General features: G+C 68.0%; 36 protein-coding genes and 3 pseudogenes. 15 read left to right on the top strand and 24 right to left on the bottom strand.

What is annotated here, in order from left to right:
• The 6 genes from A5700_RS01640 to A5700_RS24890 form a co-directional block, all read right to left on the bottom strand.
• The coding region (locus A5700_RS01640) for a lipid II flippase MurJ (protein WP_369828200.1) at positions 1-2,531 on the bottom strand (2,531 nt) is incomplete at its 3' end.
• The gene (locus A5700_RS01635) at positions 2,528-4,918 is read right to left on the bottom strand and encodes a hypothetical protein (RefSeq protein ID WP_068069852.1); all 2,391 of its coding nucleotides are present in this window, start codon (positions 4,916-4,918) and stop codon (positions 2,528-2,530) included. The genes A5700_RS01640 and A5700_RS01635, both read right to left, overlap by 4 nt.
• The gene (locus A5700_RS01630; protein ID WP_068069850.1) at positions 4,915-5,649 is read right to left on the bottom strand and encodes an NUDIX hydrolase; all 735 of its coding nucleotides are present in this window, start codon (positions 5,647-5,649) and stop codon (positions 4,915-4,917) included. The genes A5700_RS01635 and A5700_RS01630 overlap by 4 nt, the downstream gene beginning before the upstream one ends.
• A gap of 78 nt (positions 5,650-5,727) precedes the next feature.
• Complete coding sequence (locus tag A5700_RS01625; protein WP_068069866.1) at positions 5,728-5,955, bottom strand: hypothetical protein; 228 nt, start codon at positions 5,953-5,955, stop codon at positions 5,728-5,730.
• A 65-nt stretch (positions 5,956-6,020) separates the two neighbouring features.
• Entirely contained in the window at positions 6,021-6,338 is a 318-nt protein-coding gene (locus tag A5700_RS01620; RefSeq protein WP_231973784.1) for a hypothetical protein, read from the bottom strand.
• Positions 6,339-6,380: 42 nt separating this feature from the next.
• Complete coding sequence (locus A5700_RS24890; protein WP_082960478.1) at positions 6,381-7,913, bottom strand: hypothetical protein; 1,533 nt, start codon at positions 7,911-7,913, stop codon at positions 6,381-6,383.
• A gap of 122 nt (positions 7,914-8,035) precedes the next feature.
• Here A5700_RS24890 and A5700_RS01615 point away from each other — a divergent pair, with 122 nt between their 5' ends.
• Positions 8,036-9,478: a CCA tRNA nucleotidyltransferase gene (locus tag A5700_RS01615; protein WP_068069848.1), complete on the top strand. Its 1,443-nt coding sequence runs from the start codon at positions 8,036-8,038 to the stop codon at positions 9,476-9,478.
• Positions 9,479-9,492: 14 nt separating this feature from the next.
• Here A5700_RS01615 and A5700_RS25850 read toward each other — a convergent pair whose 3' ends face one another.
• Together A5700_RS25850 and A5700_RS25845 are read right to left on the bottom strand one after the other, a co-directional pair.
• Positions 9,493-10,215: a hypothetical protein gene (locus A5700_RS25850; protein ID WP_156671024.1), complete on the bottom strand. Its 723-nt coding sequence runs from the start codon at positions 10,213-10,215 to the stop codon at positions 9,493-9,495.
• Positions 10,196-11,830: a hypothetical protein gene (locus A5700_RS25845; protein ID WP_156671023.1), complete on the bottom strand. Its 1,635-nt coding sequence runs from the start codon at positions 11,828-11,830 to the stop codon at positions 10,196-10,198. Before A5700_RS25845 ends, A5700_RS25850 begins: the two co-directional genes overlap by 20 nt.
• A 127-nt stretch (positions 11,831-11,957) precedes the next feature.
• Between A5700_RS25845 and A5700_RS01610 the strand changes: the two genes are divergently transcribed.
• The 9 genes from A5700_RS01610 to eccCa all read left to right on the top strand — a co-directional run bounded on the left by A5700_RS01610 (position 11,958) and on the right by eccCa (position 27,609).
• A complete protein-coding gene (locus A5700_RS01610) occupies positions 11,958-12,470 on the top strand; it encodes a pullulanase (RefSeq protein WP_068069846.1) in 513 nt (170 codons plus the stop codon).
• Between the two features lie 18 nt (positions 12,471-12,488).
• The gene (locus A5700_RS01605; protein WP_068069844.1) at positions 12,489-14,444 is read left to right on the top strand and encodes an alpha/beta hydrolase; all 1,956 of its coding nucleotides are present in this window, start codon (positions 12,489-12,491) and stop codon (positions 14,442-14,444) included.
• 100 nt (positions 14,445-14,544) lie between these two features.
• Entirely contained in the window at positions 14,545-14,874 is a 330-nt protein-coding gene (locus A5700_RS01600) for a DUF2563 family protein (RefSeq protein ID WP_068069842.1), read from the top strand.
• A 1,650-nt stretch (positions 14,875-16,524) separates the two neighbouring features.
• On the top strand, positions 16,525-16,974 hold the full coding sequence (locus A5700_RS24880) for a hypothetical protein (RefSeq protein WP_231973783.1): 450 nt from the start codon (positions 16,525-16,527) through the stop codon (positions 16,972-16,974).
• Between the two features lie 1,093 nt (positions 16,975-18,067).
• The gene (locus A5700_RS27335; RefSeq protein ID WP_369828201.1) at positions 18,068-19,837 is read left to right on the top strand and encodes a DUF5631 domain-containing protein; all 1,770 of its coding nucleotides are present in this window, start codon (positions 18,068-18,070) and stop codon (positions 19,835-19,837) included.
• A 127-nt stretch (positions 19,838-19,964) separates the two neighbouring features.
• Positions 19,965-20,873 (top strand): hypothetical protein, encoded by a 909-nt coding sequence (locus tag A5700_RS01590; protein WP_156671022.1) that lies wholly within the window; start codon positions 19,965-19,967, stop codon positions 20,871-20,873.
• A gap of 201 nt (positions 20,874-21,074) precedes the next feature.
• Positions 21,075-21,902 (top strand): transglycosylase, encoded by an 828-nt coding sequence (locus A5700_RS01585; RefSeq protein ID WP_068069838.1) that lies wholly within the window; start codon positions 21,075-21,077, stop codon positions 21,900-21,902.
• 2 nt (positions 21,903-21,904) lie between these two features.
• Entirely contained in the window at positions 21,905-23,392 is a 1,488-nt protein-coding gene (eccB, locus tag A5700_RS01580) for a type VII secretion protein EccB (protein WP_068069836.1), read from the top strand.
• A gap of 2 nt (positions 23,393-23,394) precedes the next feature.
• Positions 23,395-27,609, top strand: a complete 4,215-nt coding sequence (gene eccCa / locus A5700_RS01575; protein WP_068069834.1) for a type VII secretion protein EccCa — start codon at positions 23,395-23,397, stop codon at positions 27,607-27,609.
• A 7-nt stretch (positions 27,610-27,616) separates the two neighbouring features.
• Here eccCa and A5700_RS01570 read toward each other — a convergent pair whose 3' ends face one another.
• The 5 genes and pseudogenes from A5700_RS01570 to A5700_RS01550 all read right to left on the bottom strand — a co-directional run bounded on the left by A5700_RS01570 (position 27,617) and on the right by A5700_RS01550 (position 31,986).
• Positions 27,617-27,877 (bottom strand): hypothetical protein, encoded by a 261-nt coding sequence (locus tag A5700_RS01570; RefSeq protein WP_068069860.1) that lies wholly within the window; start codon positions 27,875-27,877, stop codon positions 27,617-27,619.
• 184 nt (positions 27,878-28,061) lie between these two features.
• Positions 28,062-29,150, bottom strand: a pseudogene (locus tag A5700_RS01565) (aromatic ring-hydroxylating dioxygenase subunit alpha).
• A gap of 52 nt (positions 29,151-29,202) precedes the next feature.
• Positions 29,203-30,962: pseudogene (locus A5700_RS01560) on the bottom strand (amidohydrolase family protein).
• Positions 30,963-31,083: 121 nt separating this feature from the next.
• The gene (locus A5700_RS01555; RefSeq protein WP_068069856.1) at positions 31,084-31,527 is read right to left on the bottom strand and encodes an ATP-binding protein; all 444 of its coding nucleotides are present in this window, start codon (positions 31,525-31,527) and stop codon (positions 31,084-31,086) included.
• Positions 31,528-31,614: 87 nt separating this feature from the next.
• Positions 31,615-31,986 (bottom strand): STAS domain-containing protein, encoded by a 372-nt coding sequence (locus tag A5700_RS01550; RefSeq protein ID WP_068069832.1) that lies wholly within the window; start codon positions 31,984-31,986, stop codon positions 31,615-31,617.
• 461 nt (positions 31,987-32,447) lie between these two features.
• On the opposite strand from A5700_RS01550, the gene A5700_RS01545 reads away from it, so the two are divergent.
• From A5700_RS01545 to A5700_RS01535, 3 genes are all read left to right on the top strand, one after another.
• Complete coding sequence (locus A5700_RS01545) at positions 32,448-33,470, top strand: catalase family peroxidase (protein ID WP_068069855.1); 1,023 nt, start codon at positions 32,448-32,450, stop codon at positions 33,468-33,470.
• Positions 33,467-34,042, top strand: a complete 576-nt coding sequence (locus tag A5700_RS01540; protein WP_068069829.1) for a cytochrome b — start codon at positions 33,467-33,469, stop codon at positions 34,040-34,042. Before A5700_RS01545 ends, A5700_RS01540 begins: the two co-directional genes overlap by 4 nt.
• A 112-nt stretch (positions 34,043-34,154) precedes the next feature.
• The gene (locus tag A5700_RS01535) at positions 34,155-35,048 is read left to right on the top strand and encodes a fructose bisphosphate aldolase (RefSeq protein WP_068069854.1); all 894 of its coding nucleotides are present in this window, start codon (positions 34,155-34,157) and stop codon (positions 35,046-35,048) included.
• 1 nt (position 35,049) lies between these two features.
• Here the strand turns inward: A5700_RS01535 and A5700_RS01530 are convergent, their stop codons facing one another.
• Together A5700_RS01530 and A5700_RS01525 are read right to left on the bottom strand one after the other, a co-directional pair.
• Entirely contained in the window at positions 35,050-36,129 is a 1,080-nt protein-coding gene (locus tag A5700_RS01530) for a DUF190 domain-containing protein (protein WP_068069827.1), read from the bottom strand.
• A 76-nt stretch (positions 36,130-36,205) separates the two neighbouring features.
• Positions 36,206-36,793: a TetR/AcrR family transcriptional regulator gene (locus A5700_RS01525; protein WP_068069825.1), complete on the bottom strand. Its 588-nt coding sequence runs from the start codon at positions 36,791-36,793 to the stop codon at positions 36,206-36,208.
• A 179-nt stretch (positions 36,794-36,972) separates the two neighbouring features.
• Here A5700_RS01525 and A5700_RS01520 point away from each other — a divergent pair, with 179 nt between their 5' ends.
• Positions 36,973-39,195: an acyl-CoA dehydrogenase gene (locus A5700_RS01520; protein WP_068069824.1), complete on the top strand. Its 2,223-nt coding sequence runs from the start codon at positions 36,973-36,975 to the stop codon at positions 39,193-39,195.
• 46 nt (positions 39,196-39,241) lie between these two features.
• On the opposite strand, the gene A5700_RS01515 is transcribed toward A5700_RS01520, so the two are convergent.
• The 5 genes from A5700_RS01515 to A5700_RS01495 form a co-directional block, all read right to left on the bottom strand.
• Complete coding sequence (locus tag A5700_RS01515) at positions 39,242-40,699, bottom strand: aldehyde dehydrogenase (protein WP_068069821.1); 1,458 nt, start codon at positions 40,697-40,699, stop codon at positions 39,242-39,244.
• A 78-nt stretch (positions 40,700-40,777) separates the two neighbouring features.
• Positions 40,778-41,755 (bottom strand): LacI family DNA-binding transcriptional regulator, encoded by a 978-nt coding sequence (locus A5700_RS01510; RefSeq protein WP_068069819.1) that lies wholly within the window; start codon positions 41,753-41,755, stop codon positions 40,778-40,780.
• A 188-nt stretch (positions 41,756-41,943) separates the two neighbouring features.
• Positions 41,944-43,548, bottom strand: a complete 1,605-nt coding sequence (gene fadD1, locus A5700_RS01505) for a fatty-acid--CoA ligase FadD1 (protein ID WP_068069817.1) — start codon at positions 43,546-43,548, stop codon at positions 41,944-41,946.
• A gap of 361 nt (positions 43,549-43,909) precedes the next feature.
• Complete coding sequence (locus A5700_RS01500; protein ID WP_068069816.1) at positions 43,910-44,680, bottom strand: SDR family NAD(P)-dependent oxidoreductase; 771 nt, start codon at positions 44,678-44,680, stop codon at positions 43,910-43,912.
• Positions 44,681-44,712: 32 nt separating this feature from the next.
• The gene (locus A5700_RS01495; RefSeq protein ID WP_068069814.1) at positions 44,713-45,543 is read right to left on the bottom strand and encodes an alpha/beta fold hydrolase; all 831 of its coding nucleotides are present in this window, start codon (positions 45,541-45,543) and stop codon (positions 44,713-44,715) included.
• 68 nt (positions 45,544-45,611) lie between these two features.
• Between A5700_RS01495 and A5700_RS01490 the strand changes: the two genes are divergently transcribed.
• A complete protein-coding gene (locus A5700_RS01490) occupies positions 45,612-46,220 on the top strand; it encodes a TetR/AcrR family transcriptional regulator (RefSeq protein ID WP_068069812.1) in 609 nt (202 codons plus the stop codon).
• A 19-nt stretch (positions 46,221-46,239) separates the two neighbouring features.
• On the opposite strand, the gene A5700_RS01485 is transcribed toward A5700_RS01490, so the two are convergent.
• The 4 genes and pseudogenes from A5700_RS01485 to A5700_RS26460 form a co-directional block, all read right to left on the bottom strand.
• Positions 46,240-46,851: a TetR/AcrR family transcriptional regulator gene (locus A5700_RS01485; RefSeq protein ID WP_255377848.1), complete on the bottom strand. Its 612-nt coding sequence runs from the start codon at positions 46,849-46,851 to the stop codon at positions 46,240-46,242.
• Between the two features lie 9 nt (positions 46,852-46,860).
• Entirely contained in the window at positions 46,861-48,147 is a 1,287-nt protein-coding gene (locus A5700_RS01480; protein WP_068069809.1) for a lipase family protein, read from the bottom strand.
• Between the two features lie 109 nt (positions 48,148-48,256).
• Positions 48,257-49,066: a polysaccharide deacetylase family protein gene (locus A5700_RS01475; RefSeq protein ID WP_068069808.1), complete on the bottom strand. Its 810-nt coding sequence runs from the start codon at positions 49,064-49,066 to the stop codon at positions 48,257-48,259.
• 156 nt (positions 49,067-49,222) lie between these two features.
• A pseudogene (locus tag A5700_RS26460) lies at positions 49,223-49,629 on the bottom strand (esterase family protein); the annotation flags it as partial.

The raw sequence follows: 49,629 nt of genomic DNA, 5'->3' as shown, positions 1-49,629 counted from the left end.
CGCCCACCCCGTTCGACGCCCCCCGCGAGCGCGCCGACGCCGGCGACGACGTCCAGCTGGTCCCCGGCGCCCGCATCGCCGGTGGCCGCTACCGGCTGCTGGTTCCTCACGGCGGCACTGCGCCCCTGCACTTCTGGCAGGCGCTCGACACCGCCCTGGACCGCCAGGTGGCCCTCACCTTCGTCGACCCCGAGGGCACCCTGCCCGACGACGTCGTGCAGGAAATCCTGTCGCGCACCCTGCGGCTGAGCCGCATCGACAAGCCCGGCGTCGCCAGGGTGCTCGACGTCGTCCACACCAACTCCGGTGGGCTGGTGGTCGCCGAATGGATTCGCGGCGGCTCGCTGCAGGAGGTCGCCGACACCGCCCCGTCGCCCGTCGGGGCCGTGCGGGCCATGCAATCGCTGGCCGCTGCCGCCGACGCGGCCCACCGCGCCGGGGTCGCCCTGTCGATCGACGACCCGAGCCGGGTGCGGGTCAGCATCGAGGGTGACGTGGTGCTGGCCTACCCGGCGACCATGCCCAACGCCAACCCGCAAGACGACATCCGCGGCATCGGAGCCGGCGCTGGATGCGGGGCTCTCCATCGGGCGGTCGGTCACCTCCGGTCCTTTCGCTGTCCGGGCTCGGGCTGGCCGCTCCGGAGGCCTGGGCCGGGTCGGCTCCTGGACCGCATGCGCCCCAGGCGGGGACGAATTTCTCTGCTCAGGGTACGTGACGGGGCGCCGGTGAGACGATCCCGCCAGCGCAGCAGCTCGGCGGGGCCGCGGCGGCCGGCCCGTCAGCCGGGTACGCGCGGCGTCGAACGCGGCCCGTGCCTCGGGCACCCCGGCGCGCAGCATCACACCCGCCGTGATGGGCAGCATGATCAGCCCCAGCAGGACCAGCCGCAGCAAAGAGGCGGCGCCGCCGTGCCTGGTGAGCCCGTCCAGCCCGAGCAGCCGGTCCGCCACGTGCGCGAGCAGTCCCGCCAGCATCGACGCGGTCAGGGTCACCAGGATCGTGCGCACCTCGCCGACGCCGATCAGCTGGCCGCCGCCGGGTAGCAGGGTGTGCCGTAGCAGCAGGTAGCCGATGACCGCCCCGGCGAGGAACCCGACGCCGTTGGCCAGCCCGAGGTAGCCGGCGACCAGCTTGGGGTCGCTCGTCAGGTGCGGCGCGAGCACGGAGCCGACGATCTTGACCGCCGTGATGACGAGGATGATCACGATCGGTGTCCACGGCTGCTCGCGGGCGTAGAAGACGCGCAGCTGCAGCAACACCAACCCGTAGGGGATGAGGGTGAATGCCGACAGCGCGATCGCGACCCCCAGGTAGCCGGCGTCGACGTCGCCGAAGTGGCCGTAGGCGAACAGCGCGCTGCCGATCGCGGGCCCGCCGACGGTCATGAAGGCCACGATCGGGATCAGCGTGATCAGGGTCAGCCGGGTGGCCAGCGACAGGTCGCCGAGCACGGCGCGGGTGTCGTCGGCGGCCGCGTTGCGGCTCAGCCGCGGCATCACCACCGTCAGCACGGTCACCCCGATCATGCCGAAGGGCAGCATCAGGACCAGCCACGTGTAGTTGTAGATCGCCGGGCCGGACGCGGCGGCGGTGCTGGCGATCTGGTTGCCGACGACCAGGCCGAGCTGGCTGATCAGGACGTAGAGCACCATCGCGGCGGCCATGGTGCCGAACCGTTTGAGGCGCTGGTCGATGCCCCACAGCGGGCGCAGGCTGACGTGCTGGCGGCGCAGCGCGACCAGCAGCACCGCGGTCTGGGCGAAGACGCCAAGGGTGGTGCCCAGGGCCAGCACCAGCAGCTTGGTGTTGCCCATCCGCACCGGGTCCACGGACAGCTCGCCCGGCACCAACGCGTACACCGCCAGGGTGCCGAGCGCGACAACGTTGTTGACGACCGGCGCCCAGGCCGTCGGCCCAAACACGTTGCGGGTGTTCAGGATCGCCATGAACACCGACGTGAGGCCGTAGGCGAGCACCTGCGGCAGCAGGAGGTAGGCGAAGGCGACGGTCAGCGGCTCGTTGACCTGTGGGGCGCGGCCCAGCATCAGCCGCACCAGCAGCGGCGCGGCCAGCACCGACAGGGCGGTGGCGACTATCAGCAGGGCGGTCGTCAGCGTGACCAGGCGCCGCACGAACGCCGCGCCGCCGTCGGGATCGCCCTGCTCGGCGCGGGCCAGGACGGGCACGAAGATCGCCGTGAAGGTGGCCTCCAGCACCAGCGCGGCCACCAGGTTGGGCAGCTGGTTGGCCACGGAGAACGAGCTGGACAGCGCGGCGCCCAGCATGGCGGCGAGCAGCACGATGCGGGCGAAGCCGGTGAGCCGGCTGATCAGGGTGGCGAACGCCATCGCCCACGAGCGCGACACCAGGGCGGAGTCGGACAGCTCGGGGCGGCGCCGGTCGATGCCGGCGGGTACGGGCGGCAGGGGGCCGGTGGGCGGCGAGAGCGAGTGCCGGGGACGCCGCGCCGGCGGCGACGGCGGCACTCGGTGGTGGTGGGGGGGAGCCTGCCGGGAGGCGGGGTTCATACGCGGTGCTCTTCTTCGACCCGTTCGTCGACGTGCTTGGGGACGTCGTCGTAGCCGAGGTCGGGCGGGTCGGGGCGGTCCAGGTCGGCCGGGTCGGGCTGGCCCCGGAACCGGTGCCACAACCGCCGGCCGGCCAGGGTCACCAGCACCGCCGCGGCGGTCAGCGTGATGGCGAACAGCACCTTGCCGTAGGCGTTGGAATGCACCGACAGGCGCACCGGCTCGCCCAGCCGCAGGCCGTCGGGCGTGCGCAGGCTGGCGTCGATGGCGACCCGCTGAGTGAAGTTCACCTCGATGGGGACCCGCAGCGGCAGGTAGCCGGGCGGCAGTTCGATCTGCCCGACGTCGGTGACGGTCATCCCCGGCGGGGTGTCGAGCTGCAACCGCACCCGGATGGGGACGGCCAGCCCGTTGTGCAAGGCCAGCGGCAGCGGGCTGTGCTCGGTGGCCAGAGTGTACGAGCCGCCGGGGTTGACGATCGTCACGGCGCCGAACAGGTCATTGATGGTCTTAGCGACGACGACCATCCGCTGCTGGGCCAGGCCGTTGCGGGTGTCGGGCGGCTCCGACTGGCTCAGCGCCCGCAGCATGTCCTCGCGCAGCGGCGCGGTGTACTGGGCGCCGGTCAGGCCGGTGCGGTCGTCGGTGTCCAACGCCGCGGTGAAACCCCACAGCCGGCCGATCTGCCCGGTGATGTCCGCGGTGACGTCGTCACCGAAGCGGCCCCGGGCCGCGGTGTAGGCGCCGAGCTCCTCGGGCGGCTGGCCCGCGCCGGCGGCGGCCTGCGTGGCGTCGGCGACCACCGCGGGCAGCGGGCGCGGCACCGCCAGCCCGGAACGGATGCTGGTGGTCAGCGCGGTGAGGATGACCTGCGCGTCGTCGGCCTGCAGGTTCCACGCCGCGGGCGGGACGAGGACCTGGGTGCGCGGCGTGTCGTCGTGGCGCAGCGCGTGCCAGAAGATGGAGCCCAGGGCGTCTTGGCGCCGCGCGGTCACTGAGTCGTGGGCGAGGCGGATCGTCAGCGACGGGTCGAGGTAGGTCGGCACCTCGGGGGCGGCCCCGGCCCCGGCCAGTGCGGCGCCGACGGCCGGGTCGAACGGCGCGACGACCACCTGCGGGGACAGCCGGCGGGGCGCGGTGTCGACGCCGGGCCCCGGGGAGTCCGCCGACAGGTTGGCCGCGGCGACCGTGACCGTGGGGCCGCCGCCGTTGAGCAGCTTGACGGCCCGGTCGGTCAACGGGCCGTCGGGCAGCAGGGTGGCGCCGCGGACGGAGGCGACGTCGAGGATCTTGTCGACGATGCCGCCGATGGTGGTGGTGGCGGTGGCGCTCAACCCGGGATCGTTGACGCGTTGCAGGGCGTCGAGATCGGCCTCGGCGTAGGGCAGCGGCGCCACACAGGTCCGGTGCGCCAGGGCGCGCAGCCGGCTCAGCCATTGGGCCGCGGTGGCTTGGCCGGTGCCTGGGTGGGTCGGGGTGCCCGGCAACTGGGCCGGCCCGTCGGGGGAGTTGGACACGACGTAGCCGGCGGTCATCGCGTTGACGGTGACCAGCAAGTCAGGGTCGACCGCCAGGCACAGCGCCCGGTCGACGGCGCCGTCGGGGTCGACGTCGTGGCTGGTGGCGACCTCGGCCGCCGCCAACAGGATGTCCAGCCGGCCGCCGGGGGCCAGGGAGGTGGCCAGGTCGTCGTCGATGAGCCGCACCGGGATCGTGCCGCCGGGGACGCCGGGGGACAGCCGCGGCCGGTCGGCCAGGGGCCACAGCATCGTGATCCCGACGGGTTTGGAGGTGTCCGGCGCGACGGCCGATTCCAGGTCGTCGGCCTTATCCGGCGGCACACCCACGGCCGGCAGCAGGAAGCGCGCGTTGTCCAGCCGCGCGGGAGCGCCGTAGTCGGGTGTCCCGTTCACGTTGACCAGGACGGGGAAAATGCCGGGCTTGTCGACGCCCAGCGACGGCTTGGTCAGCGAGCGCAGCGGGGCCGATAGCGTGAACCCCACCTCCTGGCCGCGCTCCAGCTCGGGCGAGACGGTGAGGAAGTCCGCGGCCGGCTGGTACCCGTCAGTGTCACCGTCCAGCGAGGTCCGCAGGCCGGCCGAGCCGGTGACGGCGTCGGCGTGCTCGAGGCGCACCATGACGTCGCGGACGGGGCGGTCGCCGATGTTGGCCACCATGCCGGTGACCGTGACGACAGGCTGGCTGGTGGTGGTCACGACGTCCGGGGTCACCTGGTCGATGCGGACCCGCACGAACGGCGTCACGCCCGGCTCACCCGCGGTCGCTCGAGGCAGCACGGGCGCGGTGAGCATGGCGATGCCGGCGATGACACCGAGGACGGCGGCCAGGCGCGATAGGCCGGACCAACGCAGTCGGGGCGCCGTCACGGCAAGGGCCCGTGCCCGTTGTTGCGGCTGGTGGCCGGCTTGTCCGCGTGCCGGGTGCGCGAGTGGGTCTGGGGCCGGCGCCGCGGGGTGCTTGGCGGCAGTGGCGGCAGGGCGGCCGGGCCGTCGCTTTGTAGCTTGTCGATGAGCTCGTCGGCCACCTGGGCCAGGCGCCGCTCGTCGGCGTAGGCCAGCCGGGACGGCAGCTCGCGGATCGGCACCCAGGCCACCTCCGCGACCTCGACGTCCTCGTCGGAGAGCTCGCCGCCGGAGAAGCGCATGAGGTAGTGGTGCACGGTCTTGTGGACTCGCCGGCCGTCGGTGACGAACCAGTAGTCGATGCGGCCCAACGCCGCGAGCACACTGCCGCGGATGCCGGTCTCCTCGGCGACCTCCCTGATGGCGGTCTGCTCGGCCGTTTCACCCTGCTCGATGTGCCCTTTCGGCAGTGACCAGAGCATGCGGCCGCGCCGGTCGACGCGGCCGATCAGCGCCGCGACCTGCGCGTCGCGGGGCCCGTCGATGCCGTCGATCACCAGCCCGCCCGCTGAGGTCTCGTGGACGGTGCGCAACTGGTCGTGAGCGCGGCGCGGCGAGCGGGTGCGACGCTGCTTCGTCGTCGTCGAGTCGCCGGTCGCCTTCTCAGGTTGTTGAGCATCGGGGGCAGCCGAGGCGCCGCGACCGCGGCGCCGACCCCGGCGCCGGCGCGGCTTGCCTGCTTCGCCTTCCGACACCCAAGCGATAGTAGCTGGCACGACATGGCGCCCCGGACATACTCGCCGCGATGAGGCGCGGCAGGTCACGACCTGTTCTCAGAGCGGGCCGATGGCGCTGGCGATGGCGAACGCCGGGACGAAGATGAGGATGGATAGCGGGCCGGACAAGGTCCCGAGCAGCATCCCGCGCCCGATTTGGCCCCACCTGCCCGGTGCCCGCGCGACGACGGCGCCGACGGCGGCGTAGGCCAGGCAGATCGGCAGCACGAAGATGACGAATGGCCACATCGGCATGCACAGGAGCCAAGTCGTCAAATCCGCCACGACGAGATGAATGATCGTCACGGCGAACGTCAGAGGACCGTAGGGGCGCGCAGCCAATGAGCCGTTCACCGTAGGATCAGGTAGTCGAAGATCGAGCCGCCCACGAGCACCGCCACCGTGCAGCTCGCCATGCTCAAGCCCAGCCCTCGCCGGTATGACGCTTGAGATCTCAACAGAGCGGCGCTCGCCGAGAGCGCCGTCACCGCCGTGACGGCGAGGGCGGTCAGCATCCAAGCGCGCTCCCCGGCGTATGCATCGTGATTCCTGAAAGGCCCCTCGCCCAAGAGCCACATGGTCAGGAGCAGCACTGCCAGTATCAGTTGGACGAGGAGCGGCGCCGACAACGTCGCCGCCCGCCAGGCACGGTCGTCGAAAAAGTTCATATCTTTAGAGGGCGGCATGCAAATTACATCCGTCAGTAGCCGCTAGGCGGTGACAGGCTGCCCTGGTGGCAGCGGCGGGACAACTGGTGGATATGACGTTGGGCCGAAGTCGGTCGCGGGCAGCGGAAACGTGACGTCGTAACGAGGATTCCATCGACCATTGTCAAATGGTGCGAATGCCTTCCCCCCTAAAGGGCCCAAGTCATGATGTCGCCACAGATTCAATGCCGGCCCTCCCGAGCTGCCCGACTTCGCTGGATCAATCAACAATGTGCGGGTCGTGCCATCCGGGAGGTCCTGGTACGCCTCTAGAGAGGGGTAGTTGGTCCTGGTTCCATTTATCTCGACACCGTGCGGACCCGGCGTGAATACAAGGTCGCCGTTGACGGTAATCGTGTGTCCCGCTAATGGTCCATTAGGATCAGCTGTAAAGCCTGGCGCGAACGGATTACCTGCATCGTACTTAACACGAACCGATCCGTCGGAAAGCTGAGTGACGCTACCCTTTGGGGTGCCGACCTTCACGGTGCCTGGACCACCGGTGGGTGTCTCCTCGACAGACGGGTTCTGACGCAGCACCACAACACCGTTCTCGTAGTCAATGTATGTCGTAACTTTAGTGTCTTCGGGATCGAAATGTATTTCTGGGCCGCGATTATTTCCCAAGTCTCTATTTCCGGTGAGCGAACCCGTCACGTCGCGCTGCGGTATCCACTGCGAAACACGCACAATACCTTGACCCGGCACTGGGCGAATCCTCACCACCTCAACATTGGACTTTACACCCTTGAACTTTGGGTCGTAAGTCTGCGGGTCAAGCGCGGCTGCAGTCTCCCAGTCGGCGGCGGAAATGGGGTCTCTCCCGAACACCTGCTTGAACGCACGGATTTGATTTTGCAGCCGTTGGTCATCCTGTGCTTGCTGCGCGGGCGACGCCGAAAGTTGACCGTTGACACCCTCGATCAGCGATGGATCGTACCCATCCCGCATACGTAGGTTAGTCATCGAAGTCTGAAGCGTCCGCGAATACTGATCGCGTATCCCGTTAAGCTTCTTCAACGACGCTTTCGTATCGTCGAGTGCATGCTTCTCAAGTCCGTCGATATAGTGGTCGATAAGTTGCCTCTCCAGAGGTGTAGGCTTTTGCTTCTCTTCTAGCTCGACAGCCTCGCCGATCTGGTCGTCTATTGCTTGAAGTTGACTTTCAAGGTTAGCGATTTCTGCGCCACCGGCACGCTGCGCATCAGCTAGCGCGGCCGCGATGGTCTCAAGGTCGGCACCGATGCTGGGCAGCTGCGCCGCTTGAACGCCTAACAATGTCGTGGCCCTCCGCACTTCTGCAGAGTCATTTATTGGATTACCGCCGTTCTCACGCGTCCAAGACTCATCGAACTTAGCTTTCGCCTGACGAAAAGTTTGTTCGGCTTCACCTGTAGATTGGCCCGCATCGTGAAACGCTTGGGCAAGATGGGATATCTGCGCTGGGCGACCGCTTTGCAACGTCGCATTGACCTTCCAGGGGTCACCTCCCGCAAACATGATCAATGCCACCTTGCTGATGTATCGAAGATGCATCGCACAAACCCGCCGCCCGTCGTATCTCGTGCAAAAGACGCTACTACGAGGGGTCTAGTGGTCAACTCACCTAAGCCGGTGCGAGGCCGCTCACACGGCTTGTCCGACTAGGCTCAACGAACGTGCCCGAAGCCGCCCAAGACGCCGAGTTGCTGACCGCCGCCGCGGTTGCACTCAACCGGCATGCGCCCATGCTCGCCGAGCTGGGCGCGGCCTTCGAGGACGCGGGCCGCGAGCTGTTCCTCGTCGGCGGGTCCGTGCGGGATGCGTTGCTGGGCAGACTGAGTCCCGACCTCGACTTCACTACCGACGCCCGCCCGCCGCAGGTCCAGCAGATCCTGCGGCGTTGGGCCGATAGCCTGTGGGACACCGGGATTCAATTCGGCACTGTCGGGGTCGGCAAGGATAGGCACCGGCTGGAGATCACGACGTTCCGCGCCGACACCTACGACCAGGTGTCGCGCAATCCCGAGGTCCGCTTCGGCGACCGGCTCGAGGATGATCTCGTGCGCCGCGACTTCACCGTCAACGCGTTGGCGGTGCGCATCACGCGGACGGGTCCTGGTGAATTCCTCGATCCCTTGGGCGGTTTGGCGGCGCTGCGTGACAAGGTGCTCGACACGCCCGCCGCCCCCGAGGTGTCGTTCGGCGATGACCCACTGCGGATGCTGCGCGCCGCGCGGTTCGTGTCGCAGCTGGGGTTCGCCGTCGCGCCGCGCGTGCGCGCGGCGATCGAGGAGATGGCCCCGCAGCTGGAACGGATCAGCGCCGAACGCGTCGCCGTCGAACTGGACAAACTGCTGCTCGGCGCCGACCCCGTGGCCGGGATCGACCTGTTGGTGCAAACCGGGATGGGCCGGGTGGTGTTGCCGGAGGTGGGCGGCATGCAGATGGCCATCGACGAACACCACCAGCACAAGGACGTCTATCAGCATTCGCTGACGGTGCTGCGCCAGGCGATGGCGCTCGAAGACGACGGCCCGGACTTGGTGCTGCGCTGGGCCGCCCTGCTGCATGACATCGGCAAGCCCGCGACCCGCCGCCACGAACCCAACGGCGGCGTGAGCTTTCACCACCACGAAGTGGTGGGCGCCAAGATGGTGCGAAAGCGGTTGCGCGCGTTGAAGTATTCGAAGCAAATGGTCGACGACATCGCGCAGCTGGTGTTTCTCCACTTGCGGTTTCACGGCTACGGCGAGGGTAAGTGGACCGATTCCGCGGTGCGCCGCTATGTCACCGATGCGGGGCCGCTGCTGCCGCGGCTACACAAGTTGGTGCGCGCCGACTGCACGACGCGTAACAAGCGCCGCGCCGCCCGGCTGCAGTCCAGCTACGACCGGCTCGAGCAGCGCATCGCCGAGCTGGCTGCGCAAGAGGATCTCGCGCGGGTGCGTCCCGACCTCGACGGCAACCAGATCATGAAGTTGCTCGACATCCCGGCTGGCCCGCAAGTCGGCGAGGCGTGGCGCTTCCTGAAGGAGCTGCGACTCGAGCGCGGTCCGTTGAGTGATGAGGAAGCGACTGCAGAGTTGTTGGCGTGGTGGCAATCTCGGGGGAACCCGTAGCGGGGACTCCAACGTTATGGTTGGCGGCTGCTTGGCCCGATCGGCCATCGGCGCACCGCCCGGTAGGCAACGTAATAGCTAATCGTCGGCGCCAATCCCAGCGGTACCGAGGCAGCCGAGATCAGGATTGCTTGCAAATGTTGGCCGCGGGCGACGGGCAGGTTGCGCGCTCCGTCGTCGGCGCCGCTGACCGCGGCCAGTAGGACGAAAAATGCTGCAGCAGCTGCGATTCCCCAATTCCAACCAGAAACACATGCCGCAGTCGAAACCAGGCACGCGAGCGCAACAAGAAGCCACCACATGTTGCGCGCCGACAACGTTGCAGAGCCCACTCGGTACGAGTTGGTAGAGGTGGTGGACGACGGGGGCGCTGACAGGCCGTTCGTTTCTTGATGGCTCATGACCGAGTAGGTATGGCCGCCGATCTTGAGGTATGGGGTACGCAGGTATGCGTAGGTCACCGCGGCGAACAGCCCCAGAGATCCGATGGCCGCGCTGCCTTGCCAGCCCCGTGGGGAGACAGCGGCGGCAAAGCAAAGGGTGGTGACTAGCCAGCCCAGCCAATAAACCTTTCGGTCTAGCTCACGGTCTCGAATGATGACACTGCCGACCGCGGTAGCGAGCCCGACAACAAAACCAGCGAACAGCAGTCCACTGGCCCAGGATGGGTACTGGAACGAGTGCTGGGCGACAGTGCTGGCTGCTGTAAGGACACTGTTATTTGTCGAACTGGCCACCGATAGCCCCGCCCGCTTCTCCGCCAACGAAGCCGAAGAATGCGGCTCCGACCATAGCTCCGACGAAAGCACCTTCGGGCCCGAACGCAGATCCGAACGCGGCGCCACCAGCAGTTGCGCCGAGCCACCCACCGGCAATACTGCCTCCCGCCTTTCCCGCAGATACGCCGAACCCAGCACCATGCAGGTAGTCATTGGTGGCCAGAGCTACCTCGGCCAACGTTCCACTTCGACCCATGATCTTGCCGGCTCTTTCGAACGCTTCAACGTCCGCAGAAGTGAACGCGCTTACCGCGTGCCTACCGCCGCGGGCAGCCAATGAACCGTCCGCACCGGCGCCAGCGAGAGTTACGATTTGGCCCTGCTGCCGGACGATGTCAGCCCACGGCACACCACGCGAGATGTCGCCCGCCGCGGCTGTGGCAGCAGTTGGCGACATGCCCTTGGATACCAACCCTCTGATTGCCTCTTGTGTCACGAAGGCGCGGGCGTGTTGCTCGCCATCATCGAGCAGCTGCGTCGCCTGATCAGCCGGCAAAGATGATGTTCCCGGTAAACCCTGCTCAAGCTTCTTCTGCCAGTCCAAGCGCATCTGGGCACGAGTACGCGCGTCAACGCCTAGGACAGGATCGACTGGCATAGGTCCGGAGAATTGGGACGCATTGAAATCACCAAGACGCTCGCTTGCGAGCCGCTGAGACTCGGGATCTCCGTGCGGATCAGTAATGGTGGCGAAATCTTTCAGCCGTTGCGTGGCGTCGGCTCGATCACCGGCGGAACTCTGGGGATTATCCAGAATTGCTTGGTCTTTGGCGCGCTGGTGAGTGTTGTATGCCTCGACAGCCGTCTGCTCCCTTTCCGGCAGACTCATCTGGCCGTCGAAGTCGTAACCTTGGATGGCGGCCGGGTCGTATCCGTCTTGGGCACGCAATGTAGTAAGCGAATCCTGCAGCTGTCGGGAATAGTCACCCCGTAACGATTGAAGCTGCTGCAGTGAGGCTTTGGTGCGAGCGACGGCATCATCTCCGAGTTCGTTGATGTGTTCGTCCACGAGTGCTTCATCGGTTGACGTGAGACCACCTTGGTTCTCTAGTTGAATTGCTCGACCAAGCTCGTCGTCTATTGTCTTTAACTGAGAGTTGAGCGCATTGATCTTCTGGGCTGCAGCCTTTTGGGTGTCGGCTAGAGCTATAGCGATATGTTCGAGATCAAGGCCAATTTTCGGCAAATGAGCTGCTTGAACTCCCAGTGATCGAGTAGCGCGTTGTACTTCCGCTGAGCCATTGATCGGATGCGTGCCGCGGGCACCAGTCCAGGCTGCCTCAAATCGACGACAAGCCTCGTCGAAGGCGGCGTCGGCTTCCGACGTGCACCGGCCCGCATCGTGGAATGCCTTCGCGAGGTCGGCGATCAGCTCCGGCCGTCCCGCCTGCAAGGTTTCATTAACAGCCCACGGGTCACCGCCCGCTTCGGCAATCAATGTCGGAATATCTAGGTGATCGAAGTGCACCAAGGCTCCCACATCAAGCTTGAGGTGTATTCCAACGGCTAGGGCGTCGTCAACCGTTGAGACTACTACTGGCCGATAATGGAGCGCAGTGTCGATGTTGGGCATGACTTTGTCCCAATGTGAATTAGGTGGACCGTCTATACGCGGGAAGCTTCGTGCGCTTCGCGCTCACGTTGAGACGGCCCGGCGGGATTACCGGAACCCGTAGCGATAGCCGAGCGTCACATTACGCATGGATTACTGCCTACATGGGGACGACGGCACCGCGGCGTTGTGGCACGCGCAACCGGATCTAGACCTGGACGGTGACGGCCGATTCGATTCGTATGCACTTGATTTCGACGGCGACGGTCTGCGCGACGACGCTCTCGCCGATTTGGACGGGGATGGCATTGCCGACCACCTAGTCCTTGACCTGGACAATGATGGCACCCCGGAGGCGTACTTCACGGACGACGGGTCCGGAACGTGGGGGGTGGCAACGGAGCGGGGCGGAAATCAGCTGCGCTGGTTCGGCCTTGACGGGGTCGAACACACGGGCGGCCCGCTGGTCGATTTCGACGGCCACGGCCAGCCCGACGACCGGCTCTTCGATACCGACGGCGACGGCTTGGCCGACCGGGTACTGTCCACCGACGGAGGCGGGACCACCGGGTACATCGACACCGATGGTGATGGCAGATGGAACCTACGGCTGACCGACTCCGACGGTGACGGGCTGGCCGACGGCGCGAGCCCGTTGTGACCGCGAGAAGTCCGAGCAATGCAACTGCGGCACATCAGCATTCCGATGCTGATCGTCGAAGCCGGCGATGACCCGTGGGTGCTTGACGCGAGTCTGCAAGCCGGCCGTCCGGCACAGATCGCTCGGCTGGCGCAGGCCTTCCACGATGCGGGTCAGAGCGCGAGCGAGGCGGGCTTCGCGTTCGAGCACGCACGGTTCTTCTTCCGCGCTTCATGGGAACGAGGAGTCGGCCCGCACCCGATCGACGACGCCACGGAAGTGGGTCGCGTCGTCGCGAAACTAGGGTTGCAAGCAGTACAACTGCCCCGGATTGCGGTCGACTTGGACCAGCTCGCCATTGCCCTGGCTGAAGCGCAGCGGACGTCGGCGCGTCACATCGGTGCGCTCGAAGACGACCTGGCCACCATCGACGGTGAAGTCGGTGCCGGGCATGCAGATATAGACCGCCTGTGCGCAGACGCGATTGCCGAGACGCGGGCGATTGCGTTCCAGCTGAGGCGCGTTCGTGACGAGTACGCCCTGGGCTTGCAGGGCGCTGTGGCGCGCCTGCGGTTCGACGGTGTCGACCCGTCAGAGGTCAGAACTGTCGACGAACTGTTGATCCCGCCTCCGGACAGCGCACCGCCGTCGATTGCAAGTTGGTGGTCTTCGCTTAACGACACACAGAAGGCCATGCTGGTCGCTCAGCACCCCCCGCAGTTGGGAAACCTCAACGGCATCCCCGCCCAAGTGCGTGACCAGGTCAACCGCGCGGTGCTGAAAGATGACCTACAGCGGGTGGAAAGCGTTGCGCGACAACATGGGTGGGCGGCGGACTCGTTGCGGGATGACGTCCTCCACGACCGAGGCCGAGAAGAGCTTGCCTCCCCGGAAAGTTACGGCCTGTCCGCCGAAGACGTCGCCCGATATCAAAACGCCGTGCGCACCGATCAGGGCTTGGACCTGAGCAGGGGCGCGGACCCGCCGAACGCACGCCCGGTCTTGCTGTGGGCTTACGATCCGGTCGCGTTCGGCCGCGAGGGGAGGGCTGCCATCGCCATCGGCAACCCGGACACGGCCCGAAACACCGCCGTGGTGGTGCCGGGGAGCAACAGCAGCGTGAAGGGCGGTTGGTTCTCCGATGGTCCCGACGAGGCGATCAACCTGTATGAGCAGTCGCTGCGTGCCGATCCGTCGCGGGCGACTGCGGTGCTCGCCTGGATGGGCTACGACGCCCCGACTTTCGAGGCGCCACAGTGGGATCGGACTCTGGTTGACGCCCGGAGGTTAACGGAGATCGGTACGCCTTGGATGGCGCGGCAGGCTGGCGCAGCGCTGACCGCCGACGTCAACGGCCTAGCGGCGACCCACCAAGCGCCGGCGCCTGGCCACGTAACCGTCCTCGGGCATTCCTACGGGGCGACGACGGTGGCCGATGCATTCACCATGGGTATGCACGCCAACGACGCCGTCTTAGTGGGCTGTCCCGGAACGGACCTGGCTTCTCGGGCCGCGGACTTTCATCTGCAAGGGGGAAGGCTGTACGTCGGTGCGGCGTCAACCGACGCGGTCAGCTGGATAGGCGAGAGCGGCACTGGGCTACCCACAGGCCTCAACGACCTCCTCGGAGCCCCCGTCGGTCCCGCGGCCGGTCTGGGCGCCGACCCCGCGCACGCCAGCTTCGGCGCGGTGCGCTTCCGCGCAGAGGTCACCGGTTCACACAGCGTGCTGCCATGGTTCACCGACCACTCGCATTACTACGACCCCGGCAGTGAGTCGCTGCACAACATGACGGAGATCGTCGTGGGGCGGGGGGAGGCGTTAGCGGCCGAAGGCATGACAGCATCGCCCAGAGGTGAAGGCCGGCTCTCCAGCTTGCGTGAAGTCCGCACGCCGTGGGGCACGCTGCGTTTGCCGCACCTCGAGATCCCAACACCTATCACCGTTGATCCCGAGTGGGACAGGGCGGACGTCACAAACAGCCATGGGTTCTGACGGCGACTTATCGAAGTGAATTGACCGCCCCTGGCGGGGTATTTAGCCTGGTCATAACGGATCGCACGTGCGATGGGATGCAGACCCGAAAGGACATCCGATGTTCGTCGACACTGACCTTTTGCACTCGGGCGGCAACCAATCCCACCGTGCCGGTGGGCACGCCCGCGATGGGGCCGACCGGTTGGCGCAAGGACCGCTGGAGTCGGGAATGTTCGGCGACTTCGGCGCCGCCGATGCCTTCCACGACGCGGTCACCACCTCACACGGCCAGCACGTGAAAACGCTTCAGGCACACCACGAGACGCTGACCGGTGTCGGGACGAAGGCCCACGTCGCCGCCAAAGGTTTCACTAATATGGACAACACCAACGCGAGCGATCTGCGGGCGCTTCGCCCTAGCGGCGGGCCGGGGACGCGGAACGCCTGAGAAGCCCGACTGCGCGACGCCCGAAAGGTGACGGTTGTGAGGGGCGCGGTCCACGTAAGTGGGCGACTTTCGCGAACCCTTCCTGCAGGTCTTGCGATGTCATATGTACAGATGGTTGTCGTTTGACCTGCCAATCACCTTGGTTTGCTGAAACCGGTCGAGGTAGCGAAGGGTGCGCAGAAGCGATCCCTGTGGGAAGTACGATGCAGCACAATGATCACGATCGTCTGCGAAGTTCGCGCAAAAGAGGAGCGATGAGGCGGCGGCAGTACTGTGATGTGGAGTCGAATGGCGTCGACGACCTCGCCCGCTGCGTCCACCTGCAGTAGGTACACAGTCCGAGTAGCTCATACGGTGAGGAGACACGATGTCGGGTGTTTTGCCCCCCCCGCGCGGGACAGGACCGACGAACGAACCTCGGATGCCCGGACAATGGCCCGCGATGACTTTTCCTCCATCGTCCCGTCAACAGAAGATCTGGCCCGTCACGGCGCTGGCCGCTGTCGCTGTCGTCCTAGCGGCTGTTGCGTTGGTAATGGCCCTAAAGCGACCAGTGGATACACGGCCATCGCAGGTGGCGGCAGCGCCGCCTACGTTCAGCGTGGGCGAAAGTTCGTCCGCCGCAAAGCAGCTTTGTGACACATACAACCTCGCTGCCCGCGCGGTTGGCGTCGACACAAATGGCAATAATCCAGCGCTAGCTAGGATTGCTCTTACTAATGCCGCTGCAATGATTGACAGCGTTGACGGGAGTCCCGCGCTTGCGGCTAATTTCCGAGACGCGGCACGCAATCTAGCGGTAGCGTACCGCACGCTCACCGCCAAAAGCTCTAGTGATGCGTTCTCAGAGGCAGAATATAGGGCAGCGTTGGACGACGTGAGTGCGAAAAATTCTGCAATGAAAAAGATATGCCAGGCATGATGGCTAATCCCTCAATTACACCGATGTGGTCGTAGCGATCGGGAAGGTGGCTGAGCGGGCTAAAGGTCCGGCTCGCTGCGCGCCGAGTTAAGGCACGATCATCCGAATAGTATTGCATTAAATTGGTTGCCGATCCGGCAACTCCGCAGCATAGCTAGCTATCTACAGACAACATGGTGTCGGGAACGGTCGTCGCAGCGGCCTCTTTATACGGCGTGAAGCGTTCGCTTGACGTATAGCTTTGAGCTTGCTCGGCACGACATTGTTCCTGGCGGCGCCGCTTTCGGGTTAGAACACTATCTATATTCTTCCATGGCAGGGCGGCTCCAACGAAACACAAGCGGTCGATGTACGGCCATATGGACCCTATCTTGTATGACGCGTACAACTCGCCCGGCCGAGCGTTTTAAGTCCTGACGAACCGCAAAGTCTCCAGCTAAGTTACCGGCCGCTTGGCAAGTCGTGACGATGTAGAGACCTCGAACTCTGCGACAGCGTTTAGTTTAGTCGTAAGCGTTTCGATGCGAGCATTTTTCCGCCGGCGGTAGGAAGGTGGAAATTGTGCTCGCGGGCGGTCCGATAGATGGCGACATGACACTAGGAGGGACAATGGTGGGCAACCTCCCTCCAGCAGCAGATGACGGCCCGTCGACAGGATCTGCTGGTCCGATACGATGCGGCCCACCCCTTCCAGTGCAGTCAATGCCACACGCCGATCATGGCCTGCAATGCTTCTCGCTTCGGTTGCCGTCGTATTAGGCGGCGCCGGCTTAATCGTTGCGCTTACGCGTCCGATGGGGAGCGACATCCAGTCCATTCCTGCGTCATTTACATCACCGACGTATCCGCCTGACCAATCCGCAGCTGCACACAAACAATTACGCGACGCATACGTCTTCGCGGCGCGGGCGATCCGGATTGACACAAATGGTGACAATCCGGCCTTGGCTGGGCTTGCGACCGTCAACGGCGCGGCGTTGTTGGAGCAAGTAGTAATTGCGGCACCGGCGCTTCCACCTGAAGACCGAGCGGCAGCCCTTGCGCTGGCGGCCGCGTACGGCAGAACACAGGCCACATCCAGTTGGGTGCAGCAACGCGATGACCCTGCGTGGCGATCAGTAACCGACGAGGTTAACGCCAAGGATGGAGCGATGAAGAAACTTTGTCTCAATTCGTGACCAAGCTGCTGCGCCGCTGGATTGTGATGGTGGCTAGTGGATTGAAAAGAGGGCAGCGAGCAGCTGACTGATCCCGCGTATAAGAGGGCAGTGAATTGCCTGTGCAGTCATGACTGCATCACTATGAGTGGATGCACGATGTGCAGGCTTGGTTCTGGTCTCGGCAGACCCCGGGCCTGAGGAAGAGGAGAACCCGTGACAGGAGAACACGCCCCTGGCTTTGGCGACGAGCCACTCGCCCGGCCGCCTGCAGGGCCGTGGCCAGCATCTTTCATTGGTCCCGCCGCGCGGCGAGCGCGCCCGTGGTTGGCGATAGCGGTAGCTCTCACAGCGGCTGTAGCCGTCGCTGCGCTCGTCGTGGCGCTGACAAGAACTTTCCCTGCCACGACTGCGCCAGCTGTACCAGCCGCGCCCGCTTTCACTGCGGCACAGACCACTCTGGCGCAGCAGCGACTCTGCGACGCGTATAAGTTGGCCGCGCGGGCGGTGCAAGTGGACACGAATGGCAGTGATAAAGCCTTTGCTCGGATTGCCCTTACTAACTCTGCGGTCTTACTCTATAACGCTTCCGAAGACCCAGCGTTGGATGGAGATCACCGCAGCGCGGCGCAAGCCCTAGCCACTGCGTATCTCACGGATACGGCAAAGAGCAGCGAAGGCGCCGCAACGGAAGGTGAATTTCGGGCGGCGGTCGATGATGTGAACGCTAAAGATTTAGCTATGAAGAGGGTGTGCGGTGGCGGTTGATTTACCGGCGGGAAAGTGGTCAGCTGCTTTAGTTGGAGCATGGTGGCCCGCCCCATCTACAGCTCTTCGCGCCGGAGCGCAACATTGGAGCCAAGAATCTGTCGAACAACAAAATTATTCAAAAACTCTGCATAGCCAGTGGACCAAGATTGCCGCACACAACCAAGGACGCACAGCCGATGATTTGATATCGCGGTACCAGCAGAGCGAGAAGTTTCACGTGGATTTAGCGGAGAAATACCAAACTAAATCGACTGGGTATAGTTCAGGAGCAGACGCTATAGACTATCTCCGGAGTCGGCTATCTGATATAGCTGAAACGGGTAATAAAGAGATCGATGACATCATGGCATCGAGGAAACCACCGCCTGAGCAGTTGGCAGAAGTTCAGGCCGTTCAAGCCCGCTGTAATACAGACGCGGCGAATGCTAGTCGGGATGCGGTCAATAAGCTTATGGCGGCGACTCAAAAAATTCTGAATGCCGAGGGTATAGCTGGTGACGCCCAATCATGGGCCATAGCGAATGGCTTTGACGTCGGTGACCCGAAGCCACCGAAGCCGATTGGCCAACATGACTTGCATGAGTCACCAACCGGACCTCGTTCCGGACCTGCAAATGGCGGTGTGGGCCCCAACGGCCAGGAGCAAACGCCTGGAGGCGGCAGCAGAACCGGCGGTGGCGGGCTTCCCGGCCATCACCCTGGTGGTCCAAGTAACCAGTCTCAGAACCCGGGTGGTGCCAGCTGGAGCGGCACCGAAGGATCAGCGCCGGGTGTGCCAGCACCCGCGCCGCCCGTTGTTCATATGCCGGGTGGCGGCGGAGGTATCTCACCTGGAATGCCTGGGGTGCCGGGAGGAGGGACACAGCTGTCGCCAGCAGGCTTCGGAGGGCAAGGCCTCCAACCCAATCTGGCCCAAACTTTTGCGAACGGGTTCAGCGCCGGTCAAGCGACCGGTCCGGGCGGCCAGGCGTTCTCAACGGGGGCTTTGAACGCACTTGAAGGTCAAGCACCCCAGGCGGCCCCGGCTGTGCCCGGGGTAACACCGACGGTCCCAAGTGCCGGCGCATTCATTGCAGGAGCACCACCGGTTGATGCGCCTCCTGCCGCTGCGCCGGCGCCAATGACTGGAGGTGGCTCCATAGCGCCGGTAATGAGCGGAGCCTCGTGGTCGTCGTCGACTCCGCTGAGCGGCTCAGCACTTTCGGCGGGGCCCTTGCCCGCCTACGGTTCAGATCTGCGGCCGCCCGTCGTCGCTCCTCCGTCCGTACCGTCGGTTCCTTCAGGGCCTGTTTCCGGTGCACCGGTCGCGCCGTCACCGTCGTCGTCGCCGTCCGCCGGTGGATCGCTGGTTTCGTCGGTACAACGAGGCGGGCCTGGCCCGGTCGCGGGTTCAGGCGCAGCCGGGTCGCCCACCCTGGTGGGTGCATCAGCGGCGTCAGCGGCTGCGGGTGCTACTGCCGGCGCGGTTTCTGGCCGATCGGCCGAGCAGCAGCGCCTGCAGCGGCTTGTGGATGCGGTCGCGCGCCAAGAGCCACGCTTGTCGTGGGCGGCTGGATTGCGCGACGACGGAACGACGACTTTGGTGACCGACCTGGCAGGAGGATGGATTCCGCCGCACGTCCGGTTGCCTGCGCATGTGACGTTGCTGAGCCCGGCAGTACGACGTCACGACATGACTGCGGTCGATTTGCTTGGTGCTGTCACGGTTGCGGCGGCCCATGATGCCAACTCCTATGTCGTCGAGCCGGGATCCGACGAGCCGGTGTTGAGCGGCGACCGGCTTGCTCGATCAGCCGCACCCGACGTTGACGAGTTAGGACCCACCCTTGTGGACGCCGTGCGCCGACGGGACGGTCTACCGCGGATCGCGCAAGCGATCGCGGCGCCGGCTGTGCGGAAGACGGGGGTGCTGGATAGCGAGGCTCAACTGCTGAGGCAAAGCGTCGCGGACATTCAACAGTCAGTAATTGCGGCCTATCCTGACCACGGTTTGGCGGCTGCCGGAGACTGGATGCTGTTGGCAGCCATCGAGGCGCTCATCGACGGGCACACTTACCTCGCGAACTACCACCTGGCCTGGTTCAACGCCCTCGTCCTTCGCGTAACTTCCTAGCGCCGCTCGGGGACAAAGGTGAATAGCGGTCCCGCGCGTTCATGGCAAAATGAGTTCACGACTAGGTGCTGTAGCTGAACTCGATCTGACAGCAAGAACGCTTCAAAAACGGAAATGAGGTGAGACCGTGGGCGGCCAGAATGGTCCAGCTGGACCAATTAAAGCGAGCCCGGGGGTCTACGGCGGGATAGCTAACGCACCAGCACCTCCGCCAATCGTGACTCCTCCACCTCACCCCCCAGACCCGTCGCCGGTCGGTGCAGGTGCCGGAGGTCTAACCGCTGCCGGCGCGGCCGGTGTCCCGAAAGACAACGCCGACGCCGACGCCGCGGACGCCGACCGGAAGGCCAAGGCGGCCGATGCGGCCGCCAAATTCCCCGCGAACGAAGCGAATTCGTCGCAAGACATGCAGATGATCCAGCAAATGCTGCAAAGCGTCACCGGCGCGCTCGGCGGTGCGGTGGGTGGCGTCATGCAGCCGCTGACGCAGCTCCCGCAGCAGGCGATGCAGGCTATGCAGCCGCTGATGAGCGCGATCCAGGGCGGCGCGCACGGTGCCAGCCTGGCTGGCGACTCGCACCTGGTGGACAGCGTCAAACCGGACACCGGCCTCGGCGGCGGCGCGGGCGGGGGCGGCGCGGGCCTCGGCGGTGGCGGCACGACGCCGGCCAGTTCGCTGGGCCCACCGCCGGTGCCTAACTCCTCACCGCCGACGACGCCCGCCGGGGCGAAGACCCCCGCGATGCCGCCGGTCGGCGGCATGCCGACCACCGGGGGCCAAAGCGGCATGGGCGGCATGCCGATGATGCCCCCGGGCGCCATGGGCGGCCACGGCGAAGGCGGCAATAAAGACAAGCCCGTCGAAAAGCGGATCTCGGCCCCCGGCGTGCCCAACGGGCAGCCGGTGAAGGGCCGCCTGACGGTGCCGCCGAGCAACCCCAACGGCAAAACGGGCGAGGCGAAACCGACCGTCGTCACCAACCGGCCCAGCCGGCGGATCGTCATCATGCCCAACGAAGACGAGCCCAAGGAGTAGCACCCACCCCCTCGCGGGGTGAGTGGTTGCGCACACCGGCGGCCGTTAGGGTCGCTGCTGAACAATCCGATTATTGACACCGCAACCGCCGATGCGTGCATGCTATGTAGGCGGCCGCGGCGACGGACAATAGCGCGGCCAACGGCTGGTTTTCAGGTGCGGCGCCGACTGGTGCCAGACGGTTTCAGGGTAGGGGAGTCGGTGACCGATCCGCTGAGGCGACAGGCGCTCGCGGCGCTGTCCCGCGGCCACCACCTGTTCTCGGGGCAGACCGCCGTTCCGACGATTGTCGGCGTCGACCGGGTCACCCCCGCACCGCACGACGGCCTGGCGCACCGTGCGACGGCGCAGCTGCGCCGGATCGCCGGCAACGACCGCGCCCTCGCGCACATCGCCGCGTCGGCCCACACCGAACATACCGACGCCAAACTGGCGACACGGGCGGTCCTGGACGCGGCCCACGCCGACACCACCCCGGCGGCCGACACCCCGCTCGGCCGGCGCGAGGCCGCCGCCCGCATGGCCGCGCGATTAAGGCAGCAGCACCGCCACATCGCGGCGACCCACCGCCGCGCCCGGCTGCTGGCCGCGCGTCTGCGACGGCTGCGCTACCGACACCGGCAGGCTACGCCCGACGGGCACCTTCCGTCGGGGCGTGCCGGGGTCCTGCAAGCCATCCGTAAAGCGTTGAACATCAAGGGCATTCACGATCCAGCCGCGCGCGCCCGCTGGGCGCGCGGCATGGACCTGGTGGCCCGTCGCGAATCCAACTACGATGCTGGCGCCGTCAACGGCTGGGATGCCAATGCGGCGCGCGGCACGCCCAGCAAGGGCGCCTGGCAGTTCATCGGACCGACGTTCGCGGCCTACCACGAACCGGGAACGTCGTCGAACATCCACGACCTGGTCGCGCAGGCGTGCGCGTTCATCAACTACGCGAGGGGCCGCTACGGGGTGGCGGCTGACGCGTCCGATCTTGCCCTCAAGATTCAGCAGGCCGATCCGCGCCGGTCACCTAAGGGGTATTGAGCATGCCGCTGAGTTTGTCGAACCGTGACCAGAACTCGGGACATCTCTTCTACAACCGTCGCCTGCGGGCTGCCACCACCCGGTTCTCGGTGCGCATGAAACACGATGACCGCAAGCAGACCGCCGCGCTGGTGCTTGGGATGCTGCTGGTCGCCATCGCCTGCGGATGGATGCTGCTGCTCAATGTCCTCAAACCCACTGGCATCGTGGGGGAGTCGGCGATCATCGGCGACCGCGACTCCGGGGCGCTGTACGCTCGCATCGAGGGCCGCCTCTATCCCGTGCTGAACCTGACGTCCGCGCGGTTGGCGACCGGGCAAGCGGGACAACCGACCTGGGTGAAGCCCGCGGAAATTGCCAAGTACCCCACCGGCCCGTTGGTCGGCATCCCCGGGGCGCCGTCGGCCATGCCGGTGCACCGCGGCGCCATGTCGGCCTGGGCGGTGTGCGACACAGCCGGCCGGCCCCGCAGCGGTGAAAAGCCCGTGGTGACTTCGATCGCCGGCATGCTCGGCAGCGGCGAGCGCGCGGACCCGATGCCCGACGACGCCGGGGTGCTCGTCACCTTCGAGGGCAACACCTACGTGATCTGGGGCGGCAAGCGCTCACAGATCGATCCGGTGAACCGAGCGGTCACGCTGAGCCTCGGCCTCGACCCGGGAGTGACTGCGCCCGTGGAGATTTCGCGGGCGCTCTTCGACGGCCTGCCCGCCACCGAGCCGCTCGGCGTACCCGCCATCCCGCTGGCCGGCAGCCCGTCGACGTGGGTGTCGGGCTCACAGGTCGGAGCGGTGCTGCAGGCGCAGACCTCCAGCGGCGGCAAGCAGTTCTACGTGTTGTTGCCCGACGGCGTGCAGAAGATCACCAGCTTCGTCGCCGACTTGCTGCGCAGCGCGAACTCCTACGGCTCCACGGCTCCGCGCGTCGTCACGCCCGACGTGCTGGTCAACATCCCCGAGGTCAGTTCGCTGGCGGTCGACTACTACCCGACGAAGCGCCTGAATTTCGTTGACATCACCGCGAACCCGACGACCTGCATCGCCTGGGAGAAGGGCTCGACGGACCCGCAGGCGCGGGTCACCGTCTACAACGGCCGCGGCCTGCCCACGCCGTCGTACCTGGACAACCGGATCGTGCACCTGGTGCGCGACGACCGCGACCCGGCCTCGGTGGTGGCCAACCAGGTGCTGGTGCTGCCGGGCGCGGCCAACTTCGTGACCTCGACCAGTGGGGTGATCACCTCCGATTCGCGCGAATCGCTGTTCTGGGTGTCCGACAACGGTGTGCGGTTCGGGATCGCGTCCAACGAAGAGACGCTGCGATCCCTGGGCCTAGACACCGCCTCGGCGGTGCAGGCGCCCTGGCCGCTGCTACGGACGTTCGCGGCCGGGCCGGCGCTGTCGCGGGAAGCGGCGCTGGTGGCCCGTGACACGGTGCCGGCGACGGGCAGGGTGGCTGTGGTGACGACATCGGCGAAACCGGGAGGCTAGAGATGTCCAAGAAGGCGTTTCCCATCAACCGGATGAAGATCGACCCCCCGAAACCCGTTCGGGTGGCGCCTAATTCGCCGATCGCATTGCCCGAGCGCGAGCCGCGCAACATCTGGGTGATGATCGGTGTGCCGGCGCTGATCGTGGCGCTCATCGGCACCATCGTCATGCTCTACGTGTCCGGGGTGCGGAGCCTGACCACCGGGTTCTTCCCGTTGATGGGCATCGGCGCGTTCAGCATGTTGGCGTTCTCCGGCCGATTCGGGCGGGCCCGCAAGATCACCTGGGGCGAGATGGAGAAGGGCCGCCGCCGCTACCTGCGCGACCTCGACGTCAACCGGGACGAAATCCAAACGGCGGTCTGCGCGCAACGCGAATGGCAGAACTCGGTGCACGCCGACCCGCGTGGCCTCGGCGCCATCATCGGCGGCCCGCGGATGTGGGAACGCGGCCGCAGCGACGCCGACTTCTTGGAGGTGCGGCTGGGCACGGGTGTGCAGCACGCTCCGGATTCAGTGCTGTCGGTAACGTGGCCCGACATCGCCTCCGACGAGGAACTCGAGCCCGTCACCGGACAGGCGCTGCGCGATTTCATCCTGGAGCAGCGCAAGATCCGCGACATCGCCAAGGTGGTGAACCTGCGCTCGGCGCCCGGCTTCAGCTTCGTCGGTGACGACCTGGACCGGCTGCGGTCACTGCTGCGCTCGGTGCTGGCCTCCCTCGCGGTGTTCCACAATCCGCGCGACGTCAAGCTGATGGTGGTGACCCGCAACCCCGAGGTGTGGTCGTGGATGGTGTGGCTGCCGCACAACCTGCACGACGAGCTATTCGACGCCTGCGGCTGGCGGCGCCTGGTGTTCGCCACGCCCGAAGAACTCGAGGAGACCCTGGGCGCGGAGCTGCACATGAAGGGCAAACGCGGCGCCTGGGCGCCGATGGCGGCGGCCAGCCCGACCGCGATGGGCTCGGCGCTCGAAACCGGTTCGGACGGCGTCGATCTCGGGCCGCATCTGGTGATCGTCGACGACAACACGGGCAGTCCCGACGCGTGGGAGAGCGTCGTCGGCCAGGTCGGTAAGGCCGGGATCACGTTGCTGCGCATCGCCTCCCGCGTCGGCACCGGGGTCGGATTCGCCGACGACCAGGTGTTCGAGATGGGCGAGCGGCACAGCCCGCTGCACGCGTCGGTCGACGGCCAGATGGGCATTGTCCGCAACGGTTTCGACGCCGACGGCGAGGACGGCCGCCCGGCCCCGCTGCTGCGGGTGCGCGGCAAGTTCTACGCCCACGCCGACCAGCTGTCGGTGCATCGCGCCTACCGGTACGCCCGGGCAATGGCGCGTTGGTCCCCGACCAGCCGCAGCGAGATGGCCGAATCGGCCGGCGGCGCAACCGAATTGCTGCGTGCGCTCGGCATCAGCGATCCCCGCGAGCTGGACGTCGACCGGTTGTGGGCCGATCGCCGCGGCCGCGGCGACGAACGCTGGTGCGAGGTCCCGGTGGGCGCCAAGCCCAGCGGCGAGCTGCAGAACGTCATCCTGCGGGCGAAAGACTTCGGCGGCTTCGGCTTTCACTCCGTCGTCATCGGCACCAGTGGGTCGGGCAAGTCGGAGTTCTTCCTGTCCCTGGTGTACGGCATCGCGTTGACCCACTCGCCCGAGGCGTTCAACGTCATCTTCGTCGACATGAAGTTCGAGTCGGCGGCCCAGGACATCCTCGGCATCCCGCACGTGGTCGCCGCGCTGTCCAACCTGGGCAAGGACGAGCGGCACCTGGCCGAGCGGATGCGTCGCGTCATCGACGGCGAGATCAAACAGCGCTACGAGCTGTTCACCTCCGTCGGCGCCCGCGACGCGAACGACTACGAGGAGATCCGCCTCGCCGGGCGCGACCTGCCGGCGGTGCCGGTGCTGCTCGTCATCGTCGACGAATACCTGGAGTTGTTCGCCAACCACGAAAAGTGGATCAACCTCATCATCCACATCGGCCAGGAGGGCCGCGGCGCCAACGTCTTCTTCATGCTGGGCGGGCAGCGCCTGGACCTGTCGTCGCTGCAGAAGGTCAAGTCCAACATCGCTTTTCGCATCGCCCTGCGCGCTGAGTCCGGTGACGACAGCCGTGAGGTGATCGGGTCCGACGCCGCCTATCACCTGCCGTCCAAGGAGAACGGTTTCGCCCTGCTCAAGGTGGGGCCGCGCGATCTCGAGCCGTTCCGTTGCTTCTACCTGTCCGCGCCGTTCGTGGTGCCGAAGACCAAAGAGGTCTCGACCACCGTCGACATGACGCTGACCAAGCCGCGCCTGTACAACTGGCAGTACCAGCCGCTGGACGCCTCCGACGCGTCGGCGCTGCAGCAAGCCGCCGTGGTCGACGCCGAACCCGACGAATTCCTCTATCACGAGGACGGTTACAAGAGGAAGAAGATCGTCGACGTGCTGCGTGAGTCGCTGCAGAACGTGCCGCACCGGGCGCCGCGGCGGCCGTGGCTGGAGCCGCTGGAGGCGCCGGAGCCCGTCGACGTGCTGGTAGCCGGCTACCGCGGCAAGCCGTGGCACGCCGACTACGGGCGCAACGCGGGGCTGATGTTCCCCGTGGGCATCATGGACATCCCCGAGGAATCCAAGCAGGTGGTGTACGCGGTCGACGCGCTGCGCAGCAACGTCATCGTGGTCGGCGCCAAGCAGCGCGGCAAGACCACCACGCTGATGACGTTAATGTGTTCGGCCGCAACGATGTACAGCCCGGCGCGGGTCACGTTCTTCTGCATCGGCGGTGCCACGCTCGCGCAGATCGCCTCCCTGCCGCACGTCACCGACATCGTCTCACCGAAGGACGCCGAGGGTCTGGAACGGATCCTCAGCAGCATGGACGCGTTGATCGACGCCCGCGAGGATTCGTTCCGGCGGCTCAAGATCGACCTCGACGGCTTCCGGGAGCGCCGGTTCGCGCCCGGCAGCGACGGCCTGGGCGGCACCGACCCCAACGACCCGTTCGGCGACGTCTACGTGGTGGTCGACGACTACGACGATCTGTACACGCAGGACAACGTCGTCGGCGACCGCATCATCTCGCTCAGCAGCCGCGGCCCCGAGTACGGCGTGCACGTGATGTGCAGCGCCGGCGGCTGGATCCACGGCCAGCGCCAAAGCTTGCTGCAAAACGCCACGGCGCGAATCCAATTGCGACTGGCCGACCCGAGCGAAAGCCAGATGGGGCACTCGTCGCTGGACTCCCGCGATGCGGCACGGCGGACGCTGAACCGGCCGGGCTTCGGCTTGACCGACAGCCTGCACGAGTTGCGCGTGGGCATACCCGCGCTGTCGGATCCCAGCACCGGCGCGCTGGTCAACATCGTCGACGTCGGCGCCAGCATCGCCGAGGTGGCCGGGGTCACCAAACACGCTACGCTGCAACGGCTTCCGCAGCGCATCGAGCTCAAGGCGATCCTGGACTACGAGAAGGCGAACCGGGTCGCCGAGCCCCTGTCGATCGCCTACGCGATCGGAGAGCGCCACGAGCTTCGGCCGGTGCCGCACAAGCTCGAGGACAGTCCGGGCCTGATGATCCTTGGCCGGCAGGGCTGCGGCAAGACGCTGTCGCTGGTGGCCATCGGCGAGGCGATCATGAGCCGCTTCAGCCCCGAGGAGGCGCAGCTGACCCTGGTGGACCCGAAGACCGCGCCGCACGGGCTGCGCGACTTGCACGGGCCGGGCTATGTGCGCGCCTACGCCTACGACCAGGACGAGATCGACGAGGTGATCACCGCGCTGGCGCAGCAGATCATGCTGCCGCGGCTGCCGCCCAAGGGCCTGAGTCAAGAGGAGTTGCGCGCCCTCAAGCCATGGGAGGGGCCGCGGCACTTCGTGCTCATCGACGACGTCCAGGACCTGCGGCCGGACCAGAGTTATCCGCCCAAGCCCCCGGTGGGGGCCGCGTTGTGGAAGCTCATGGAACGCGCCCGGCAGATCGGCCTGCACGTGTTCACCACCCGCAACAGCGCGAACTTCGCGACGCTGCAAATGGATCCGTGGATGAGGTTCCAGAACTCCGCGAAGGTCGCTCAGCTCTACATGGACAATGACCCGCAGAACCGGATCAACCGCGCGGTGCGCGCCCAGGCGCTGCCGCCGGGCCGTGGCCTGATGGTGAGCGCCGACGGCGACGTCGAAGGGGTGCTGATCGGGTTGCCGTCCACGGTGGTGGTGCCCGCGCAGTGAGCGGCCGTTACAGCGGCGCGCTCTGCTCGGCCAGGTTGAGCATCAGGTAAGCCAGGCACATCAGGAAGTTCAGCACGACGAGGACGAGTCCGGCCAGCAACGCCGACCGCGCGCCACGCCGCTTCATCCGCTTGTATCTCGCGGTCCGCGATTCGCGGTCCAGTTGAAGCGCGATCAGCGCGAAGTTGACGTTGATCGCCTCGTGAGCGGCCAGCGGTGCGCCCGCGAGCATCTCCCGAAGGCGCTCGGGTGCCGTCCGGACGCCCACCCGCTCGAAGTGCTGGCACAGCCTGCGGGCGCGCCGCCGGGCCAGTGCCTGAGAACGCATGTGCAACTGATGCGAGAGTTGCCCTCGTTGGTCGCCCCAGGGGTTGGACGGGGTCATCACGATTGGGATTCTAAATCGCAACGGGCTGATTGCGGCGTGTCCGCACCAAAGTTGTTGCGCGCGGTCATTTCGTCGTGTCACCTCGAGTTTGCTCGGGCTCGGGCAGCCCGAGGTAGCGGTCGAGGTTACGGTGCAGATCGATCGCGCGCCGTTCCTCGCTGGAGAGCACCGGATGGGTGCACCCGGGTTGGTGCATACCGTGCTGCATTTTAGCTAGCACGCGGATCTGTTGTGTGAGAACGATGCCCGGCTCGGCATCGTCCGCCGCTGGCCGGCCGTGCGTCGGCGTGGTGCGGGGCACGCCCGGTGGCCGCCGCGTCGTCAAGAACATGACCAGTTCCGCGCGGTCGGGATCGGGGCCCGGGCGCGAACACATGACGGTGAGGTGATCGGCAGTGGCGAGGAGCGTCATGGTGGGGAACACGTCGCACCGATGCAATCGGGTCATTCGGTTCGTGTCGGCCCACGACAGGTCGGCGACATGGCTCGCGGCGAACGCCCGCGTCCGCTGGGTGTCTTGCACCGTCTGGCCGGGTAGGCGCTCGTCCACCGGCAACGGCGCGCCCGGTGCGGCGCCCATCAGTGCGCCGTCTGCGCGTGGGCGTCCCAGACCTCGCCGTCGGTGAGCGCGCCGTCGATGTGTGGGCTCGGCACGCCGTAGGGCTTGGTCGGATTTGCCGGTGTGCCCCCAGATCCGTTGCGGCGCAGGAACATCGTGGCGCGTCGGTGTCCGGGTTGACCGACACCAGGCCCGCCCACGTGTCGACTCGGGCGGCCAGCAGCGGATAGTCGGAGAGGTGCCGCGACCCGAAGCCCCTGCGCCCGGGCACCCGAATGAGCGCCCCGGTGACATCCCACGTCCACCCGTGGAGGCCGCACCGCAGTTCACGTAGGCCAGAACCGGATCCGGTGCACAGGGCATTCCCGCGGTGGGGACAGACATTCGCCGAAGGCGCGCAGCACCCCGTCGTCACCGCGCACGATCAGCACGCCGAGCGGACCGCAGCGGTAGTCGAGGTAGTCGCCCGGCCGGGCGACGTGGTCGGCCATGCGCGAGCTGCCACACCTTCGGCCACAGCCGCTCGGCTTCGAGCGCGGGGGAGTAGTACCGCTCGGCCGGCACCAGCGCCGGCCGTTGCGGCGGGCTGCCGATCGTGTCCCGGTCGCGGACGGTGTCACCCCGGGCTGTGTCACGGCCGGGACCTCTAGCGCGCGCCGCGCACCAACCGGCCGGGCCGGGCCCCGGTGTCGACGTCGTCGCGGCGGGTGGCGATGCCGCTGACGATGGTGGCCGCGTAACCGCTGGCGCCCTGCAGGATGCGATTGCCCCCGGCGGGCAGGTCGAACGCCATCGCCGCCGGGTGCAGCCGCAACGCGTCCATGTCGATGACGTTGATGTCGGCCTTCTTGCCCGGCTCGATCGTGCCGCGGTCGGTCAGCCCGAACAGATGGGCGGTGTCGCGCGCCTGCTTGCGGATGACGTACTCCAACGACAGCTTCTCGCCGCGGTGCCGGTCGCGTGCCCAGTGTGTCAGCAGGAACGTCGGGTAGGAGGCGTCACAGATCATGCCGCAGTGGGCGCCGCCGTCGGACAGGCCCAGCACGCCCGCCGGGTGCAGCAGCATCTCGCGGATGGCGTCATGGTTGCCGTCGGAGTAATTGAACAGCGGCAGCATCAGCATCGCGTCGCGTCCGACTCGAGCATCAAGTCGTACAGGGTCGACAGCGGATCCTCGCCGCGCGCGGCGGCGATCGCGGCGACGGTGCGGTCCGGGGTGGGCTCGTAGTCCGGCGGGTCGCCCAGCGCGTAGAGCCGGCCCAGTGAGTACTGGACCATCGCGAACATGCCATCGAACAACTGCGTCGGGTCGACGGGCAGGTCGTCCTCGGCCAGGATCGCGGCTTTGACCGCCGGGTCGGCCAGGCGCCGGGCGAGCTCGTCGCGACTCAGCTCGGCCTTGAGCCGGCGGTAGGTGGGGCGGTGGCTGAAACCGTGGTGCCCCTGGAACCCGATCATCATGCCGAAGGGTCGCGCGGCGACCTGCGGGTAGAGCCGGCTGCCCGCCGCGTGGGCCGCCGCGGAGAGCTCGAGCTGCTCGCGCCAGAGCTTCGGATCGGCGTCGACCTGGGTCAGCGCGAACGACACCGGCCGGTCGATCTCCCCGCTGAGCCGCCGCATCCACTCGAGCTCCTTCTTGGGGCCGATGATGTCCTCGCCGGCGGCGCCCTGGGGGGCGAGCTCGAACACCGCCTGCCCGCCGGCCGCCATCGCCCGCCCGAGGCCGAAGAGTTCGTCCTCGGCGGCGAACGTGCCCGGCACGGGTTCGCCGTCCATGGCGCGGTGCCCCATGGTGCGCGACGTCGAGAACCCGAGCGCGCCGGCCTCGATCGCCTCGCGGACCAGCCGGCCCATCGCCTCGATGTCCTCCGGGGTGGCCGGCTCGTTGCGGGCCCCGCGTTCGCCCATCGCGTAGGCCCGGACGGCGCCGTGGGCGACCTGGCTGCCCACGTCGATCGAGAACGCACCCTTGCCGATCGCGTCGAGGTACTCGGGATAGGTCTCCCAGCCCCAGGTGATGCCCTCGGTCAGCGCGGTGCCCGGGATGTCCTCGACGCCCTCCATCAGCTCGATCAGCCACTGCTCGTTGCCGGGCCGCACTGGCGCGAAACCGACGCCGCAGTTGCCGGTGACGATGGTGGTGACGCCGTGGCCGCTGGAGGGCTCCAACAGGCTGTCCCAGCTGACCTGGCCGTCGTAGTGGGTGTGGATGTCAACGAAGCCGGGTGCGACCACGCGGCCGGTGGCGTCGATGGTCTCGGCGGCCTCGCCGGACAGCTCGGGGTCCGCCGCGCCGCGGCGCACCACGTCGACGATTTTGCCGTCCCTGATGCCGACGTCAGCGAGGTAGCGCTGCGCGCCGGTCCCGTCGACCACTGTGCCGCCGATGATTTTCAGGTCGAACATGGGACTCCTCCTCGTCGAGGCCGCCGGCGTAGCGGCATTACGCTACGTCAGGGAGCGTAACTCGCGAGGGGAAACAGCAACAGGTTCGCGGCGGTGGCCGCTGGGGCGTTCGCCGCGGCGCTCAGGCGTTGGAGCTGGAGCGCGTCAAGTCCGTCCAGGTCATGGTGACGCTGGTGCCGTGCGGTGTGCGGTCGATGTGCAGGTCGTCGGCGAGAAGTTCCATGAGGGGGATGCCCCGGCCCCGCAGTTCCTGGCGGGGCGGCGCGGGGGAGTGCGACCGCCAGCGGCCGCGATCGATCACGGTGACCGCCAGGCGGTCGGAGTCTTCGTCGTACGTCGCGACGACGTCGACCGTCCCGCGGTGCACGGAGTTGACGTAGGCGAACTCCGCGGCGTTGGCGATCGCCTCGTTCACCGCGAGCAGCAGGTCGTTGAACCGTTCGGCGTCGAGGCTGAAGTGCCGTCCCAGCCACTGCCCGAACTCGGCCCGGGCGCGGGCGGCGCTGTGTGGGTCGGCGGCTATCCGCTTGCGGACGAAGCGGAAGCGGTCATCGCTGCTCGACACGTTATGCGTCTGATGATCCACGCGTCCCATCGTCTCCAGCTGCGCCCCCACGCGGTCGAGATCCCCCCATCAGTCGCGGCCCGAGCATCAACCGACGCCGGTGAGCGCGTCGTCGAGCGTGCTGTACAGCGACAGCACACTGTCGATGCCCATCAGTTTGATCGGCCTGCTGGTGGCCGCGCCGTTGGCGACCACGGCGAACCGCGTCGGCGGCTCCGCCTCCGCTTGCGCGGTCACCAGGACCGTCATCCCCGCGGATGCCAGGAAGTCGACCTTCGACAGGTCGACGATCAGCGCCGCGGGCTTGTTGGCCAGCGCCGTCTGGATGGCGTCGGCCAGATGCGGCGAGCTGAGCATGTCCACCTCACCGGACACGGTGAGCACAACCGCCTGATCTACCTGGTGCTTTCCTACTTCAAAAGCCGTTGGATCGATGGAATCGCCGAGTTGTTCACCCATGGTCTATCACTCACAATCGGTCCCTCACGGGACACTGCTAACTACCGAACAGCCAATGTCAAAACCTGGGAGCTGTTGATTCAACCCCACGGCACACGCTTGCCTACGGAGGAGCTTCACCCCGTTGATCTGCGCTACTCACAGCAGATACCGCCACAAGTGTTTAGTCGATGGTAGGACACGCGGTGATCCCGCCTCAAAATGCTGAACGATTTCGGGCGCGGCGACGTACTCCGGATGTGTGTGCCGGTCACACGCCAAGCGGCCCTGGGCACCAGCCCCCGCCCGGGCGGCCGCCAGTCATTTCGTTCCCATTCCCCCCGCCTGGGCTGCGGAAACGGTAAAGGATGGTGGCCGTGAAACTCGATGACCGCGACGGTGAACCCGCGGACGAAACCGTCGAGGCCAGCCCGGCACCGCCGCCGGCGGGCGGCCTATTGCGCCGCCGCGCTGTGCTGGGGATGGGCGCGGTGGCCGGCATCGCCGCAGTCGATGTGGGCGGTTTCGCCTACGCCGGCGGCTGGTTGCGGCCGGACGCCCTCACGCCGGCCCGGATCGCCGACCGCTTCGAGCACGTCTACGGCCGTCACGCCGGCTTCCGGCGCAACCACGCCAAGGGACTCAGCGCGATCGGAACGTTCACCAGCTCCGGTGACGGCGCCGCGGTGTGCCGGTCACCGATTTTCCGGCGAGGCAGCGTCCCACTCGTCGGGCGGTTCTCCCTGTCCGGCGGCCTGCCCGACCAGCCCGACAAGACCGACACCGTGCGCGGGCTCGGCCTGCTCTTCCGCGGGCCCGAGAGCCAGCAGTGGCGCACCGCCATGGTGAACATCCCCGTCTTCCCCGACAGCACGCCGCAGGGTTTCTACGACCGGCTGGTCGCGTCGAAGCCCCGCGCCGACACCGGCAAGGCGGACCCGGCGCTGATGGCCGCCTTCCTGGCCCGCCACCCCGAGACCGTCGCCGCCATGCAGATCATCAAGCGGACGCCGCCCAGCGCCGGATTCGCCGACGCGGCGTTCCACGGGCTCAATGCCTTCCGTTTCACCAACGGCGTCGGCGCCACGGTGCCGGTGCGCTGGTCGCTGGTGCCGCAGGACGCGCCCGGCACCGCCGCGCCCGGCCAGGGCCGGGACTACCTGTTCGACGACCTCATCCGCACGGTGGCGTCGCGGCCGGTGAGCTGGCGCCTGATCCTGACCCTCGGCGAGCCGCAGGACCCGACCCACGACGCCACCCGGCCCTGGCCGGCCGAGCGCCGCACCGTCGACGCCGGCACCATCACCATCACCACGGTGCAGACGGAACGGCCCGGCAACGCCCGCGACGTCAACTTCGACCCGCTGGTGCTGCCCGACGGCATCACCGCCTCCGACGATCCGCTGCTGGCGGCGCGGTCGGCCGTTTACGCCCGCTCGTTCACCCGCCGCGCCGAGGAGCCCAAGACGCCCAGCGCCGTCGACGTGGGGACGGTGCAGCGGTGACCGCCGAGCCGGCGACGCAGGCCACGCCCCGCTTCACGCTGGCCTCGCGGCTGCTGCACTGGCTGATGGCGCCGATGGTGATCGCCCAGCTGCTGCTGGGCGTGACGATGGTCGCGGCCCTGGCGTACTACCCGTTGTTGCTGGCCATCCACCGGCCCGTCGGCCTGCTGATCCTGGCCTTCGCCGTGGTCCGGCTGGCGAACCGGCTGACGCACCGGCCGCCGGCGTTCCTGGCCACCATGAGCCGAGCCGAGCGCCGGATCGCGACGTGGTCGGAGTACCTGCTCTACGCGCTGCTGCTGGTGCAGCCGCTGACCGGGTGGGCGATGCTCTCGGCGGCCCGATTCCCCGTCACGCTGGCCGGGCCGCTGCGGCTGCCGTTCATCGCGCCGCGCAACCTCGACCTGTTCGCCGTGCTCCGCGAGTGCCATGGCGTCCTCGCGTTCCTGCTGTTCGCGGCGTTTACCGCGCACATGTGCGCGGTACTCTTCCACACCTTGGTGCTGCGCGACCGGCTCCTCGACCGGATGGCGCTGTGGCGCACTCGGCGGGTGCGCCCGGAGCAAGCCTGAGGACCGCCTCCGGTGGCCTGCCTGCCCGGCCGGGCAGCGGCCGAATATGATCGGCACGATTCAAGCGTGCAGGCGCGCGGCCACCGGGACCACGAGAGACTGGGAGAGTTCGATGCCGAACCAGCAGCAAAGCGAGCGGATGACCTCCGGCAAGGGGTTCATCGCCGCGCTCGACCAAAGTGGCGGCTCGACGCCCAAGGCGCTGCGCTTGTACGGCATCGAGGAGGACGCCTACTCCTCCGAGGAGGAGATGTTCGACCTCATCCACGAGATGCGGTCGCGCATCATCACCTCCCCGGTGTTCAACGGCGACCGCGTGCTCGCGGCGATCCTGTTCGAGCAGACCATGGACCGCGACATCGAGGGCACCCCGACGACCACCTACCTGTGGGAGACCAAGGGCGTAGTGCCCATCCTCAAGATCGACAAGGGTCTCGCGGACGCCTCCGACGACGTGCAGTTGATGAAGCCGATCCCGGGGCTGGACGACCTGCTGAGGCGGGCCGTCAGCAAAGGGGTGTTCGGCACCAAGGAGCGGTCGGTGATCGGCGGCGCCAACCAGCAGGGCATCGCCGCGGTGGTAGCCCAGCAGTTCGAGGTGGCCCACCAGGTGCTGTCCCACGGCCTGGTGCCCATCATCGAGCCCGAGATCACCATCTCGATCTCGGACAAGGCGCAGGCCGAGCAGATCCTGCGCGACGAGATCACCAAGCAGCTCGACACGGTGCCCGACGGGCAGCGGGTGATGCTCAAGCTGAGCCTGCCCAGCGAGGCGAACTTCTACCGGCCGCTGATCGAGCACCCGAAGGTCATGCGCGTCGTCGCCCTGTCCGGTGGCTACTCCCGCGAGGAGGCCGACGAACTGCTGGCCAAAAACGCCGGCCTGATCGCCAGCTTCAGCCGGGCGCTGACCGAGGGCCTGTCGGCCCAGCAGTCTGACGAGCAGTTCGACGCCACCCTGGACAAGTCCATCCAGGCGATCTACGACGCCTCGGTCGCCGGCTGACCTAGTACCGGTGCCGCGCCAGCCGCGGCGGGCCCTGGCCGGTGTCGCCGTCGTCGGACACCAGCGCGGGGACCAGCTCGCTGGTGACCAGCCCCTGTTCGCGGGTCACCTCGTCGACGACGTCGAAGGATTCGGCGATGTTGGCCGGGGTGTCGATGACGACGGTCAGCACCGGCACCCGCCGGGTCAGCGACATCAGCGTGTCGCCGTGCGGCCGGTGCTCGCCGTGAAAGCCCCAGACCCCGCGCAGCACCGTCGCGCCGTCGGGACCGCGGCGTCGGCGAAGCTCGGCGACCAGCGCCCGGTGGATCGGCACGCCGGCGTGATGCGCCGACTCGCGGGTGTAGATCGCCAACTTCTGGAACAGCGGCAGCCCGTGCTCGTCGACGCCGGGCAACGGGTCCGGGCGTTCCAGCAGCGTCCCGTCCCGTTTGCACACCCGGACGCGTTCGAGGGTGAACAGGGGCCTGCGCAGTAACGTGCCCAGCTCCGGCACCACTTGGCCGATGCGGTCCCCCGACCCGACGGCCACGATCATCATCGGCACGTCGGCGTTGCGGCCCAGGAAGTGCGCGCGCTGGCGCCGCCCGTGCGAGACCCCGTCGACGCCCAGGAAGACCGACGCGCCGGCGAGCCGGCGCCGGTGCATCAGGTCGCAGAGCGCGACGTAGGCGGGCGCGCCGTTGACCCGCTCCTTGCGGCCGACGTAGATGGTCAACTTGACGGCCTCGGGCAGCTCGTCGGGCAGCCCGCTGCGGCCGGCGTCGCCGCGCAACAGGCGGGCCCGCTCGAGGGTCACCAGGCCGCGTTGCTGAAGGGCGAGCACCGGGTCGATCAGCGCCTCGATCCTCGCGGTGGTGTCGACCGCGCTGATCGCCACCGGGGGATCCTCGGACAGCGTCAGCGACTGATCCGTGCGCAGGTGCCGGCCGGTGCCGAAGCCGCTGATCCCGCGCAACACGATCCCGCAGGCGACGTCGTGGCGCGCGTACAGGTCGAGCATCTGGTCGGAGACGAATCCCTGGGCGGTGCGCCGGCGCTCGGCCGAATAGGTGGTCAGCTTCAGGCAATCGTGGTCCACGGCCGCTCCTCGGGCGTTGCTGCCGGCAGTTTACGGCGCCCGGACGGGCCGTGACGGCGCAGTGCCCGGCCGGGGGTCAGCGGCCGTCGCCGAGCGCCCCGACGATGAGGCGCGTGGTCCGTTCGGCGCGCCGCCGCGAGTAGGCCTGGGCGCCGGAGAGGAGGGGGTAGACGACGCCGCCGACGATGGCGTCCGCGGCCGATTCGGCGACCCCGGCGTCGATGCCCCCGGCCAGCAGCCGGGTCCGCACGCTGTCGTGCAGCGGCGCGCTGAACCCGGCGCGCAGCCGGACCGCCGTTTCCTCGTGCTCCATGCAGGCGACGGTCAACGTGCGCAGCATCGCCGAACCGCGGGCGGTGGTCAGGCTGGCGACCAGCTTGCCGACCCAGGCCACCAGATCGGCGGTCAGGTCGCCGCTGTCGGCGACGGAGGCCACGAGTTTGTCGGCGTCCTCGAGCATGACGTCGGCGACCAGCGCCGGTCGGCTCGGCCACCAACGGTAGATCGTCTGCTTTCCGACGCCCGCGCGGGCGGCGACCGCCTCGATGCTCAGGCCGTCGAATCCGCGCTCGAGCAGCAGTTCGCGGGTGGCGGTGACGATCGCCGTGCGCGATCTCTCGCTGCGCCGCCGCGGCGCACCCGCCTGGGTGAGATCGCTTGGCATGGGGGGGATCCTCACTGCGCATCAGCCCGCTTTACATCTCGCGACTACCCCCGGTAGTCTGCCACAAGACGAGACGGTCCGTCTTGTCTCGAGGCGGGTCGCCGCAGCGAGAAGCAGTCCCCAACCGCGGAAGGGTAGCAGCCCGTGCGGCCCACACCAGTCGCCCTCCGGCCGTCGTCATGACCCTCGGCCTCAGCCCGGAACAACAAGACCTCAGCGACGCCGTCGCGCAGTTCGCCGCCCGGCACGCCCCGATCGCCACCACCCGAGACCACTTCGACCAGCTCGCCGCGGGGCGGCTGCCGACGTGGTGGAAAACGTTGGTGGGCAACGGTTTTCACGCCGTCCACGTCCCCGAGGAGCTGGGCGGGCAGGGCGGTCGACTGATCGACGCGGCCTGCGTCCTCGAAGCGGCCGGCAAGGCGCTGCTGCCCGGGCCGCTGCTGTCGACGGTCACCGCGGGTGCGGTCGCGCTGCTCGCCGAGCCCACCCCGGCCGCGCAGGCCTTGGTGCGCGACCTGGCGGCCGGTGCACCGGCCGCGGTGGTGCTGCCCGACGACGGCGACTTCCGGGCGCGCGCCGAGGGTGGCCGGTGGTTGATCTCCGGCGCCTCGCAGGAGGCCGCGGGCCTGGGCGCGGCGCGACTGGTCCTGCTGGGCGCCCGCGGCGACGACGGCGTGGTCTGGGCTGTCGTCGACATCGAAAACCCCGCCGTGACAGTCGACTTGCTGCCGGGCACCGACCTGATCGCCGACACCGGCGTGCTGCGGGTCGACGACTACCGCGCCGCCGAGGACGCGGTGCTCACCGGACTCGACGCGGACCGCGCCCGCTGCGTCGCGCTGGGCCTGGTCGCCAGCATGACCTGTGGTATCGCGCAGTGGTGCGTCGAGGCCGTCACCGCGCACCTGCGCAGCCGCGAGCAATTCGGCAAGGTGATCGGCACCTTCCAGGCCTTGCAACACAGCGCCGCGATGCTGTTGATCAACAGCGAGCTGGCCACCGCGGCGGCCTGGGACGCCGTGCGCGCGCTCGACGAGTCCCTCGAGCAGCACCAGATCGCCGCGGCGGGCGCGGCGACCATCGCCATCTCGCCCGTGCCCGACCTGGTCCTAGACGCGCTGACCATGTTCGGCGCCATCGGGTTCACGTGGGAGCACGACCTGCACCTGTACTGGCGGCGGGCGATCAGCTTGGCCGCGTCGATCGGGCCGGCCAGCCGGTGGGCCCGGCGGCTGGGACAGCTGACCAGCACCCGCCAGCGGGACATGTCGGTCGATCTGGGCGACGCAGAGGCCGGCTTCCGGACGCAGGTGGCCGAAACACTGGACGCCGCATGCACACTGAGCAACGACCAGCCGGGGCGTCAGGGCGACTACGACGAATTCAAGATCGGGCCCCAACGCACCCTGATCGCCGAGGCGGGCCTCATCGCGCCGCATTGGCCGCCGCCGTGGGGCCTGGACGCCGGCCCGCTACGGCAGCTGATCATCGACGACGAATTCGCCAAGCGCCCGGACCTGGTGCGGCCCTCGCTGGGCATCGCCGAGTGGATCCTGCCGTCGGTCCTGCGCGCCGCGCCACCGGACCTGCAGGAGAAGCTGATTCCACCGACGCAGCGCGGCGAACTCGCGTGGTGCCAGCTGTTCAGCGAGCCCGGCGCCGGATCTGACCTGGCCGCGCTGAGCACTCGCGCCACCAAAGTGGACGGCGGCTGGAACATCAACGGGCACAAGATCTGGACGTCGGCCGCCAACCGCGCGGACTACGGCGCCCTGCTGGCGCGCACGGACCCCGAGGCGAGCAAACACCGGGGCATCGGCTACTTCATCCTCGACATGCGCACCCCCGGGATCGACGTGCACCCGATCAAGATGGCCACGGGCGAAGCGCATTTCAACGAGGTCTTCCTCACCGACGTCTTCATTCCCGACGAGATGCTGCTCGGCGACGCGACCGGCGGCTGGAACCTCGCGATCGCCACCATGGCCGAAGAGCGTTCGGCCATTAGCGGTTACGTGAAGTTCGACCGCGCCGCCGCGGTGCGCCGGCTGGCCGCCGAGCCGGGCCCGGACCGCGACGACGCGCAGCGCGCGCTCGGCGAACTCGACGCCTACACCAATGCCATCAAGGCGCTGGGTGTGCGGGAGACCATCCGGCTGCTCGACGGCCAGGCGTCCGGGCCGGCGTCGAGCATCGCCAAGGTCGCGATGAACGTGTTGCTGCGCAACACCTTCGAGGCCACCCTGCAGCTGACCGGCAAGCTGGCGATGGTCGCCGATTCCGACCCGCCCGTCGTGCGGCCGTACCTGCACCTGCCCGCCGAACTGATCGGCGGCGGCACCCGGGAGATCCAGCTCAACATCATCGCGCAGATGATCCTGGGCCTGCCGCGAAAGTAGGGCCGCCGAGCGTGCAACTGGCCGCCCGCTCCGGTGTGCGCCCCGCTTACATCTGCGCCCAGACGATCTTGGTCTGCAGGTAGGTCTCGATGCCGGCCTTGCCGGACTCATAACCCCAGCCGGACTGCTTGTACCCGCCGAACGGCATCGAGTGGTCGAACTGCATCTGACAATTGAGGCCGACCGTTCCGGCCTTGAGCCGCTTGGCCATTCGGTGTGCCCGACCGAGGTCACTCGTCCAGGTGGTGGCGGCCAGCCCGTAGGTGCTGTTGTTGGCCAGCGCGACGACCTCGTCCTCGTCGTCGAAGGGCAGGATGGTCACCACGGGTCCGAAGATCTCCTCTTGGAACAACCGGCTCGTATCCGGGTCCACGTTGGTGACGACGGTCGGGTGCACGAAATAGCCCTTGCGGTCCAGGCGGTGCCCGCCGGTGACCAGTTCCGCGCCGTCGGATCTGCCCTGCTCGAGGTAGCCCAGAACCCGGGTCAACTGCTTCTGGCTGATCAGCGGGCCGACCATGGCGCCCTCGTCCCTGGGGCCGCCGAGCTGCATGAGGTTGGCCATGTTGGCGATGCCCTCGACGACGCGTTCGTAGACGCCGCGCTGGGCGAAGATCCGCGAGCCGCACACGCAGGCCTGGCCGGAGTGGATGAAGGTGCCGAACGACGCCATCGGGATCGCGAGGTCGAGGTTCGCGTCGTCGAAGATCACGACCGGGGACTTGCCACCCAGCTCCAGCGTCACCTTGTTGAGGTTGCTGTCGGCCGCGGCGTGCACGATGGCCCGACCGACCTCGGTGGACCCGGTGAACGCGACCTTCTCGACGTCGGGATGCGCGGTGATCGCGGCGCCCGCGGTGTGGCCGTAGCCGAGCAGCAGGTTGACCACGCCCTCCGGCACCCCCGCCTCGGCCAGGATCCGGTCCAGCACGAGGGCCGACAGCGGCGTCTCCTCGGCCGGCTTGACCACGCTGCTACACCCCGCCGCCAGCGACGGCGCTAGCTTGGCGCAGAAGTTGAACACCGGGCCGTTCCACGGAAAGATCAGTCCGACAACGCCATACGGTTCCCGAAGCGTGTACGTGTGCAGGTGCGAGTCGACGCCGGTGAGACCGCCGGTGTTGACGTCGCGGGCGATGCCGTCGATCTTGGTGCACCACCCGGCGTAATAGCGGAACCACTCCGAGCCGACCTTGGTGATGATCTGCGCCTGCGCCGGCGGGATGCCGGCGTTGACCGATTCCAGTTCGGCCAGAATTTCGGCGTTCTGGTCGATCAGGTCGGCGACCCGCCACAGCACCTTGGCCCGGTCATAGTCGGGCATCCCCGACCACACCCCGGACTCCGCCGACGCCTTGGCCCGCGCGACGGCGTCGTCGACGGCCTCCGGGCCGCAGTCGGTGAATTCGGTGAGCTGTTCCTCGGTGGCCGGGTCGATGATCGGGATGACGTCCCCCGTGCCGGGTCGCTCGCGAATCTCGTCCAACACAGCCTGCACCGACATAAACCCTCCTGGCATCGTTGCGCGAATGGGGCGCCACGGCGAAGGTTATGCGCTTAACCGCGCGGTGTCCAGCCTCCGCTAGGTCGACGACCGGACGACCAGCTGGGCGATGTCGGTGAGCTCCGGCGACGGCGGGGCGGGATGCCCGAGCCGCTCGAAGACGGCGGCGACGGCGGCGTCGGCGACCGCCGCGGGGTCGAACTGCACGGTGGTCAGCGGCGGTGTGCTCATCACGCCCATCGGGCTGGCGTCGACGCCCATCACCGCCAGGTCGCCGGGGCAGGCCAGCCCCGCCCGGTGCAGCCCGTAGAGCACCAGGCACGCGATCTCGTCGCTCTGGGCGCACACCGCGGTCACCCCGTCGGCGACCCAGCCGGTCACCACCGTCGCGGCGTTGTCGAGGGTGACCTCGCCGACGCGCACGGGCGGCAGGTCACGCAGCCGCGCCGCTCGGGACACCCCCTCGAACCAGTAGTCACCCAGGGGGCGCCACCGGGCAATCCCGGTGTAGGCGAACGCGATTCGTCGATGCCCGCGCGAGACCAGATGGTCGACCCGCATCTCGCCGACGGCCAGATGCGGGTCACCGAGCGCGGGCAGCGTACCGATGTCGATGTGCGGAATGCCCGCGGCGCGCACCGCGTGCAACGCCACCGCGCTGAGCGGGAACAGGCTCGTCACCGCCACCGGATCCAGGTTCTGGATCGCGTCGACCACGTGCTGGTCGTCATCGGTCTCGAAGATCTGCACCTGCAGCAGACCCTGCCGCGCCAGCGCTGTCGTCATCCGGCTGCCGGCCTGCATCGGCATCTCACCGACGGCCACGTGCGGGACCACGTAGAGCACGACGCCGCCCTTGCCGCGGGCGAGGTTGCGCGCGGCGAGGTTGGGCCGGTAGCCGAGCAGCTTCGCGGCCCGGTAGACCGCTTCGCGGGTGTCGGCGGAGATGCGGCGGCCCTCGGCGTTGTTGAGCACGTAACTGACCGTGGCGGTGGACACGCTGGCCAGGCGGGCGACGTCGGCGGTGGTGGGTCGCGCGGCTTTATCGGTGCTCACTGCCTCACCTTCCGCGCCCGGTCATGCCTCATCGTGGCACGCCGACACCTCGCGGCGCGCGCGCCCCGCGAATCGCCGGCGAGAGCAGTCGGCCTGCCGCACGAAGGGGCCGCGGGTGCGCGCGGAAATGCATGCGGTCATCCCCGACCTGACGCTGCCCTACGGCACCGCGTGCCGGCCAGACCGGCTCACCCCGCCGACCGGGCGCCGAGCGCCACGGAACGGTAAGCCGTGCCGCGGGATTCGCGCTCCCAGAGGATGTCGCCCCCTTCGCAAGCGGTGCCCTGCGCGATCAGCTGGCGCTTGAGAACCTTGTGGGTGGCGGTGCTGGGCAGGTCGGCCGCGATGCGCAGGTAGCGGGGGCGCGCCTTCGGGGACAGGTCCGGCTGCGCGGCCAAGAACGCCTCGAACTCCGCGGGCTGCAGCGTGTGGCCGTCGTTGAGGACGACCGCGGCCATCACCTGGTCACCGACATGGCCGTCCGGGACGGCGTACACGGCCACCCTGTTGATAGCGTTGTGCCGCAGCAGGATCCGTTCGATGGGGGCGGCGGCGAGGTTTTCGCCGTCCACCCGCATCCAGTCCGCGGTGCGCCCGGCGAGGTAGATCCAGCCGTCGGCGTCGCGATACGCGAGGTCGCCCGACCAGTACATGCCGTGCCGCATCCGCTCGGCGTTGGCCTGCGGGTCGTTGTAGTAGCCGGTGAAGAAGCCGGATCCCGCGGTGTTGACCAGCTCGCCCACCGCCTCGTCGGCGTTGAGCAGCGCCCCGTCGGCGTCGAAGCGCGCGACCGCGCATTCGGTGACGGTGTCGCTGTGGTAGATCGCCACCCCGTCGGCGCCCCGGCCGATCGACCCCTTGGGCGTGCCGGGTTCGCGGATCACGATCACGGCGTTCTCGGTCGACCCGAAACCGTCTTCCACCTGCACGCCGAACCGCCGCCCGAACTCCTCGATGTCTTTATCGTTGGCCTCGTTGCCGAACGCCACCCGCAGCGGGTTGTCGGCATCGTCGGCGCGGCGCGGCGTGGCCAGGATGTAGGCCAACGGTTTGCCGACGTAGTTCATGTAGGTGGCGTTGTGGCGGCGGATGTCGTCGAGGAAGCTGCTCGCCGAGAACTTCGCAGGCACGATTGCGGCGCCCGAGCACACCGCCGGCGCCCAGCCCGCCACGACCGCGTTGGAGTGAAACAGCGGCATCGAGACGTAGCAGGTGTCCCGTTCGGTGAGGTCGAAGCGCTGCGCGAGGCTGAGACCGGCGACGGTGGCCATGAAGTGAGACACCTGCACCGCCTTGGGATTGCCGCTGGTGCCGGAGGTGAAGATCATCATGAACGCGTCCATTGCGGTGACGTCGCGGTGCGGCGTCAGCGCGCTCGCGGCCTCGACGAACTCTGCCCACTGCGGCGTCGAGCTGTCGAGGATCCGGACCGCGCCCAGGTCGAGGCCGTCGAGCAGCGGGCGGTGCTCGGCGTCGGTCACCACGAACTGGCAGTCCGAGCGCCGGACGTCGGCGGCCAGGGCGTCGCCGCGGCGGGTGGTGTTCAGGCCGCACAGCACGTAACCGCCGAGCCCGGCGGCCGCCATTTGGCTCAGCATCTCGGGGGTGTTGCCGAGCAGCGCGCCGACGTGCATAGGCCGTTGCGGGTCCGCCGCGGCGATCAACGCCGCCGCCCGGGCCGTCGCCCCAGCCAGGTAATCACGCCAGGACCATTGCGCGTCTTGATGTTTGACCGCGACCGCCGGATCGGCCAGGCGCTTGCGCAGCAGCGCTTGAATCGTGTCGTCAGTCATTGTCCGGGTGCACCTTCACTCTGCCGTGCGAGACGAGACGGTCCGTCTTAGGATAGCCGCCGCCTCGGCGCCGCCGCGCCGCGGCGAGGGGCCGGCATCGCGGAGGTGTTGTGCAAAGCTTCACGCCCCTGTCGCGCAGGATTTCCCGGCCACGGCCGCGCGTATCCCGGCTCGGCCGGGGGCTTCGGCGATGATTGCCCCATGTTGTTCGAACTTGGCAGGTCGCTCGTGCTGCTGCGGAATCGCGCCCGCGGGCTCCGGCGCGCCACCGCGCGCCCGCAGCCCATCCAACCCGCCGGGCGTCGCGACGGCCGGCGTTGCGAGCCGGGGGGCACCGCGCCGTAACCGGCGTCCGGCGGCGTTATCCGCCGACCATCATCAGGCCGCCGTCCACGGCGAGCAGTTGCCCGGTGATGAACCGCGAACCCGGCCCGGCCAGGAAGACCAGCATCGGTCCCACGTCCCGGGCGGGGTCACCGAGCGCGCCGCCGAGCGGGATCATCATCTTCATCTGCTGATCGATGAGCGCGCCCGCCTCCGGACCGAGAAAAGCGCGCAGCCGGTCGGCGCCGGGCGTCTGCACCGCGGGCGCCAACGCGTTGACGGTGACGTTGTCGGCGGCCCACGCCTTGGCGGCCGAACGTGTCCAGGCCTGCACCGCGCCCTTGGTCGCGGCGTAGACGGCCGAGATCGGGCTGCCCATCACGGCTTCCGAGGAACCGAAGTTGATGATCCGCCCACCCCGGGGATCCTGGCTCTTCATCACCGCGTAGACAGCCTGATTGGTGAGGATGGTCGCTTTGACGTTGGTGTCCAACAGGAACGAGATGTCGTCGGCGTCGATGTAACCGGGGATGCCGGCCTGCCACAGGCCCGCCGCGTTCACCAAGACGTCGAGTCCGCCCAACCGTTCGGCCGCCTGCTGCACCATGGCCGCGACGGCGTCCGCGTCGCGCACGTCGCACTGCAGCCAGCCGGCCGCGAGGTTGTCCGGCGGCGGCGTCTGGTGATAGGTGGCCACGACGTCGGCGCCGGCCGCGGCCAGGGTGCCGACGGCGGCCGCGCCGATGCCGGTGGCTGCGCCGGTGACCAGGATCCGCCTACCGCGCAGCGGCAACGTCGCGTCTGACATGGGCACGACGCTACCGCCGCGGCGGCGCAGCGCTACGCGGGCACCGCGATCGACGACAGCAGGTCGGCGAGCCGGTCCGGCTGGTCCAGCATGGAGAAGGTGCGCGCGTCGGCGATCACCTCGAGGCGGGCCTGCGGAATGAGCTGCGCCAACCGCGCGCCGTCGGCCTGCTCGAAGAACACGTCGTCGGCCGACCACGCGATGAGCGCCGGCTTGTCGAATTCGGGCAACCGGGCGGCCACCGCCGTGGTCACCTCTTGGCGCAGCGACAGCGTGAAGCGCCGCAGGTCTTCGGTGATCGCCGGGTCGGACAGTGCCGGCCGCACCCACTGTTGCGTGAGGTCGTCGATGTCGGTGTGCGCCAGGCCGGCATAGGCGCGCCGGCGCGCGGCCGGCAGGCGCATGGCCTGGGCCGCCGCCCGGAACGTCGCCTTGGACGCGGCGGCCAGAATCAGCGGCTTGAGAATCGGCGGTGGAAAGTGTTCGAATGCATCGCAACTCGTGAGGACGAGCGCGCCCAACCGCTCCGGGTGGTGTACGGCCACCATCTGCGTCAACACCCCGCCGGTGTCGTTGCCCACCAGCACCACGTCGCGCAGGTCGAGGGCCTGCAGTGTTTCGGCGACCATGTCCGCGACCCCGGCGATGGTGCGGTCCGCGCCGCGCCGCAGCGGCTGCGGATGCGCGCCCAGCGGCCAGGTGGGCGCGATGCATCGCAGGCCGCGCTCGGCCAGCCTCGTCCCGACGGGCCGCCACAGTTCGCCGCCCATCATGTAGCCGTGCACGAAGACGACGGGCCTGCCGTCGCTGGGTCCCGTCGCTTCGTAATGGATCGTTCCGGCACTAATGTCGATCGTCGACATGAAAACTCCTCTGGTTACCCGATACATTTACAAACAGGCTGTCTGTTCGTAAGTTACCGACAGGCTGTATGGAAAGCAAGAGACGGACCCAAGAAGAGCGCTCCGCGGCCACCCGCGATGCGCTGATCGCCGCCGCCCGCAAGCTGTGGGGGCTGCGGGGTTATGCGGAGGTTGGCACCCCGGAGATCGCCACCGCGGCGGGGGTCACCCGGGGCGCGATGTATCACCAATTCGCGGATAAGGCAACGCTATTCCGCGAGGTGGTCGAGGTGGTCGAGCAGGACGTCATGGCGCGGATGGCCGCGGTGGTCGCCGGATCGGGGGCGAGCACCCCGGCCGACGCGATCCGCGCCGCGGTCGACGCGTGGCTCGAGGTATCCGGCGATCCCGAAGTGCGCCAGCTGATCCTGCTGGACGCGCCGAGCGTGCTCGGCTGGGCGGAGTTTCGCGACGTCGCCCAGCGCTACAGCCTGGGCATGACCGAGGAGCTCCTGACCGAGGCCATCCGCGCCGGCCAACTGGCCCGCCAGCCGGTGCGCCCGCTGGCGCACGTGCTGATCGGCGCGCTCGACGAGGCGGCCATGGTCATCGCCACCGCGGACGACCCGAAGCGCAGCCGCCGGGAGACCCGCCAGGTGCTGCACCGGTTGATCGACGGATTGCTAGAGCAACGATAACCGTTGCGCCGCACGACAATCAGCGGACTTGCGCGACGCCGGCGATGACACCCTGCAGCAGCCGATCGAGGCGCTCGGCGTCCTGCACCGCCGGCTGATTGGCGACGAACGTCAGCATGATGCCGTTGATGAACGCCAGCGTGGCCACCGCCTGGTCGTCGATCAGCGCGGGGTCGGGGTCGCTGCCCGCCGGGTGCCACTGGGTGACGACCCCGCGCGCCAGCGCGTAGAGCCGCTTCGCGGACGCGTCCAGGATCGCGGCCAGCTCCGCGTCCCGGCCGGCGAGCAGGGCCAGCTCGTAGCGCGCCTTGGCGCGGGTCAGCCACGGCTCGCTGTTGACGTACATGACGATCCGCGCCAGCCCGGCGGTGCCCGCGAAATCCGTTGACGTGTCGGCGAGTTCGGCCATCCGGGAGAAGTCGGCGACGTCGAGCTCGGTGAGCCGGGCCGCCACGGCGTGCAGCAGGGACTTGCGTGTTCGGAAGTAGAACGAGGCGGTACCGGCCGGCACCCCGGCGCGGTCGTCGACCTTCGGGTGGCTCACCCCGTGCAAGCCGGCGCCGCCGAGCAGCGCGATCGCGGCGTCGGCGAGGTCGCGCCGCCGCTCGGCCGCGTTGTGTCTCCTAGCGATGCGTCCAGTCTAAAACTGGCCGCAGTTGGGCGCGGTCGGTTCGCCGTTGAACCGGGCGGCGATCCACTGCATGGCCGGCTCGCCGTCGACGAGCATCGGCAGGGCGTGGTTGAGGACGAGCTTGTTGAGGAAGGGCGGCTCTTCGTTGGTGCGCATCTCGACGTCGGCGCCCTGGGCGCACCAGTCGTTGGCGAGTTGCACGACGGGACCATGGGGCACCAGTGGGTCGTAGCGGTTGCTGTCGAGCAGCACTGGCGCGTTGGGCTTGTGGCGCCCGATCCGCTGGTCGTCGAGCAGTGTGCTGAAGGGTTCCTCGTTGACCAGCTGGTTGATGTCCTCGGTGAAGTAGGGCTGCAGATGCCGGAACATGAAGTCGATGATGGTTTGGCCGACGCACTGGCGCGACACCGATTCCAGCATCGCCAGTCCCCGCGGCGTCATCTTGGAACGGATGACGTCGGCGAATTCCGGGTAGGCGGCCATCACGCTGTTGAGCGCATAGCCGACGACACCGACCAGCGCGCTGCCGTCCGCGTAGGGGAACAGCTCCTTCAGGTCGGCCGGTGGCGCCCCGGCATAGGTGCCCACGATGTGCAGTTCCGGGGCGTAGGAGGCGGCCAGCTCTGCCGCCGACGCGGTGGCGCCGCCACCCTGGGAATAACCCCAAAAGGCCACGGGGCCATGCGGATCCAGCGATGTCCCCGGCAGCTGCTGCGCCGCGCGGGCGGCGTCGAGCACGGCCTGGCCCTCCGCGATCCGCCCGACGTAGGTGTGCATCGACGGCGTGCCCAGGCCCTGGTAATCGGTCATGACGATCGCGAAGCCGCGCGCGACCATCGTGGCGACGAACAGCTCCTCGTAGTTGAACATGATGTCCCAGCCACCCGAATAGTGGATGCCTTGGTTGAACATTCGCGACGGCGCGCACTGGTTACCCTGCCCCTGCGTGCCGGGCGCGTAACTGAGCAACGGCCGCGGCCCCTTGCCAGGCCAGTCGTTGTAGGGCTCGAAGTAGGTGCCGGTGACCGCGATCGGATTGCCGCGAGTGTCGGTGCTGCGGTACATGATTCGCGTCCCGGTAGCCATAATTGCCCCGAGCTGGCCGGACGGTTCGAGCACCAGGCGCGACGGCTCGGTCCGGATCAGGTCGCCCGGTTTGCCCGGTGGCAACGGGTCCGGTGGCGCATAGAACTCCGCGTATTGCGGCTCGTCGCCGTCGGCGGCCGCATTTCCGGTTCCGAGCAGTGCCGCGACCGCAACCAGCAGCACCACACACAAGCCCCCACCCCAGCGCATAACGGAACGCTAACAACGGCCGCTCTCCGGCGGGGGCATTTCTCTAAAATATTAGAGATTCGGGCGGCGCGGCGGCCGCGCGGTTTCGGGCGGCGCGGCGCCCGGCGGGCTACGGAGTCTTCAGGAACACGTCGTTGAGGGTGACGGTGCGCAGGTTGCGCGACCGGATGGTGTCGACGAGCTCGGGGTAAACGTGCGTCACCGGCAGGTGATTGAGGTGACCGATGACGATGGCTTGGGGGGTGAAGTACTTGTCGGCCATCTGCACGATGTAGTCCTCGGTGATGAGCGTCGAATCCGACAGCGAGCCCGACCACAGCGTCGGCACCGTGTAGCCGAGATCGGCGGCGACGGCGTCGACGGCCGCGTTGCGCTTGGCGTACGGCGGCCGCCAGTAGGGCTTGGCGCCGATCCCGTAGGTCTTCTTCAAGAACTCGTCGTTACGCGTGAGTTGTTGCGAGACTTGCTCTTTGGTCAACGAGGTGAGGTCCGGGTGCGACCAGGTGTGGTTGCCCAGCTGGATCTGGCCGCTGTCGACCAGCGGGCGCAGCATCTCCAGGTTCTCGGTCCAGGAGTCGTAGACGCCGTTGACGAAGTACGTCAGCCGCACGCCGGTGTCCTTGGCGAACTGCGTGTAGGCGCGCACCACCTCGCTGTTGACGCCGTCGTCGACCGTCAGCGCCAGCAGGTCACCGTCACCGGGAATCTTCATCAGCGCCCCGCCGCCGGGCAGGGGTATGCGGGTGTCGGCCGGAGGCGGCGGCAGCAACGCCATGGGCGCGACCGGACCCGACGTCGGGACGTCCAGAGCCGGCGTCTGCGCGAAGGTGCGCGGCTGCGGGTCCACGATCAGGCGGGCCGCCCCTACGCCGGCGACCACGGACGCGGCGAGGGATCCCAGGAACTGGCGCCGATTCATGGCCGGCACGCACGCGCGCGGCGCGGCGCGGGCGGGTTCCCCGGGGAACCACCGGCGGGGCGGAGCTTGGCAGCCACAGCAGCGAACCGTACCACTACCTGCACCGATATGGCGGATGCGGCCCCGGAGGGTCGGCTGTGAATTCCCGGCCGGCCGCTAGCCGCCGTGCGGCAGCGGCACCGGTTCGACGCTCGGCGTGCCCAGCGTGCCGGCCAGCCACGGCAGCGCCGCGGTGAACGCCTCGGCGGCGAACGGCCAGTCGTGCTTGCCCGGCTGGGTCACCACGGCGCAGGAGATCCCGTTGGCGGTGGCCGCGGCGCACAGCGCGCGGGCCGCGGCGTCCTGACCCTCGGGGTTGGCGTTGGGATCGCTGCCGGCGAGGGTGGGGTTGCCCTGCTCCGCGAGGCTGTGGGCGTCGCCCGACCCGGGAACGTCGAACCACCCGGACAGGCCGGTGTAGCGGCCGTGGCGCGTCATGACGGTGATCGGGTCGAACGCCGCCCAGGCGGCCTGGTTTCCGCCGTACAGCTTGGCGACGGTCACGTCCTTGGGACCGACATTCG

This window comes from Mycobacterium sp. E1214 (assembly GCF_001666755.1).
GTDB lineage: Bacteria > Actinomycetota > Actinomycetes > Mycobacteriales > Mycobacteriaceae > Mycobacterium.
This window is presented reverse-complemented; position numbering and strand designations above follow the sequence as displayed.

Coding starts and splice junctions, on each gene's coding strand:
- A5700_RS01620 (WP_231973784.1), bottom strand. CDS start 6,338: ATGAACTTTTTCGACGACCGTGCCTGGCGGGCGGCGACGTTGTCGGCG.
- A5700_RS24890 (WP_082960478.1), bottom strand. CDS start 7,913: ATGCATCTTCGATACATCAGCAAGGTGGCATTGATCATGTTTGCGGGA.
- A5700_RS25845 (WP_156671023.1), bottom strand. CDS start 11,830: ATGCCCAACATCGACACTGCGCTCCATTATCGGCCAGTAGTAGTCTCA.
- A5700_RS01610 (WP_068069846.1), top strand. CDS start 11,958: ATGGATTACTGCCTACATGGGGACGACGGCACCGCGGCGTTGTGGCAC.
- A5700_RS01605 (WP_068069844.1), top strand. CDS start 12,489: ATGCAACTGCGGCACATCAGCATTCCGATGCTGATCGTCGAAGCCGGC.
- A5700_RS01600 (WP_068069842.1), top strand. CDS start 14,545: ATGTTCGTCGACACTGACCTTTTGCACTCGGGCGGCAACCAATCCCAC.
- A5700_RS24880 (WP_231973783.1), top strand. CDS start 16,525: ATGCTTCTCGCTTCGGTTGCCGTCGTATTAGGCGGCGCCGGCTTAATC.
- A5700_RS27335 (WP_369828201.1), top strand. CDS start 18,068: ATGGCATCGAGGAAACCACCGCCTGAGCAGTTGGCAGAAGTTCAGGCC.
- eccB (WP_068069836.1), top strand. CDS start 21,905: ATGCCGCTGAGTTTGTCGAACCGTGACCAGAACTCGGGACATCTCTTC.
- eccCa (WP_068069834.1), top strand. CDS start 23,395: ATGTCCAAGAAGGCGTTTCCCATCAACCGGATGAAGATCGACCCCCCG.
- A5700_RS01550 (WP_068069832.1), bottom strand. CDS start 31,986: ATGGGTGAACAACTCGGCGATTCCATCGATCCAACGGCTTTTGAAGTA.
- A5700_RS01545 (WP_068069855.1), top strand. CDS start 32,448: ATGGGCGCGGTGGCCGGCATCGCCGCAGTCGATGTGGGCGGTTTCGCC.
- A5700_RS01535 (WP_068069854.1), top strand. CDS start 34,155: ATGCCGAACCAGCAGCAAAGCGAGCGGATGACCTCCGGCAAGGGGTTC.
- A5700_RS01525 (WP_068069825.1), bottom strand. CDS start 36,793: ATGCCAAGCGATCTCACCCAGGCGGGTGCGCCGCGGCGGCGCAGCGAG.
- A5700_RS01520 (WP_068069824.1), top strand. CDS start 36,973: ATGACCCTCGGCCTCAGCCCGGAACAACAAGACCTCAGCGACGCCGTC.
- A5700_RS01515 (WP_068069821.1), bottom strand. CDS start 40,699: ATGTCGGTGCAGGCTGTGTTGGACGAGATTCGCGAGCGACCCGGCACG.
- fadD1 (WP_068069817.1), bottom strand. CDS start 43,548: ATGACTGACGACACGATTCAAGCGCTGCTGCGCAAGCGCCTGGCCGAT.
- A5700_RS01500 (WP_068069816.1), bottom strand. CDS start 44,680: ATGTCAGACGCGACGTTGCCGCTGCGCGGTAGGCGGATCCTGGTCACC.
- A5700_RS01495 (WP_068069814.1), bottom strand. CDS start 45,543: ATGTCGACGATCGACATTAGTGCCGGAACGATCCATTACGAAGCGACG.
- A5700_RS01490 (WP_068069812.1), top strand. CDS start 45,612: ATGGAAAGCAAGAGACGGACCCAAGAAGAGCGCTCCGCGGCCACCCGC.
- A5700_RS01480 (WP_068069809.1), bottom strand. CDS start 48,147: ATGCGCTGGGGTGGGGGCTTGTGTGTGGTGCTGCTGGTTGCGGTCGCG.
- A5700_RS01475 (WP_068069808.1), bottom strand. CDS start 49,066: ATGAATCGGCGCCAGTTCCTGGGATCCCTCGCCGCGTCCGTGGTCGCC.